General features: G+C 64.3%; 57 protein-coding genes and 1 riboswitch. Of the genes, 35 read left to right on the top strand and 22 right to left on the bottom strand.

The annotated features are described in order from the left end of the window. Positions 1–178 precede the first annotated feature (178 nt). Positions 179–1,120, top strand: a complete 942-nt coding sequence (locus tag ACFVTG_RS15985; RefSeq protein ID WP_390281894.1) for an NAD-dependent epimerase/dehydratase family protein — start codon at positions 179–181, stop codon at positions 1,118–1,120. On the opposite strand, the gene ACFVTG_RS15980 is transcribed toward ACFVTG_RS15985, so the two are convergent. Further along, positions 1,121–1,825 carry an alpha/beta fold hydrolase gene (locus ACFVTG_RS15980; RefSeq protein WP_390281893.1) on the bottom strand — a complete coding sequence of 235 codons (705 nt, stop codon included), beginning with the start codon at positions 1,823–1,825 and terminating at the stop codon, positions 1,121–1,123. It lies immediately after the preceding gene. Between the two features lie 74 nt (positions 1,826–1,899). Continuing rightward, positions 1,900–3,816, bottom strand: coding sequence for an FAD-binding monooxygenase (locus ACFVTG_RS15975; RefSeq protein ID WP_390281892.1), 1,917 nt, complete (start codon positions 3,814–3,816; stop codon positions 1,900–1,902). A 203-nt stretch (positions 3,817–4,019) separates the two neighbouring features. Here ACFVTG_RS15975 and ACFVTG_RS15970 point away from each other — a divergent pair, with 203 nt between their 5' ends. From ACFVTG_RS15970 to ACFVTG_RS15940, 7 genes are all read left to right on the top strand, one after another. Further along, the gene (locus ACFVTG_RS15970) at positions 4,020–5,489 is read left to right on the top strand and encodes a fumarylacetoacetate hydrolase family protein (protein WP_390281891.1); all 1,470 of its coding nucleotides are present in this window, start codon (positions 4,020–4,022) and stop codon (positions 5,487–5,489) included. Further along, entirely contained in the window at positions 5,482–6,156 is a 675-nt protein-coding gene (locus ACFVTG_RS15965; protein WP_284754785.1) for a GntR family transcriptional regulator, read from the top strand. Before ACFVTG_RS15970 ends, ACFVTG_RS15965 begins: the two co-directional genes overlap by 8 nt. Before the next feature lie 55 nt (positions 6,157–6,211). After that, a complete protein-coding gene (gene hpaE / locus ACFVTG_RS15960; protein ID WP_284754786.1) occupies positions 6,212–7,738 on the top strand; it encodes a 5-carboxymethyl-2-hydroxymuconate semialdehyde dehydrogenase in 1,527 nt (508 codons plus the stop codon). A 36-nt stretch (positions 7,739–7,774) separates the two neighbouring features. After that, complete coding sequence (gene hpaD / locus ACFVTG_RS15955) at positions 7,775–8,863, top strand: 3,4-dihydroxyphenylacetate 2,3-dioxygenase (RefSeq protein ID WP_390281889.1); 1,089 nt, start codon at positions 7,775–7,777, stop codon at positions 8,861–8,863. 53 nt (positions 8,864–8,916) lie between these two features. Next, complete coding sequence (gene hpaH / locus ACFVTG_RS15950) at positions 8,917–9,702, top strand: 2-oxo-hept-4-ene-1,7-dioate hydratase (protein WP_390281888.1); 786 nt, start codon at positions 8,917–8,919, stop codon at positions 9,700–9,702. Beyond that, a complete protein-coding gene (locus ACFVTG_RS15945; protein WP_390281887.1) occupies positions 9,687–10,523 on the top strand; it encodes an HpcH/HpaI aldolase/citrate lyase family protein in 837 nt (278 codons plus the stop codon). Before hpaH ends, ACFVTG_RS15945 begins: the two co-directional genes overlap by 16 nt. Before the next feature lie 189 nt (positions 10,524–10,712). Next, positions 10,713–11,147, top strand: a complete 435-nt coding sequence (locus ACFVTG_RS15940) for a hypothetical protein (RefSeq protein ID WP_390281886.1) — start codon at positions 10,713–10,715, stop codon at positions 11,145–11,147. A 1-nt stretch (position 11,148) separates the two neighbouring features. On the opposite strand, the gene ACFVTG_RS15935 is transcribed toward ACFVTG_RS15940, so the two are convergent. Then, entirely contained in the window at positions 11,149–11,679 is a 531-nt protein-coding gene (locus ACFVTG_RS15935) for a hypothetical protein (protein ID WP_390281885.1), read from the bottom strand. Positions 11,680–11,972: 293 nt separating this feature from the next. On the opposite strand from ACFVTG_RS15935, the gene ACFVTG_RS15930 reads away from it, so the two are divergent. Both ACFVTG_RS15930 and ACFVTG_RS15925 read left to right on the top strand, forming a co-directional pair. Next, positions 11,973–13,181, top strand: a complete 1,209-nt coding sequence (locus tag ACFVTG_RS15930; protein ID WP_390281884.1) for an aspartate transaminase — start codon at positions 11,973–11,975, stop codon at positions 13,179–13,181. Between the two features lie 45 nt (positions 13,182–13,226). Continuing rightward, positions 13,227–13,901: a 4-carboxy-4-hydroxy-2-oxoadipate aldolase/oxaloacetate decarboxylase gene (locus tag ACFVTG_RS15925; RefSeq protein WP_059388748.1), complete on the top strand. Its 675-nt coding sequence runs from the start codon at positions 13,227–13,229 to the stop codon at positions 13,899–13,901. A 144-nt stretch (positions 13,902–14,045) separates the two neighbouring features. Here the strand turns inward: ACFVTG_RS15925 and ACFVTG_RS15920 are convergent, their stop codons facing one another. Continuing rightward, positions 14,046–14,267 carry a hypothetical protein gene (locus tag ACFVTG_RS15920; protein ID WP_284754794.1) on the bottom strand — a complete coding sequence of 74 codons (222 nt, stop codon included), beginning with the start codon at positions 14,265–14,267 and terminating at the stop codon, positions 14,046–14,048. A 134-nt stretch (positions 14,268–14,401) separates the two neighbouring features. Further along, positions 14,402–15,334, bottom strand: coding sequence for a LysR substrate-binding domain-containing protein (locus ACFVTG_RS15915; RefSeq protein WP_284754795.1), 933 nt, complete (start codon positions 15,332–15,334; stop codon positions 14,402–14,404). A 605-nt stretch (positions 15,335–15,939) separates the two neighbouring features. Here ACFVTG_RS15915 and ACFVTG_RS15910 point away from each other — a divergent pair. Genes ACFVTG_RS15910 through ACFVTG_RS15890 form a run of 5 tightly spaced genes read left to right on the top strand, consistent with a single transcriptional unit; the run spans position 15,940 to position 20,667 of the window. Next, positions 15,940–16,728: a LamB/YcsF family protein gene (locus ACFVTG_RS15910; RefSeq protein ID WP_390281881.1), complete on the top strand. Its 789-nt coding sequence runs from the start codon at positions 15,940–15,942 to the stop codon at positions 16,726–16,728. Between the two features lies 1 nt (position 16,729). Then, a complete protein-coding gene (locus tag ACFVTG_RS15905) occupies positions 16,730–17,452 on the top strand; it encodes an allophanate hydrolase subunit 1 (RefSeq protein WP_390281879.1) in 723 nt (240 codons plus the stop codon). Beyond that, positions 17,449–18,462, top strand: coding sequence for an allophanate hydrolase (locus ACFVTG_RS15900; RefSeq protein ID WP_284754800.1), 1,014 nt, complete (start codon positions 17,449–17,451; stop codon positions 18,460–18,462). The genes ACFVTG_RS15905 and ACFVTG_RS15900 overlap by 4 nt, the downstream gene beginning before the upstream one ends. Before the next feature lie 57 nt (positions 18,463–18,519). Then, positions 18,520–19,860, top strand: coding sequence for an MFS transporter (locus ACFVTG_RS15895; RefSeq protein WP_390281877.1), 1,341 nt, complete (start codon positions 18,520–18,522; stop codon positions 19,858–19,860). A 57-nt stretch (positions 19,861–19,917) separates the two neighbouring features. After that, on the top strand, positions 19,918–20,667 hold the full coding sequence (locus ACFVTG_RS15890; protein WP_078107213.1) for an SDR family oxidoreductase: 750 nt from the start codon (positions 19,918–19,920) through the stop codon (positions 20,665–20,667). Between the two features lie 232 nt (positions 20,668–20,899). Here ACFVTG_RS15890 and ACFVTG_RS15885 read toward each other — a convergent pair whose 3' ends face one another. Next, a complete protein-coding gene (locus tag ACFVTG_RS15885; RefSeq protein WP_084784486.1) occupies positions 20,900–21,334 on the bottom strand; it encodes an acyl-CoA thioesterase in 435 nt (144 codons plus the stop codon). A gap of 226 nt (positions 21,335–21,560) precedes the next feature. On the opposite strand from ACFVTG_RS15885, the gene ACFVTG_RS15880 reads away from it, so the two are divergent. Next, positions 21,561–22,454, top strand: coding sequence for a cytochrome c oxidase assembly protein (locus ACFVTG_RS15880; RefSeq protein ID WP_284754805.1), 894 nt, complete (start codon positions 21,561–21,563; stop codon positions 22,452–22,454). A 65-nt stretch (positions 22,455–22,519) separates the two neighbouring features. Here the strand turns inward: ACFVTG_RS15880 and ACFVTG_RS15875 are convergent, their stop codons facing one another. The 3 genes from ACFVTG_RS15875 to purB all read right to left on the bottom strand — a co-directional run bounded on the left by ACFVTG_RS15875 (position 22,520) and on the right by purB (position 25,300). Next, positions 22,520–23,023 (bottom strand): GNAT family N-acetyltransferase, encoded by a 504-nt coding sequence (locus ACFVTG_RS15875; RefSeq protein ID WP_284754807.1) that lies wholly within the window; start codon positions 23,021–23,023, stop codon positions 22,520–22,522. Positions 23,024–23,146: 123 nt separating this feature from the next. Continuing rightward, positions 23,147–23,806 (bottom strand): histidine phosphatase family protein, encoded by a 660-nt coding sequence (locus tag ACFVTG_RS15870; protein WP_390281874.1) that lies wholly within the window; start codon positions 23,804–23,806, stop codon positions 23,147–23,149. Between the two features lie 51 nt (positions 23,807–23,857). Further along, positions 23,858–25,300 (bottom strand): adenylosuccinate lyase, encoded by a 1,443-nt coding sequence (purB, locus tag ACFVTG_RS15865; RefSeq protein WP_284754811.1) that lies wholly within the window; start codon positions 25,298–25,300, stop codon positions 23,858–23,860. 191 nt (positions 25,301–25,491) lie between these two features. On the opposite strand from purB, the gene ACFVTG_RS15860 reads away from it, so the two are divergent. Both ACFVTG_RS15860 and ACFVTG_RS15855 read left to right on the top strand, forming a co-directional pair. Further along, the gene (locus ACFVTG_RS15860; protein ID WP_390281872.1) at positions 25,492–25,800 is read left to right on the top strand and encodes a hypothetical protein; all 309 of its coding nucleotides are present in this window, start codon (positions 25,492–25,494) and stop codon (positions 25,798–25,800) included. 68 nt (positions 25,801–25,868) lie between these two features. Next, positions 25,869–27,170, top strand: coding sequence for a hypothetical protein (locus tag ACFVTG_RS15855; RefSeq protein WP_390281870.1), 1,302 nt, complete (start codon positions 25,869–25,871; stop codon positions 27,168–27,170). A gap of 43 nt (positions 27,171–27,213) precedes the next feature. On the opposite strand, the gene ACFVTG_RS15850 is transcribed toward ACFVTG_RS15855, so the two are convergent. Continuing rightward, positions 27,214–27,642 carry a phage holin family protein gene (locus tag ACFVTG_RS15850; RefSeq protein WP_390281868.1) on the bottom strand — a complete coding sequence of 143 codons (429 nt, stop codon included), beginning with the start codon at positions 27,640–27,642 and terminating at the stop codon, positions 27,214–27,216. Between the two features lie 106 nt (positions 27,643–27,748). Here ACFVTG_RS15850 and ACFVTG_RS15845 point away from each other — a divergent pair, with 106 nt between their 5' ends. The 5 genes from ACFVTG_RS15845 to ACFVTG_RS15825 all read left to right on the top strand — a co-directional run bounded on the left by ACFVTG_RS15845 (position 27,749) and on the right by ACFVTG_RS15825 (position 33,507). Then, complete coding sequence (locus ACFVTG_RS15845) at positions 27,749–28,867, top strand: histidinol-phosphate transaminase (protein WP_284754815.1); 1,119 nt, start codon at positions 27,749–27,751, stop codon at positions 28,865–28,867. A gap of 144 nt (positions 28,868–29,011) precedes the next feature. Further along, entirely contained in the window at positions 29,012–30,220 is a 1,209-nt protein-coding gene (gene pdhA, locus ACFVTG_RS15840) for a pyruvate dehydrogenase (acetyl-transferring) E1 component subunit alpha (protein WP_390281866.1), read from the top strand. Further along, the gene (locus ACFVTG_RS15835) at positions 30,220–31,200 is read left to right on the top strand and encodes an alpha-ketoacid dehydrogenase subunit beta (RefSeq protein WP_284754817.1); all 981 of its coding nucleotides are present in this window, start codon (positions 30,220–30,222) and stop codon (positions 31,198–31,200) included. The genes pdhA and ACFVTG_RS15835 overlap by 1 nt, the downstream gene beginning before the upstream one ends. A gap of 57 nt (positions 31,201–31,257) precedes the next feature. Further along, positions 31,258–32,844 carry a dihydrolipoamide acetyltransferase family protein gene (locus ACFVTG_RS15830; RefSeq protein WP_390281864.1) on the top strand — a complete coding sequence of 529 codons (1,587 nt, stop codon included), beginning with the start codon at positions 31,258–31,260 and terminating at the stop codon, positions 32,842–32,844. 96 nt (positions 32,845–32,940) lie between these two features. Beyond that, a complete protein-coding gene (locus ACFVTG_RS15825; RefSeq protein WP_390281979.1) occupies positions 32,941–33,507 on the top strand; it encodes a phosphatase PAP2 family protein in 567 nt (188 codons plus the stop codon). On the opposite strand, the gene ACFVTG_RS15820 is transcribed toward ACFVTG_RS15825, so the two are convergent. The 3 genes from ACFVTG_RS15820 to ACFVTG_RS15810 form a co-directional block, all read right to left on the bottom strand. Then, positions 33,504–33,842, bottom strand: a complete 339-nt coding sequence (locus ACFVTG_RS15820) for a hypothetical protein (RefSeq protein WP_113990649.1) — start codon at positions 33,840–33,842, stop codon at positions 33,504–33,506. The genes ACFVTG_RS15825 and ACFVTG_RS15820 overlap by 4 nt on opposite strands. Before the next feature lie 155 nt (positions 33,843–33,997). Continuing rightward, positions 33,998–34,426 (bottom strand): universal stress protein, encoded by a 429-nt coding sequence (locus ACFVTG_RS15815; RefSeq protein WP_390281862.1) that lies wholly within the window; start codon positions 34,424–34,426, stop codon positions 33,998–34,000. Next, entirely contained in the window at positions 34,423–35,730 is a 1,308-nt protein-coding gene (locus tag ACFVTG_RS15810) for a PLP-dependent aminotransferase family protein (RefSeq protein ID WP_390281860.1), read from the bottom strand. The genes ACFVTG_RS15815 and ACFVTG_RS15810 overlap by 4 nt, the downstream gene beginning before the upstream one ends. A gap of 114 nt (positions 35,731–35,844) precedes the next feature. Here ACFVTG_RS15810 and ACFVTG_RS15805 point away from each other — a divergent pair, with 114 nt between their 5' ends. After that, positions 35,845–36,672: an isocitrate lyase/phosphoenolpyruvate mutase family protein gene (locus ACFVTG_RS15805; protein ID WP_284754826.1), complete on the top strand. Its 828-nt coding sequence runs from the start codon at positions 35,845–35,847 to the stop codon at positions 36,670–36,672. On the opposite strand, the gene ACFVTG_RS15800 is transcribed toward ACFVTG_RS15805, so the two are convergent. The 3 genes from ACFVTG_RS15800 to ACFVTG_RS15790 all read right to left on the bottom strand — a co-directional run bounded on the left by ACFVTG_RS15800 (position 36,661) and on the right by ACFVTG_RS15790 (position 38,634). After that, a complete protein-coding gene (locus ACFVTG_RS15800; protein WP_390281858.1) occupies positions 36,661–37,428 on the bottom strand; it encodes a GerMN domain-containing protein in 768 nt (255 codons plus the stop codon). The two genes, ACFVTG_RS15805 and ACFVTG_RS15800, sit on opposite strands and share 12 nt — an antisense overlap. A 164-nt stretch (positions 37,429–37,592) precedes the next feature. Next, the gene (locus ACFVTG_RS15795) at positions 37,593–37,991 is read right to left on the bottom strand and encodes a DUF1801 domain-containing protein (protein WP_284756113.1); all 399 of its coding nucleotides are present in this window, start codon (positions 37,989–37,991) and stop codon (positions 37,593–37,595) included. A 79-nt stretch (positions 37,992–38,070) separates the two neighbouring features. After that, positions 38,071–38,634, bottom strand: coding sequence for an NADPH-dependent FMN reductase (locus ACFVTG_RS15790; RefSeq protein ID WP_284756112.1), 564 nt, complete (start codon positions 38,632–38,634; stop codon positions 38,071–38,073). A 123-nt stretch (positions 38,635–38,757) separates the two neighbouring features. On the opposite strand from ACFVTG_RS15790, the gene ACFVTG_RS15785 reads away from it, so the two are divergent. The 5 genes from ACFVTG_RS15785 (at position 38,758) to ACFVTG_RS15765 (ending at position 42,740) form a co-directional block, all read left to right on the top strand. Next, positions 38,758–39,369 (top strand): TetR/AcrR family transcriptional regulator, encoded by a 612-nt coding sequence (locus ACFVTG_RS15785; protein WP_269993912.1) that lies wholly within the window; start codon positions 38,758–38,760, stop codon positions 39,367–39,369. A 42-nt stretch (positions 39,370–39,411) separates the two neighbouring features. Beyond that, positions 39,412–40,458: a Gfo/Idh/MocA family oxidoreductase gene (locus ACFVTG_RS15780; RefSeq protein WP_390281855.1), complete on the top strand. Its 1,047-nt coding sequence runs from the start codon at positions 39,412–39,414 to the stop codon at positions 40,456–40,458. A 203-nt stretch (positions 40,459–40,661) separates the two neighbouring features. Then, on the top strand, positions 40,662–41,327 hold the full coding sequence (locus ACFVTG_RS15775) for a hypothetical protein (protein WP_284756108.1): 666 nt from the start codon (positions 40,662–40,664) through the stop codon (positions 41,325–41,327). Positions 41,328–41,460: 133 nt separating this feature from the next. Further along, the gene (locus ACFVTG_RS15770) at positions 41,461–42,012 is read left to right on the top strand and encodes an RNA polymerase sigma factor (RefSeq protein ID WP_390281977.1); all 552 of its coding nucleotides are present in this window, start codon (positions 41,461–41,463) and stop codon (positions 42,010–42,012) included. Then, positions 42,009–42,740 (top strand): hypothetical protein, encoded by a 732-nt coding sequence (locus ACFVTG_RS15765; protein WP_390281851.1) that lies wholly within the window; start codon positions 42,009–42,011, stop codon positions 42,738–42,740. Before ACFVTG_RS15770 ends, ACFVTG_RS15765 begins: the two co-directional genes overlap by 4 nt. Before the next feature lie 316 nt (positions 42,741–43,056). Here the strand turns inward: ACFVTG_RS15765 and ACFVTG_RS15760 are convergent, their stop codons facing one another. After that, positions 43,057–44,526, bottom strand: coding sequence for a DUF222 domain-containing protein (locus ACFVTG_RS15760; RefSeq protein WP_390281849.1), 1,470 nt, complete (start codon positions 44,524–44,526; stop codon positions 43,057–43,059). Positions 44,527–44,609: 83 nt separating this feature from the next. Next, entirely contained in the window at positions 44,610–45,617 is a 1,008-nt protein-coding gene (locus tag ACFVTG_RS15755; RefSeq protein ID WP_390281847.1) for a transporter, read from the bottom strand. Positions 45,618–45,712: 95 nt separating this feature from the next. Here ACFVTG_RS15755 and ACFVTG_RS15750 point away from each other — a divergent pair, with 95 nt between their 5' ends. Next, positions 45,713–46,282 carry a TetR/AcrR family transcriptional regulator gene (locus ACFVTG_RS15750; protein WP_390281845.1) on the top strand — a complete coding sequence of 190 codons (570 nt, stop codon included), beginning with the start codon at positions 45,713–45,715 and terminating at the stop codon, positions 46,280–46,282. A 44-nt stretch (positions 46,283–46,326) separates the two neighbouring features. On the opposite strand, the gene ACFVTG_RS15745 is transcribed toward ACFVTG_RS15750, so the two are convergent. Next, entirely contained in the window at positions 46,327–46,908 is a 582-nt protein-coding gene (locus tag ACFVTG_RS15745) for a mismatch-specific DNA-glycosylase (RefSeq protein WP_390281843.1), read from the bottom strand. A 163-nt stretch (positions 46,909–47,071) separates the two neighbouring features. Next, positions 47,072–48,190, bottom strand: a complete 1,119-nt coding sequence (gene ald, locus ACFVTG_RS15740) for an alanine dehydrogenase (RefSeq protein ID WP_284756100.1) — start codon at positions 48,188–48,190, stop codon at positions 47,072–47,074. A gap of 220 nt (positions 48,191–48,410) precedes the next feature. On the opposite strand from ald, the gene ACFVTG_RS15735 reads away from it, so the two are divergent. After that, on the top strand, positions 48,411–49,625 hold the full coding sequence (locus ACFVTG_RS15735; RefSeq protein ID WP_390281841.1) for a PucR family transcriptional regulator: 1,215 nt from the start codon (positions 48,411–48,413) through the stop codon (positions 49,623–49,625). 751 nt (positions 49,626–50,376) lie between these two features. Further along, positions 50,377–50,910: a hypothetical protein gene (locus tag ACFVTG_RS15730; protein ID WP_390281840.1), complete on the top strand. Its 534-nt coding sequence runs from the start codon at positions 50,377–50,379 to the stop codon at positions 50,908–50,910. A 19-nt stretch (positions 50,911–50,929) separates the two neighbouring features. Then, positions 50,930–51,083, bottom strand: a riboswitch (cyclic di-AMP (ydaO/yuaA leader). Positions 51,084–51,167: 84 nt separating this feature from the next. On the opposite strand, the gene ACFVTG_RS15725 is transcribed toward ACFVTG_RS15730, so the two are convergent. Further along, entirely contained in the window at positions 51,168–52,262 is a 1,095-nt protein-coding gene (locus ACFVTG_RS15725) for a flavin-containing monooxygenase (protein ID WP_390281838.1), read from the bottom strand. A 70-nt stretch (positions 52,263–52,332) separates the two neighbouring features. Between ACFVTG_RS15725 and ACFVTG_RS15720 the strand changes: the two genes are divergently transcribed. Continuing rightward, positions 52,333–52,953, top strand: coding sequence for a TetR/AcrR family transcriptional regulator (locus tag ACFVTG_RS15720; RefSeq protein ID WP_390281836.1), 621 nt, complete (start codon positions 52,333–52,335; stop codon positions 52,951–52,953). A 4-nt stretch (positions 52,954–52,957) separates the two neighbouring features. Here ACFVTG_RS15720 and ACFVTG_RS15715 read toward each other — a convergent pair whose 3' ends face one another. Further along, positions 52,958–53,353, bottom strand: coding sequence for a helix-turn-helix domain-containing protein (locus ACFVTG_RS15715; protein ID WP_390281834.1), 396 nt, complete (start codon positions 53,351–53,353; stop codon positions 52,958–52,960). A 60-nt stretch (positions 53,354–53,413) separates the two neighbouring features. Between ACFVTG_RS15715 and ACFVTG_RS15710 the strand changes: the two genes are divergently transcribed. Together ACFVTG_RS15710 and ACFVTG_RS15705 are read left to right on the top strand one after the other, a co-directional pair. Further along, a complete protein-coding gene (locus tag ACFVTG_RS15710; protein WP_390281831.1) occupies positions 53,414–54,190 on the top strand; it encodes a TetR/AcrR family transcriptional regulator in 777 nt (258 codons plus the stop codon). A 107-nt stretch (positions 54,191–54,297) separates the two neighbouring features. Next, entirely contained in the window at positions 54,298–55,563 is a 1,266-nt protein-coding gene (locus ACFVTG_RS15705; RefSeq protein ID WP_390281829.1) for an acyl-CoA dehydrogenase family protein, read from the top strand. The last annotated feature ends 185 nt before the right edge of the window (positions 55,564–55,748 follow it).

The raw sequence follows: 55,748 nt of genomic DNA, 5'->3' as shown, positions 1-55,748 counted from the left end.
ATGCGCTCTTTCGACATGGTTAGTCACCAATTCAGCTATTGACCACCAGTAGGGACAAAGCTGATGAGGCTCGTATCATTCATTCCACCCTCGGATCTTGTCAAGGGTGAGGGGCTGCGTCGTGCTTCGGTGCGACGTCATCAGCAAAGCATCGCCGGAGAGTTAGGGAGTAACCATCGTGGCAAGCCATCTCATCCTCGGCGCGGGACTCGTGGGCGGGACGCTCGCGAAGCAACTTACCGCCCGTGGCGATCAAGTCACGCTCGGCACCCGCAGCGGCACTACGGTCCCCGGCGCGCCTCCAGTGAAGCTGGACGCAAGCAACGCGGCCGACGTGACACGGGCTGCGCACGGAACCGACACGATTTTCGTTTGCACCAACCCGCCGTACACCAACTGGGTAGCCGACTGGCCTCCGATCTTCGACGCCGTGATCAAGTCGGCGCGTGACTCCGGGGCCGCGCTTGTGCTCATGGGCAACCTCTATGCATACGGACCGCCGGACGGTCCGATGACCGAGCATTCACAGCTCGCCACGAGCGAGAGAAAGGGATTGGTACGCAAAGCGGGTTGGGCGAAAGTGCTTGCGGCGCACGAACGCGGTGAAATCCGGGCCGCGGAGGTTCGGGCGAGCGACTACTTCGGTCCTGGGGCGGTGGGGATGTCGACGCACCTTGGCGGTGGCTTTTTCGAACCACTCCTGGCCTCCAAAACGGCGCGTGTCGTTGGGGACCCCGCACTGGAGCACAGTTGGAGCTTCCTGCCCGATATCGCCGCGACACTTATCGCGGCCGCAGACCACACGGGCGAATGGGGACGGGCCTGGCATGTGCCGAGTGCATCCGTCCCGCGCTCGGAAATCGCGCGGCAGGTGAATGAGCGTTGGGGCGTGAAAGGCCGGGTGGCCCCGATCCCGCAATGGTCACTTAAAGCCCTCGGCACCGTCATTCCGATCCTGCGCGAGATCTCAGCTTCCAGCTACGAATTCACGATGCCCTTCGTGATCGACTCCGAGGAGACGCAGAGGATCCTGGGCGTCACGGCAACATCGTGGGACCAAGCACTGGAGGTCACTGTGGACAGCTACCGCAAGCCCGAAACGAGCCATTCGGTGCGGTGACTAACCCCTCCGCTCAACCGCAGCGAGAATGGCTTCCCCGAGCTCAGTCGGCTTGGTGAACTGGGGCCAGTGTCCCGTGGGCAGGTCCATGAATTCGACGTCGTTGATGCGCGCGAGCTCGGCCACGAAGGGGTGGCCGGACTCGATCCATTCGCCGAGCAGGCTGGAGGGGAACTCGCACGCGATGATGGTGGCCGGGACGTCGTAGCGGCGCACATCGTGCAATCGCTGCCTATCGGTGGTCACGTTCTTTGGCTCCGGGATGGCGCGTGCGCGGAAGGCGGCCCGCAGCTCCTCGTTGAGGTCCACGAGGTCCTCATTTTCGAAAAGCTCCCATGGCGGCAGGGGCACGGCATCGCCCTCAACAGGAAGTTCGTCGTTGATGACGCCGCCCTCGCCGAGCGGTCCGCTGTCAACGTAGACCGCCCGGACCACGCGGTCCGGGCGGGCGTCGACCGCGCCGTGGATGATGGCGCCTCCACCGGAGTGGCCGACCAGTACGACGGGATTGTCGACGGCGTCGACGGCCGCTACTACTGCGTCGATGTGGTCCCTGAGGCCGATGCCGGACCTCGGGGCGTCAATGGCCTCCAGCCCAGGCAGCGTGAGTGGGTGGACCGTGTGCCCCGCAGTAACGAGCAGCGGCGTGACCTCCGACCACGAAGAAGCGTCCAACCAGAATCCGGGAACCATGATGATGTCCATGCCGGTACCCTACGACGGGCCACCGACAGAATGAACCCTTGCGTTGGTCCCGCACTCCGCAACGCGCCAACAGCTCACACCGTCGCGGTCCGGCCCGATCGAAGGAGGGGCGCGAAGAACGCGGCGAGTTCCGCCGTCGCGGTCAGGGGCAGGACGTTCGCGACGTACTGGTCCGGGCGAACGACCACCACGACGCCGCCGCGGTCCAGTCCGCGCAGCTCGAAGATGTCTGCCGAGGGGTCGGTGCCGTAGACGTTCTCGAGGTACGTGAGCTTGAACGGTCCGACCTGGGGCTTGAATGCCGCCGGCACGGCCCCGATGTCGACGCCTGTGTGCTCCTGCTGGTAGATCACCTTCACGTCGAACCACGCGTCCCGGTCGGCGCCCGACGGCGTTGCGGCCAGCGGCGAGTCCGGCGAGTTCGCGATCCACCCGGCAAAGTCCGCGACGGGCGAGAGCCCCTCTTGTGCCGTGCCGGCTTCGCTTGCGTCCGCGAAGACGTAGATGCGCCACCGTCCGTCGGCCTTGGCCTGGTGGCCGAGCTGGACCGGGTTGGTATCGCAGACGCGCACCACGGGCGCGGACTTGAAACGCTTGCCGATGATGAATCCCGCGGCCAGGTCCTGGTGTATCGGCTCGGCGATAAGGGCTGAGGGGGCGTAGTGGGTCATGAAGCCGGCAGGGAACTCCGCGGTGCTCACGTAGAAGTTCTCCAGCTCGGTGGGGTCCTCGAACTCCTCGGGCTTCTTCGCCATGAGCGTGGACCACTCTTTGTCGAAGTCGATGAGGTTCTTGGCAACGACCTGGCGCTCGGCCGAGTACGTGGACAACAGGCTCTCCGGGCTGCGGCCTTCGAGCACGTGTCCGAGCTTCCAGGCCAGGTTGAAGCCGTCCTGCATGGAGACGTTCATGCCCTGGCCGGCCTTGGCGCTGTGGGTGTGGCACGCGTCGCCGGCGATGAACACGCGCGGTGTGCGGGTGCCGCGCTCCTCCGGCAGGACGTCGTCGAACCTGTCCGTGAGGCGGTGGCCCACCTCGTACACGCTGTGCCAGGGGACGTCGCGCACATCGAGCGTGTAGGGGCGGAGGATGTCGTTGGCCTTGGCGATGATCTCCTCGATGGTGGTGTTCCGCACGGAGCGGTTGTCGTTCCGGTCCACCTCGCCGAGGTCGACGTACATGCGGAAAAGATGCCCGCCCTCGCGCGGGATCAACAGGATGCTGCCGCCCGTGCCGGACTGGATCGCGCACTTCGTGCGGATGTCGGGGAAGTCCGTGACGGCAAGGACGTCCATGACGCCCCAGGCGTGGTTGGCCTGGTCGCCGGCGAGCGTGCAGCCGATCGACTCCCGCACCTTGCTCCGCGCCCCATCCGCCCCGACGACGTACTTGGCCCGGACAACGCGCTCCCGGCCCTCGTCCGGTCCGGCCGTGTGGTGGAGCGTGACCGTGACGGGGTAGTCGCCCTCGCCCGTGACCTCGAGGCCGCGGAACTCGTATCCGTAATCGGGGGCCATGCGGGCAGGGGAGTTCGCCATGAACTCGGCGAAGTAGTCCAGCACGCGCGCCTGGTTGACGATCAGGTGCGGGAATTCGCTGATGTCCCCGGTCGGATCGTCAAGGGCCCGGGCGGTCCGGATGATGCGCGAGGGATCCGCGGGGTCCGGCTTCCAGAACGCCATCTCGGTGATCCGGTACGCCTCGGCAATGATCCGCTCGGCGAAACCGAAAGCCTGGAACGTCTCCACGCTCCGGGCCTGGATACCGTCGGCCTGGCCGATCGCGAGCCTCCCGGCGCGGCGCTCCACAATCCGGGTTGTGACACCCGGGAACTGCGACAACTGCGCGGCGGCAAGCATCCCGGCGGGCCCGCTGCCCACGATGAGCACGTCGACCTCCTCCGGAAGGTCCACGGGCCTGTTGACGCCGACACCGGCGGCCGGCTGGACCCGCGGGTCACCGGACACATAACCATGATGGTGGAACTGCATGGGCTTTCCTCACTTCGTCGTGTGGTTGTTCAATTATAGAACTGTGAATTCTCTATTTGAACCATGAATTGGATTCCAACTGTACGGCAGGCGTGACGTGGGCTACAAGCCTTCACGATCTGCCCGAAAGTCAGGGGTTGACGTTCCGAAACTCCCGGGTCATAGTTATCGTATACGATTTCGTACTCGATGAGGAGTAAATCTTGGAACAGGTCACCGACCACATCCTGGCCGCGGCCCGCAAGGTCATCGCGGTGCATATCAACTACCCCAGCCGAGCGGCGCAGCGCGGTCGCACGCCGGAGCAGCCTTCGTACTTCCTGAAGCCATCGTCGTCCCTGGCCCTCGGCTCGGCAGAAGCGCCTTCAGCGGTGGAACGTCCGGCCGGCTGTGAACTCCTCGGGTACGAGGGCGAGATCGCGCTGGTCATCGGCAAGCCCGCCCGCCGCGTGGGCCTGGAGGACGCCTGGGACCACGTCGGGTGGGTCACGGCCAGCAACGACCTCGGCGTCTATGACCTCCGCTACGCCGACAAGGGCTCCAACCTCCGGTCCAAGGGCGGCGACGGCTTCACCCCGGTGGGCCCCGCGCTCATCCCGGCGGCCGACGTCGACCCCTCCCAATTGCGGGTCCGCACCTGGCACAACGGCGAACTCGTCCAGGACGACACCACCGAAGACCTGCTGTTCCCCTTCGCGCGCCTCGTCGCCGATCTGTCCCAGCTCCTCACCCTCGAAACCGGGGACATCATCCTGACCGGCACCCCGGCCGGCGCTTCCGTCGCCCAACCCGGCGACGTCGTCGAGGTTGAGGTCACCGCCGGCGACTTCAGCAGCGGTCGCTTGGCCACCACAGTGACGGAGGGTACGACGGCGTTCGCGGACTTCGGCGCCCGGCCCAAGTCCGATGACACGCAGCGGGAGGAAGCGTACGGTTCGCGGGAAGCAGCGGGGCTTCCCGCCGTCGTGCCTGTCCTGACCCCCGAGCTGAAGAAGAAGCTCGAAAGCGTGGCGACCGCGACGTTGTCCAGCCAGTTGCGCAAGCGCGGGCTGAACAACGTGAGCATCGACGGCCTGCAGGCCACCCGCCCGGACCGCCGCGTCGTCGGGCTCGCCCGGACGCTGCGCTATGTCCCCAACCGTGAGGACCTCTTCAAGACCCACGGCGGAGGGTTCAACGCCCAAAAACGGGCGATCGACTCCGTGAACGAAGGCGAGATCCTGGTCATGGAGGCCCGGGGAGAAAAGGGCACAGGGACCGTGGGAGACATCCTGGCGCTGCGTGCCCAGATGCGCGGTGCCGCGGCGATCATCACCGACGGCGGCGTGCGCGACTTTTCCGCCGTGGCAGGACTGGACATGCCCACCTACTTCGCCAACCCGCACCCCGCCGTGCTGGGCCGGCGCCACATCCCGTGGGACACGGACATCACCATCGCCTGCGGCGGGGCCACGGTCCAGCCCGGGGATATCATCGTGGCCGACTCTGACGGGATCCTGGTGATCCCGCCGGCCATCGCCGGGGAGCTGGTGGATGAGTGCATCGAGCAGGAGAAGGAAGAGGCCTTCATCTTCGAGATGGTCAAGCAGGGCAACAGCGTGGATGGTTTGTACCCGATGAACGCCCAGTGGCGTGCCCGTTACCAGGAGTGGGAAGGAGCCCAAGGTGACTGAAACCGCCGTCGGGAGCAAGTCCGAGCAGGCCTATGCCGCCGTGAAGGCGCGCATCGTGGAGGGCACCTACACGCCGGGATACCGGCTGGTGCTGGCCAAGATCGCCGAGGACCTCGGCGTGAGCGTGGTTCCGGTCCGGGAGGCGATCCGCCGCCTGGAGGCCGAGGGGCTCGTGAAGTTCGAGCGCAACGTCGGCGCCACGGTCTCCGGGATCGACCCGACGGAGTACCTGTACACGATGCAGACCCTGAGCATCATCGAGGGAGCGGCCACGGCATTGTCGGCCCCCTTGATCGACTCCGTGGCCATCGCCCGGGCCCGTGCGGTCAATGCCGAGATGCGCGACTGCCTGGAGCATTTCGATCCGGTCCGCTTCACGGCGTTGAACCAGGATTTCCATAGCGTGCTCTTTGAACACTGCCCCAATCCGCACATCCTTGACCTCGTGCACCGGGGTTGGAACCGGCTGGCCTCGATCAGGGCATCGACGTTCCGCTTCGTCCCCGGCCGCGCGCAGGAATCCGTCAAAGAACACGAGGCGCTGCTTCAGCTCATCGAAAGCAATGCCGACGCCGACACCATCGAACAAGCAGCCCGCCGCCACCGCAGCGCCACCCTGGACGCGTACCTCGCACAGACCAACGCGGGGTCACTTAGCGCCCATTAGAGGGCCCAACATGGGCCGTAAGTGACCCCGCGTTGCACTAGTAAAGGAAGAAACAATGACGTTCACTGCACCAGAAACCACCACCCATTACGTCCCGAAGGACCTTCCCACCCACATCCAGCACTTCATCAATGGAGAGTTCGTTGACTCGGTCGGCGGGAAGACCTTCGACGTCCTGGACCCGGTATCCAACACCAACTACGCCACCGCCGCGGCCGGGCAGAAGGAAGACATCGACCTCGCCGTCGCCGCGGCCCGCGAAGCCTTCGTGAACGGTCCGTGGCCGAAGATGAAGCCGCGCGAACGCGCCCGCGTCCTGAACAGGATCGCCGACGCCGTCGAAGCCCAGGAAGAACGCCTCGCCGAACTCGAAACCTTTGACACCGGCCTGCCGATCACCCAGGCCAAGGGCCAGGCCCTGCGTGCGGCGGAGAACTTCCGCTTCTTCGCGGACCTGATCGTGGCCCAGTTCGACGACGCCATGAAGGTCCCGGGCTCACAGATCAACTACGTCAACCGCAAGCCGATCGGCGTCGCGGGCCTGATCACGCCGTGGAACACCCCGTTCATGCTTGAGTCCTGGAAGCTCGCCCCGGCACTGGCCACCGGCAACACCGTGGTCCTCAAGCCGGCCGAGTTCACCCCGCTCTCGGCCTCGCTTTGGGCGCAGATCTTCAAGGACGCCGGACTGCCCGACGGCGTGTTCAACCTCGTCAACGGCCTCGGCGAAGAAGCCGGCGACGCGTTGGTCAAGCACCCGGATGTACCGCTGATCTCCTTCACCGGGGAGACGACTACGGGCCAGACGATCTTCCGCAACGCCGCGGCCAACCTCAAGGGCCTGTCCATGGAGCTGGGCGGCAAGTCCCCGTGCGTCGTGTTCGCCGACGCCGACCTCGACGCCGCGATCGATTCGGCACTGTTCGGGGTCTTCTCCCTCAACGGGGAACGCTGCACCGCCGGCTCCCGGATCCTCGTCGAACGCGCCATCTATGACGAGTTCTGCGAAAAGTACGCAGCCCGCGCGAAGAACATCGTCGTCGGCGACCCGCACGACCCCAAGACCCAAGTCGGCGCCCTCGTCCACCCCGAGCACTACGCCAAGGTGGCCTCGTACGTGGAGATCGGCAAGTCCGAAGGCCGGCTCCTGGCCGGCGGGGGACGCCCGGAAAACTTGCCTGCAGGGCTCAACAACAGCAACTACATCGCCCCCACGGTGTTCGCCGACGTCGCGTCCGACGCTCGGATCTTCCAAGAAGAGATCTTCGGTCCGGTCGTCGCGATCACCCCGTTCGAGAACGACGACGAAGCGCTCGCCCTCGCGAACAACACCAAATACGGCCTGGCGGCCTACATCTGGACCCAGAACCTGACCCGCGCCCACAACTTCGCGCAAAACGTCGAGGCCGGCATGGTGTGGCTCAACAGCCACAACGTCCGGGACCTGCGCACCCCGTTCGGTGGTGTGAAGGCCTCGGGCCTGGGCCACGAAGGCGGCTACCGCTCGATCGATTTCTACACCGACCAACAGGCCGTGCACATCACCCTCGGCACCGTACACACCCCCAAATTCGGCGCCTAAGAGCGCTTCCACCCCTTTCAAAGGAGAGAGAACCCCATGACCAACTTCGTCCCCACCCCCACCGTCCCGGCGCCGGATATCGTCCGCTGCGCCTACCTCGAACTCGTGGTCACGGACCTCGCCAAGTCCCGCGAGTTCTACGTGGACCTCCTCGGCCTGCACGTCACCGAGGAAGACGAGAACGCCATCTACCTGCGCTCCTTCGAGGAGTTCATCCACCACAACCTGGTCCTGCGCAAGGGACCGGTCGCCGCCGCGGCAGCGTTCGCGTACCGGGTGAAGTCGCCGGCCGAGGTGGACGCCGCCGAGGCCTACTACCGGGAGCTCGGCTGCCGGGTTGAGCGCCGCAAGGACGGCTTCACCAAGGGCGTCGGAGACTCGGTCCGCGTCTCCGACCCGCTGGGCTTCCCGTACGAGTTCTTCTACGAGGTGGAGCACGTCGAACGCCTCACCCAGCGCTACGACCTGTACTCCGCCGGTGAACTGGTGCGCCTGGACCACTTCAACCAGGTCACCCCCGACGTTCCCCGGGGACGGAAATACCTTGAGGACCTTGGCTTCCGTGTCTCCGAGGACATCAAGGATTCCGACGGCGTCACGTACGCCGCGTGGATGCACCGCAAGCAGACCGTGCACGACACCGCCCTGACCGGCGGCAACGGCCCCCGCCTGCACCACATCGCGTTCTCCACGCACGAGAAGCACAACATCATCCAGATCTGCGACAAGATGGGCGCCCTGCGCATCAGCGACCGGATCGAACGCGGCCCCGGCCGGCACGGCGTGTCCAACGCGTTCTACCTCTACATCCTGGACCCGGACGGGCACCGCATCGAGATCTACACCCAGGACTACTACACCGGTGACCCGGACAACCCCACCGTCACCTGGGACGTCCACGACAACCAGCGCCGAGACTGGTGGGGCAACCCCGTCGTCCCCTCCTGGTACACCGAGGCCTCCCTCGTCCTGGACCTGGACGGCAACCCCCAGCCGGTCATCATCCGCGAGGAGAAGAGCGAAATGGCGGTCACCGTGGGTGCCGACGGCTTCTCGTACACGCGCCAGCCCGAGGACGGCCCCGCAGGGGAAAAGAAGGGCTTCAAGGTCGGTTCGCAGCTCTAGGCCCGCAGCCCTCAACGTATGCTGACCGCAGGATGGCCGAACGGAGTGTGGAGATGCTTGACCCGAAGACGATAGAAACCATTGCCGACGAACTAGTAGAAGCAGGCCGGAGCCGGACCCCGGTTCCGCGCCTGACCGCCCGCTACCCGGAGATGACGGTGGAGGATTCCTACGCCGTGCAGCAGTTGTGGCGTAGCCGCAACGAGGAAGCGGGCCGGAAGCTGGTGGGCCGCAAGATCGGCCTCACGTCCAAGGCCATGCAGGACGCCACCGGCATCACCGAACCGGACTATGGCGCGATTTTCGACGACATGGTCCTGGAAACCGGCTGCTCCGTGGCGTGGGACCAGTACACGCACCCGCGCGTTGAGGTGGAGCTCGCCTTCGTCCTCAAGGACGGGCTCAAAGGTCCGGGCTGCACCATCTTCGACGTCCTGAACGCCACCGACTACGTGGTTCCGGCCCTCGAGATCCTGGATTCCAGGATCGAGATGGAGGGCCGGACCATCGTGGACACCATCTCGGACAACGCCGCCATGGGTGCCATGGTGGTGGGCGGGCGCCCGGTCCGGCCGGACGCCGTGGACCTGCGCTGGGTATCGGCGATCCTGTACAAGAACCAGACCGTCGAGGAAACCGGCGTCGCCGCCGGCGTCCTGGACCACCCCGCCAACGGGGTGCACTGGCTCGCCAACAAGATCGCCCCGCACGGCGACGGGCTGAAGGCCGGGGAGATCATCCTCGCCGGCTCCTTCACCCGACCGCTGTGGGTGTACAAGGGCGACACCGTCCACGCCGACTATGGACCCTTGGGAGTTGTCACATGCCGGTTCGAGTAGAACCAGACCGCACGTTCCGCCAAGCCCTGGCCGCCGCGGACCGGCCCCTCGCCGGGATGTGGGTATGTTCCGGCAGCCCGCTCATCGCCGAACTGTGCGCCGGGGCCGGGCTGGACTGGCTCCTGATCGACGCCGAACACAGCCCCAACGGCCTCGAATCCATCCTCGCGCAGCTCCAGGCAGTGCGAAGCTACCCGGTCCAGACTGTGGTCCGCCCTCCGGTCAACGACACCGTGCTCCTCAAGCAATACCTGGACCTGGGTGCGCAGGACCTGCTCATACCCATGGTCAACTCCGCCGCGGAGGCCAAGGCCGCCGTCGCGGCCGTGCGCTACCCGCCGCACGGAGTCCGGGGCGTCGGCTCGGCCCTGGCCCGCGCTTCGCGTTGGAACCGGATCCCGGATTACCTCGCCCGGGCCGCCGAGACCGTCAGCGTCACGGTCCAGATCGAAACCGAGGCCGCCGTCGCCGCCGTGGAGGAGATCCTCGCGGTCGACGGCGTCGATGCCATCTTCCTCGGGCCCTCCGACCTTGCCGCGTCCATGGGCCTCCTCGGCGAACAGGAACACCCCAAGGTGCGTGCCGCCGTCGAGCACTGCCTCACCGCCGCGAAAACCGCAGGCAAACCGGCCGGCGTCAACGCCTTCAACGAAGCCACGGCCCGGGCCTATATGGACGCCGGGGCCTCGTTCCTGCTGGTCGGTGCCGACGTCGCGCTCCTCGCGCGCGGCACCGAAGCCCTCGCGGACAAGTTCATCCCGGCAACCCCCGACGGCGGAGCGCCCCTCGACGGGTCAGGCGGAGCGCCGCCGAGCTACTGAACATTTCTCACGCGACTCGCGGGTCCGATGCTGCGCCGCAGGTCTCATTAACTCCCGAGCCGCGCGAGATGATGCGGGTAAGTAGTCGCCACTCTTCCGGAGGTTCTTGCTCGGAGCTACATTGGATATCCCGAGGCCGCTCGGGGGCGGTCGAGGAGGGGGTCGACCGCAATTTCAATGGAGTATGCCGTGGTCCCGCAACCAGATCTCAATCCTCAACAAACTGCAGCCACTACCGAACCGCCAGCTACAAGGCGTTCAGGCCCGGTGGAGTACGATCTTCGGGCGGTTTACGTCCCGCAGTCCGGGCTGTTTCTGGATGATGAGGGGCGCGAATTCTTCGTAACTGCCGTGGAATTCTGGGAGCACGCGACGGTGGTCAGTCTGTGCTGGAAACGCAGGCCTATGGCAGGACAGGGAAGTCCGCCCCTGGTTGCCACTGACGAGCACGACCGTGTCCTGGGAGTGAAGCGCATCTGGAACGTTGGTGCCCGGTCGATCCAGCATTTTGAACCGATTTCAACGTCAGCCCGCGCATTGACGGTGCTCATCGCCAGGAAAACAGGAACACAGGAACTGTTTAGCTGCAGGACGCCTCCGGCAAAGAAAGAGGCAACGAAGTGAGCTAGGCGGAGCGCGCGATGCCCCGTGTTGACCTGCGGATATGGTCGGGTGTGAGGCCGGTCAGCGAGGCAAGTTCAAGGTCATCGCAGGCTTGGGTGCGGAGCGCCGTGACAATCAACGCCTCCCGCTGATTAACGATCTGGTCGCGGTGCCTTTCGGCTGCCTTGAGTTGCTCGCTTTTCGCCCTCAAGGCATCCACGTGTGCGCCTCGCGGAAGCCCACTCGGGTGGAGGTCGTCATAAGCCAAAGCAATGGTTCGGACAGCCCGAATGTTCTCCCCGGTCACCGCGGAAATTGTGGCCAGGGTGAGCCCGTCTTCAAGGGCCTGGGCGATCATCTCGTTGCGGGCAGCGGTCAATGTGCGGATGGCGCTCGTCGCATGGGACAGGAGTTGCCTGTGCGCCGCGAGGGCGTGCGTGAGCTTGCTGCGCTCCCCTTTGGCCACGGTTTGGGGCCGCGCTGGCGCCTTGGCCCGGTAGGTGTACCTGCCTGTGGTTGACGGACCCCGAAGGGACCCGGATTGGGCTGGCATTGGATCCCTTTCGGACTCTTCGCGAACTTCTGATCTATGAAATCTAGGCGGCGTTCGCAGAGCTGCGGAAATACCAATACCGAGTGAACCCATAAGGAAAGTGCATAGAAGATTCCCATATAGGGATGAAATTTCCCTAATTGACCACGGAGCCCCCATATGGATCAGGCGGTCATAAGGGTCTCTTATTGATCCACGCACAATAGGTCTTATCCACGGCGCCCGGCAGTGCCTAGTCTCGAAATTGGGGATTCGACACCCGAATCCTGAGTTTCACGATTCTGGAGAAGACAATGTCCGAGTACCTGCCGGCGTCGAGGGTCACACGCATCAAGTCCTCAGCGAGCGTTGCGGCCGCCGCCCGCGTCCGTGAACTACGAGCCGAAGGCATCCCGATCATCGACCTGACCGTCGGCGAGCCGGACTTCGACACACCTGACCACATCAAGGTGGCAGCTATCGAAGCGATCAACGCAGGCGAGACCAAATACACCTCCGTGACTGGAACGCCCGAGCTGCAGACCGCTATCCTCCGCCGGATCGAAGGCCACACCGGCGTGCACTACGAAGCGAACCAACTGACCATCGGCGGCGGTGCCAAGCAAGTCCTATACGTGGCGCTCATGGCATCGCTCAACGAGGGAGACGAGGTCATCGTCCCGGCACCGTACTGGGTGTCCTACCCGGACATGGTCCTCGCCAACGACGGTACGCCCGTGATCGTCGCTTGCGGCGAAGACACCGGCTTCAAGCTCACGCCGGCCGCTCTCCGCGAAGCCATCACGCGCAAGACCAAGTGGCTCATCCTCAATGCACCGTCCAACCCCACAGGCGCCGTGTACTCACGCGAAGAACTGCAGGCGCTGGGTGCCGTGCTTGAGGAATTCCCGCACGTCTACATCCTCACCGACGAGATCTACGACGAAATCCACTTCGGGGACGGCCGGGTGACCAGCCTCGTCACTGCCGTTCCTTCCCTGCGTGGCCGCATCCTGCTGGTCAACGGAGTCTCCAAGGCCTATGCAATGACCGGTTGGCGGCTTGGCTACGGCGTGGGTCCGGCGCCTTTGATCGCGGCGATGAACAAGCTGCAGTCGCAGACGTCCTCATGCCCGTCGTCGGTCAGCCAGGCAGCCGCGGCAGCTGCGCTGAACGGCGACCAGTCGTTCGTCCGGGACAGCGTGGAGGTGTACCGCAAACGCCGGGACGTCGCCGTCGAAGGGCTCAACGCCATTGACGGACTGTCCGTCGCGCCGGCCGAGGGTGCCTTTTACGCCTACGTGAACTGCAGCGGGGTCATCGGCAAGACCGCGCCCGACGGCACTGTCATCGAGAACGACCAGGATTTCACGCTGTACCTCCTCAACGCGGCCGCGGTCGCTGTCATCCAGGGTTCCGCCTACGGTCTTGGCCCCTACTTCCGGATCTCCTTCGCCACATCGCTGGAGACCATCAACGCCGGCGTGGACTCGATCCGCAAGGCAGTTAGCGCCCTCAACTAAGCCCTACGGGCACTCCAGAAGCCAGCCAAGAGAAAGATTCAGGAAATGATCCACGTAAAGACCAAATTCCAGAGGCCGGACGCCGACGTCGTCAGTCGCCTCGCGGCGTTTTCCTCCGCGACCATCCACGAGGCCCAGGGCCGCAGGGGCGCCCTGAGCTCCAAAATCAAGCCGATCGACCGCTCCATGTCGTTCTGTGGCCCCGCCGTGACAGTGGCCTGCGCCCCGCAGGACAACCTCATGCTTCAGGTCGCCATCCACTACGCCCAGGCCGGCGATGTGGTCTTGGTCGGTGCCCAGGAATTTTCCGACGCCGGCACCTTCGGCGACGTCTTGGGCAATGCGATGAAGGCCAAAGGCATTGCGGCCATGGTGACGGATTCCGGCGTGCGGGACACCCAGGACCTCATCGAACTGGGCCTCCCGGTGTTCTCGGGCAGCGTCTGCATCAAGGGCACGGTCAAGGAAACCCTTGGGCCGATCAACCACCCACTCGTCTTCGGCGATGAAATCATCTACCCGGGAGACATCCTCCGCGGTGACGCTGACGGCGTCGTGGTCGTCCGCCGCGAGGAAGCTGAGGAGGTCATCGCGCTCTCCCAGGCCCGGGACGACGCCGAACGCGAGCTCATCAAGGCCTACCACGCCGGAGGCACCACCATCGAGTTGTGCGGACTGACGGAAAAGCTGAAGGCCAAGGGACTCCTGGTCGAAGACTGATTGTCTCGCCGGGGCCGGTCACCGAATACGGTGGCCGGCCTTTTGCGCGCCCTTAGAGGCTTTTGCGCGCGCGTTTCCGGGCACGAATAAGGCGCCTTGCCGGGGGCAAGGCGCCTTCGTGGTGCAGTGGGTTTGAGGGCAGAGTCAGTCCAGTCCGAGGCGTCCAGGCCGGGCGTCGACCAGGTACCACTCGATGCTGTGTCCGGCGTGGGCGGGCATGAGGCTTCCTTCGAAGACGAAGAGAGGTTCGCCCAGGCCGCCCAAAGGACGCCAGAAACCATTCCTTGGGCAGTGGAATCCGGTCCGTGCACTGATCGTTCCGACGGTTGGATTCGAAACCCACCGGGTCTGGCTGATCTTTTTCACCGCTGTTCCTTTGATTGGGATCACGGAATCCGCGAGCCGCTTTCGAATTACTTGGTAATTCGATAATAGGAAATAAAAACGCCCGTGAATAAGACCAAAGATGTCTGTCCGGATAAGGCAATGTTATGGATGGATCAAGCCTCGGATGGATCGGCCGCGTACTTGCTGATCAACTGTTGCTGCAGCATCTCCTTGACCAGGATGAGCACGGCAGAGGCGGCCTCTGACAGTGGCTCGTGGTCAGGGGTGCACAGGGCAATCTTGCTCTGCAGGGCCGGTTCGACGATCCGCAGGACCTTGAAGTTCTCCTCAGGGAAGAGCGCATCGGCTGCGGATTTGGGAAGGACGGTGGCCCCGAGGTTTGCGCGAATGAGCCTGACAAGCGAGGGAACCGATTCCACTTCCCCAACGAGCCGCAGGGGCAACCCTTGCTCGGCCAGGCCCTTCTCGATGATCTGGCGCAGGGTGTGGTTCTTTTCGGGGAGGAATAGTCCCAGGCCGCTGGCCTCTTCGAGGGTGACCGTTGTCCGCCCCTGGGCCACATCGACGTCTTCGTGGGTCACCAGGTGCAGGTCTTCCACAATCATGGTGGTGAACTGCACTCCGCGGATCTTTCCCGGCTCGTAGATCAGGGCCATGTCGAGGCGGCCGTTCTTGATTGCCTCGCTCAGCACGCCGCCGAAGATCTCCGTCAGGTGCACCACAATGTCCGGGTATCGCCGGCCAACCTCGCGGATGATCTGCGGCGTCAGGCTGGAGGCCATGCTGTACGGTGCGATGGCGATGGACACCCTGCCCGACGGCGCGGCCCCGGATGTTGCTACGTCCTGCCGTGCTTGTTCCACGAGCCGCAGGATGGTCTGGGCGTGGCGATAGAGGGTGTGTCCCGCGGCAGTCGGCTCGACTCCTTGCTTGCTGCGGATCAGCAAGCGTTGCTTAAGATCACTTTCCAGCGCGGACACCTGCTGGCTAAGTGCGGGTTGGGCGACGTGGAGCGCTGCGGCGGCCTTCGTGATGCTCCCCGAATCGACGATCTTTACAAAATATGAGAGCTTCCGCGTGTCCATGGGTCTGCCTTCCTCCAAGCCCTCATTGGGGCCTGGATGCCATAAGGAAATTCTATGTAGGGACACACAATCCGTCTTTGTGTGACCTGTCTCTCAGCGACTAATTTGAGATCCACATCCCCATGGTGGCGTTTCCCAACCATTACCGGCAGTTCGTTGACTCCCCATCAACCAATTGTCCTGTTACCCAAATATAGACGCACTTGGCACGCTGCCTCGCAAATCGATCGTCACGTAAAGAGCACCCCATGAGACTTTCGGGCACACTGCCCTCCTGTCGCTGCTGCAGGGCCACCGCGCCCGCTGCCGCTCGGCGTCGTCGACCTTCAACAAGGACGACGACGGCGATCGGCCGCGTGCGGTCCTGCCGGCAGTACGTGTGCCGTAGGTCATAACCGGGAGCTATCCCGTGATAGCGAATAGGTCTTTGTGCCCGAAGTTCGTGGGTGCGAGACTTCTATCACCAAAGAATTACCGGCAGCGCCTCTGATTGAAGAAGTTTAGCTAAACATTTTCAATCGAAAAGGCAACTGAGTTCACCGGATATTCCAGCCATTCGAATGGAATTACCGGACCCCAATGCAGAACCACGGAAAGAGAACCACGTGAACCCGACAATTGATCTTGTAGCGGATCTTGGAGAGGGATTCGGTGCCTACACCATAGGCAGCGACACCGATCTTCTGGAGATCGTCTCAAGCGCCAATATCGCTTGCGGGTTCCACGCGGGCGATCCCGACATCATGGACGCCACCGTTGCTGAATGCGTTCGCCGCGGTGTGGGTATTGGAGCCCATCCGAGCTTCCCTGACTTGCGTGGTTTCGGCCGCAGGGACATGGGCCTGACTGCCAACGAGGTGCGCGCGGATGTCCTGTACCAGCTGGGGGCCCTTAACGGCTTCGCCGCCTTCCACGGAACCAAAGTGACCCACGTTGCGCCGCATGGCCGGCTCGGAAATCTCGTAGCTGTCCGTCCGGACTACGCTGAGGCCGTAGCTGAAGCGGCCGCCCGTGTGGACAACGAACTCATCGTGGTCGCGCAGGAGGGCGAGTTGGCCAAGGCGGCACGTTCCGCCGGCCTGGATGTGGCCATTGTGGGCATCGTTGATCGCGCTTACCAGGAAGACGGCACGCTGGTTCCGCGCAGCCAGCCCGGCGCCGTACTGCACGATTCCTCGGCCATTGTCGAGCGAACCGTCCGTATGGTGTGCGAAGGCAAGATCCGTTGCGCCAATGGCACTGACATCGACATCTCCGTGGACACCGTCCTTCTTCACGGAGACAACCCCGGAGCCGTCGAACTTGCCCGCCTCATTCGTTCGGAGCTCATCTCGGCCGGCGTCCGTATCGCCCCGTTGACCGAAGTCATGGACGCCAAGAGGAAGGCGGCCTGACATGTCCTCTCTGACCGCGGCTCCCACCGAGATCTACGAATCCGGAGACTCCGCATTGCGCGTCGTCGCCCTTGCTGAAGCAAGCGAGGACAACTGGCTCACGGTCCACCGTCTTGCTGACTGGCTGGAGAGCTGTGGCGCCGAGGGCCTTCACGGCGCAGTACCTACCTACGATTCCGTGCTGGTGGAATTCGACCCCGTCCTGGTGTCGGCCCGCCAAGTGCGCGCGTTCGTAAAGCTGGGACTCCTTGAAATGGGCCGGTCCGCCGGCACCGAAGCAACACCTCGTGAATTTGACGTTCCGGTGGTGTACGGAGGCGACTATGGTCCCGACCTGGAGAAGGTAGCCGAGTACCAAGGCATCTCCACCGAGGAAGTCATCCGCTTCCACACCGAAAAGACCTACACCGTCCGCTGCCTGGGTGCTCCTGCCGGTTCGCCCATGATGGACGGTCCCGCGTTCCCCAAGCCCGTGCCGCGCCTCAAGGATCCGCGGCTCAGCGTCCCGGCGGGGGCAGTGGCAGTTGCCGGACGCCAAGCCGTCATCGCTCCCGCGTCCGCGCCGGGTGGTTGGTGCGTCATCGGTCAAACCCCGTTGACCGTCCTGAACATCCGCCGTGAACCACTGGTTCCCTACAAGCCAGGAGACATTCTCCGTTTCCGTCGTATCGAGGCCGGAGAGTTCGATTCATACGTCGGCAAGGAACTGGAACCAAGGCCATGAGTGGGCACATTCTCATCCAGCAACCCGGCAACGCCGTGGTCACAGACCTTGGCCGGTTCCGTGGACCTCGCTTTGGATTGCCCGTCAATGGCGCCTTGGACCAGTATTCGGCCCGGGCCGCCAACATCCTGGCCGGCAACCTGGACAACGATCCCCTGGTGGAGATCACGGCCCTCGACTTCAGGATGAAGGCGCACTCCGACATCCTGATCGCAGTCACGGGGGCTCCGCTGACGCTCACCGTCGGCGGGCGTCCGTGCAGCCAATGGGAACCGGTTTCGGTCCGAGCGGGCGAGACGGTGGCCATCCGGGGAATCAACCGGGGCCTCCGTGCCTACCTGGCCGTCCACGGCTCCGTGGAGGCACCGACGCTGCTGGGTAGTTGTGCTCCGGACACCGTTGTGGGCTTCGGCCTGCAGCTCAAGGAAGGAACCACGCTCCTGACCCGCCGCAGCGTGGGCCCGGTTCGCCAACCGTACTTCGACCTTCCGCTCTTCCGGCTTGGTCTTGAACGGCCGAACATGGGGCAGGAGCTGATGGTCGATGTGACCGATGGTCCGGATGTCGCCGAGTTTGGCGATTCCGCCGAGCTGCTCTTCACGTCGGAATACGCCGTGAGTGGCCGGAGCAACCACATCGGCCTGAGGCTTGGCGGCGAACTTCCGGAAAGAACCTCAAATGGTGAAGTGCTATCACGCGGGGTCCCAGTGGGCGCCGTCGAGGTTCCTTCCCGGGAAGAGTTGCTGGTACTGCATCGGGGACGCGGCGTCACCGCCGGCTATCCCGTCCTCGCAGTGGTCACCAGTAATGGCCTGGACGTCCTTGCCCAAGCCCGCCCGGGCGACAAGGTCCACTTCAGGAAAACAACAGTGGCGGAGGCAACTTCCGCCCACCGGCGCTCGCGGGCGCAGCTTGAGACCCTCCGCGAATCCGTCAACACAGTCTTCGGACTACTTGGCATTGGATGCCGACCCCAGTGGCAGGACCTCCCGGTTGCGGCATGCAGCTAAAAACCTGTCGTCAAAACCAATAGGCGTTGCTACGCTCAACATCAAGAAGGAAATGTCATGACCGCTAACACCAACGCTGCGCAAGTGCAGCATGAACGGCTCACAGGCCGTCAAACGCGCAAGGTTGTCACCGCAGGCTGCGTTGGCATCTTCGTGGAACTTTATGACAACGGCATCTTCGCGTTTATGGCCGGAACACTTGCCTTGGTGTTCCTCGCCCCCGGCAACCCGGACAACGCCTTGTTGTTCGTCTTCGCCGGCTACGCAGTCTCGTTCTTCGTCCGGCCCCTCGGCGCAGTTGTTTGTGGCTATTTGGGCGACCGGATCGGCAGGCAAAAACTACTGGTCTTCGTCATTCTGCTGATCAGCGTGGCCACCGCCGGTATCGGAATCCTGCCCACGTACGCGGCTATCGGCATCGCGGCTCCCATCCTGCTCGTTCTCCTGCGGCTCCTGCAGGGCTTCTCTGTTGGTGGCGAAGCCGCCGGCGCCATGACCTTCCTCGCTGAACACGCCCCCGAGGGCAAGCGCGGCATCATCACCTCCTACGCGCAGATCGCTTCGTTCGCAGCACTGCTCACCGGCACCCTTGTAGCGTTCTCCATGTCTCCGTGGCTCACCCAGTCCGCGATCGACGGCGGTGGCTTCGGCGCCTTCGCATGGCGCATTCCTTTCCTGGTCGCCATTCCCATGGGCGTCATTGGCTGGTACATCCGCAAGGCCATCGCGGACACGCCCAACTTCACGAAGCTCAAGGAAGAGGGCGGCCTCTCCAAGAACCCGCTCAAGGAAGCCTTCCAGTCCGCTGAGCACCGCCGGGCCATGGTTCTGGCCCTCTTCATCCCGCTCATGAACGGCTCCGGCTACTACGTCCTGTTCTCCTACATGCCCACGTTCCTCAAGGGCAAGCAGCTCAACTTCACCATCGGCGAGGCTTTGTTCATCACCGCCTGCAGCCTGGTTGTCATCTGCATCGCCATTCCTTTCATGGGCGCCCTGTCCGACCGCATCGGCCGCAAGAAGGTCATCGCCGGCTCCGCCATCGCCATGACCATCCTGGGCATCCCGTCCTACGCCCTCATCGCAACAGGAAACATGGGCCTGGCTATCCTCGGTGCCTCCATCATGGCCATCGTCTTCGCCGGCCACACGGCCGTCATCCACATCCTGATCGTTGAGTTGTTCCCCACCCGTGTTCGGTATTCCGCCTACGGCCTCGGCTACAACATCTCCTCCGCGCTCTTCGGCGGAACTGCTCCGTTGCTGATGACCTGGCTCATCAGCAGCACCGGCAACATCTACATGCCGGCCTTCTACGCAGTCGTCACGGCGCTCGGCACGCTCGCAGCCGTGAGCACGGTCAAGGACCGGGCACACGAACCCCTGCGCGACGCTTAGGCGCCGCTGACCTCCAGGCACAGTTCGTGCCTTCCATTTCCACTCTTTGGAGAACCGATGTCTTTTTCCGACTACAACACCGCCCTCGTCACCGGAGCGTCAACCGGTATGGGTGCCGCGATCACGGAGCGCCTGGCCAAAAGGGGCCTGACCGTTCATGCCGTGGCCCGCAACGAGGAACGCCTCAGCGAACTGGCCGATCGTACGGGTGCTATCCCGCACGTAGTCGACCTGACCGACACGGCGGCCCTGACCGCCGTCGTGAGCGAGCTGAAGGTCGACGTCCTGGTCAACTGCGCCGGAGTTTCCCGGCCCGGGAACCTCTTGGACTCGTCCGAGCAGGACATCGACGAGCTCATCGACGTCAACCTTCGCGGCCTGCTTCAGCTCACGCGGCTGGTCCTGCCGGGCATGGTGGAGCGCGACCTTGGCCACATCATCAACATCAGCTCGATCGCCGGGGTCTACAACTTCTATGGGCACACGGTGTACCACGCCACGAAGGCAGCCGTGCACCAGATCTCCCGCCAGCTCAGGAACGACACGGTCGGCAAGCGCATCCGCGTGACCGAGATCTGCCCGGGGCGTGTGGAAACCGAGATCTTCGGCCGGAACATGGGCGGCACGCCTGAAGCCATGGAAGAAGCGTGGAAGACGTACTACGAAGGCTACGAGTCGCTGACCACTGACGACATCGTCAACGCCCTCGACTACGCCATCGAAACCCCGCGCCACGTCAATGTGGGCATGCTGGAACTCATGCCGACGTTCCAGGTCCCCGGCGGTCTCACCTTCGACAGGCGCTGACCCCCGCCTCCCTTGAGGCGCCGCGCCCGTCCTGGGCGCCCCAAAGTTCCAGTGACATCACTCCCGTTGCTGGAAATACAAGCTGGCGGCCGCGAATTTCGCGGCCGCCAGCACCCGTTTCCGGGGAAAAAGCCTTTTAGTCGGGCCTGCCTCTTTGGGCGGGCCCGACGCTTAGGAAGGGCCCGACGCTTAGGAAGGGCCCGACGCTTAGGAAGGGCCCGACGTCGGGCGCTCAGTCCTCGTGGAGGGCTTGCGTCAGGTGGTGCGTGGGGATGCGGTCGCGGTCATACGTGATTTCCGTGTAGCCGTGCGGTTCCGGCCGGCCGTCGTGCCCGAGGTTGACGAACACGATTTCCTCGATGGTCAGGATGCTGTCGCGGGTGATCATGTTGCGCACCTCCGCACGCATGGTCAGTGACGTCCGGCCGAAACGGACCGCCGTCAGGCCCATCTCCACCAGGTCGCCCTGGACGGCCGAGCTGACGAAGTTGATTTCGGAGATGTACTTGGTGACGGCGCGGCCGTTTCCAAGTTGGAGGATTGCGTAGATTGCCGCTTCCTCGTCGATCCATTTCAGCAGGCTTCCACCGAACAGCGTGCCGTTGGCGTTGAGGTCCTCCGGACGTATCCACTTGCGGGTCCGGAACGTGATGTCAGCCTTTTCCATAATGCGAGATTAGCCGAGCCTGGACGCCCGCGTCTCCTGCGGCGTGCCATGCTTGGCGCGACTCCGTAACATGGATACGGTGCACCCGGTTCAGGGCACAACACGACACGCCGATTCGCGCACCACGCGGCACACCGGGAACGCGCTGGAGGAACACCATGAAGATCGACAAAACCCACCGTAGCGCTGGGCTGGGCGCCCGGCCTTCCGGCTTGGACTTCTGACCATGCCACCGTTGGACGCCGTGCTGGGCGCCTGGTCCATGAACTGGCCTGCCCTGGTCATTCTTATCGCCGCAGTCGCCCTGTATTCAAAGGGGCTGATTGCTGCCAAGCGCCGGGACATCCGCTGGCCCTTGTGGAACTCGTTTGCCTTCTTCGCCCTTGGCCTGGGTAGTTTCGCGGCACTGAGCTTCGGATTCCCGGGAACCTACAGCCACGATCTGCGGTGGGCATTCACCCTCAAAGTGACGTCCTACCTGTTTGTGGTCCCGCTCTTGATTGGCCTCGGCAAGCCGCTGACACTCGCAAGGCAGACCCTTGGCCCCGTCGGCGCGGCGAGGGTCGAAGCGGTCCTCGGGCACCGGCTCGTTCGCATGCTCAGCAACACGCTCGTGGCGGCACTTCTGGGGCTCGCCATGTTCACAGTGTTCCTGACGCCGTTCTTCTACGTGCTTCGGACCAACCCCGCCGCCGACATGATCCTGACTTTGCTGGTGCCCGTCATGGGACTCCTCATGACCGTACCGATCATGGAAGACGGCGCAGGACGCACCTCATCGCTCATTGTGGTCGAGTTCATCTTTGTATTTATTGAGCTGCTCGCCGACGCGGTGCCTGGGGTCCTGATGCGGCTCAGTCCGGGAATTCTTGACGGCGCCACGTCAATTTTGGGCAATCAGCCAGGTTGGTTTCCCTCACCGTTGCGTGACCAGCAACTCGCGGGAGACTTGATGTGGTTCCTCGCGGAGATCGTGGATCTTCCCCTCATCATCCTGATGTTCGTCCGGTTCTCCCGGAGCGACAAGCACGAGGCCAAGAGCTTCGACGACTTGAGTGATGAAGAAATCGAAGCCTTGAATCGGGCACACCTGGGGCAGGGCGGACGCAGCCTGGATTGATGGTGCGAGCCGGCCGGGCTGACGGTGCGGGGGCGGGCGTTGCCCGGGCTGGCGCTGGCCGGTCCCTAGGCCATCGCCGTGTGTGAGGCGCTGTGCGAATCGATCGGCTTCGCGTAGCACTGTGAGTGGCTGACGCCGATGTACGGACCGAAGTTGGGCACTGGGGCGAAGCCAGCGCTTTCGTAGAAGCTGCGGCCGTCCGATTGGGCAGATCCCGCTTCGGCCGTGATCACGCTGAAACCGTGGGCATGTGCCTGCGCCTCCAGCGCGGCAAGGATCGAACTCGCAACTCCTGAGCCCCTCGCGTACGGGACGACGTACAGCCGTTTGATTTCGGCGGTTTGAGCATCCAGAATCCTTAGCCCTCCGCAACCCAGAGGCTGGCCGGAGCACTTTTCGTAGGCAACGACGAAAACGGCAGTATCAGATTCCGATGGCGCGGGTCCGGGCTCGTGGTCTGAGTTACCGAAGCGTGCGTCCAGTTCGGCTTGCTGCGCCGCGCGGAGGTCTGCACCCACCGGATTTGCCCAGGTGACCTGCCTGATGTTGAGCCGCGGATTGGTCTGCATCGGAACCTCTTTCGCCGGAGGGGGTTATGCCTATCAAGCCTAGGAAGCGGGGGTTACCGCGGTGTTTCCTCTGCGTAAGCGTCCGGAGAATTACGGGGCGTTGGGATTGACCCCGAGCAACCGTTATTCGACGGCGTCGCCGGTGGGATCCTCGACGGTCCGGTCGGCCAAGGCAAGTCCGCCTACGGGGCTTTGGTCCCAGTGCAGCAGCCGCCAGCCGATCTCCGGGTCGCCTTCGAGGACCACGATTCCGGTGTTCTGCAACTGGTGGGTGGCGGCGAACTCGCGGCCGACATCCACGGCACGGCGACCGGCCCAGCAGCGGATCGCGGCACCATGGCTGACCACGACGGCGGTTTCGTCGCCTGCCGCTGCCACTTTGGCAATGGCAGCGTCGTAGCGGGCGAAGAACTCGTGGCCGTTGCCCGCTCCCGGCATGCGGATGTCGAGTTCACCGTCGGTCCAAGCGAAAACGGTGCTCATGTACCGGTGGTGCGATTCGTGGTCGGTGAGCTTCTCCAAGGCCCCGGCCTCAATCTCCTGCAGGCCGTCCAATACGGTGGCCTCAAGCCCGAGGGCTTTTGCAAGCGGGGCCGCCGTCAGCTGGGTGCGGATCAGCGTGGATGCATAGATTGCCGTGATGTCCTCGTTGGCAAGAGACTCCGAGAGCGCAGCGGCCTGACGTTCGCCGAGTTCAGTTAGTCCCGGACCGGGAAACGCCGTGTCCAATTGCCCCAAGACGTTTCCCGGGGTTTGCCCGTGGCGGATAAGCAAGAGCCTCATGCTGACACAATTCCTTACATCGATTCGGGAAACGCCGGGTCCATGTGGCCTTTACTTCAGGTGGTCCACCAACTGGTCCGCGATACCCGTGTACTTGCCCGGAGTAAGTGCCAGGAGGCGTGCCTCGGCTTCGGGGGACAAGCCAAGGCTCGAGACGAACTCCTGCATGCGGACGGCATCGACGCGCTGCCCGCGGGTGAGATCCTTGAGTCGCTCGTACGGGTTCTCCATGCCCTCAACGCCGGCGATGGCCTCGGCGCGCATGACCATCTGGATCGCCTCGCCCAGGACTTCCCAGTTGGTGTCGAGGTCGGCTGCCAGCACATCCTCGGCGACGTCCAGGGCCTTGAGTCCCTTGGCAACATTCGAGATCGCAAGGAGCGAGTGCCCGAACGCGACGCCGATGTTGCGTTGCGAGGAAGAGTCGGTGAGGTCTCGCTGCCAGCGGGAGGTAACCAGCGTGGCCCCCAAGGTGTCCAACAGTCCGTTGGAGATCTCGAGGTTTGCCTCGGCGTTTTCGAAGCGGATCGGGTTGACCTTGTGCGGCATGGTGGAGGAGCCGGTGGCGCCGGCAACCGGGATCTGGCGGAAGTAGCCAATCGAGATGTAGCTCCAGATGTCCGTGCAGACGTTGTGCAGGATGCGGTTGAAGCGGGCTACGTCGGCATACAGTTCGGCCTGCCAGTCGTGGCTTTCGATCTGGGTGGTCAGCGGGTTCCACGTCAGTCCCAGGCCCTCAACGAAGGACTGGGCTACGGCCTGCCAATCGGCGCCGGGAACGGAAGCGACATGCGCTGCATAGGTGCCGGTAGCGCCGTTGATCTTGCCGAGGTACTGGGTCTTGGAAACGCGGTCCAGCTGGCGGCTCAGGCGGTGCGTGATGACTGCCAGTTCCTTGCCAAGAGTGGTGGGCGTAGCCGGCTGGCCGTGCGTGCGGGAGAGCATCGGGACGGCACGGTTCTCCTCGGCCATCTCTTCGATCTGCTTCACCAAGGCGGTGGCAGCAGGAAGCCAGACATCTTCCACGGCACCCTTGACGCCCAAGGCGTAGGAGAGGTTGTTGATGTCTTCCGACGTGCAGCCGAAGTGCACCATTGCGGTCAGGTTCTCGATACCGATCGCGGGGAGGCGGCGGCCGATGTAGTACTCAACGGCCTTGACGTCGTGGACCGTGACGGCTTCGATTTCAGCGAGTTCCGTGACCGAAGCGGCGTCAAACTCAGTGACGATGGCGCGCAGCTTCTCCTGTTGTTCCGCGGTCAGGGGGCCGGCGCCCGGAAGCACGTTGTTGCTGGTCAGGTGGATGAGCCACTCGACCTCGACGGCCACGCGGTCGCGGTTGAGAGCGGCCTCGGACAAATAGTCGACCAAGGGAGCCACGGCGGACTGGTACCGGCCGTCCAGCGGGCCCAAGGCGATCGGCTCCGGCGACGCGGCGAGAGCCAGGCGTCCAGAGGGCGTACGGGTAACAGCGGCGGCGACGGTTTCAGGCATGAGGCAATTCTTTCATGAACTCGGCTCGCGCCATTAAGCCGGACTTCTCTATGTGCATAACATCGCAGTTTCCCCGCCCCGGCTGTGTTTCGGGCAGTTATCCACATAGCCGATCACGGCGGTTCCGCGCCCCCGGAGCACAACGTAGCGTCGGTGCCAGAACATCAATGGACACAGAGGAGGGCAACGTCTTGAGCGGCATTCTTATGGCGGCCGGAGGAACGGATCTGGATTCGCCGCAATGTATTACACGAGATGTGGAGATCCAGAAGCTCGGATGGCGGATGAGCGTCTGCGCCGACCAAGCCGATGCCGTCCTTGCCAAGCTGGCGCAGTTGCAACTCGAGGAATGGGAGTCGCCGGCCGGCCGTGCCTACCGGACCACGCTGGCTTTGCAGGCCGCCGCCCTTCGAAGGGGGCGTGATGCCTTGCGCGAGGCCGCCTCAGTGACTCTCCGCCATGCCCAAAATGTGGCAGCGAAACTCCCGCCTGGCTTCTGATGGCCGAGGTCGCTCCTGTCGGCGCGGGCGGAAGTCCCCACCCTCGAACACCCGAGCCGGATGGCACATTGCGGATACGCGGCGGAGTCGGCGGAATCCGTTTCCAATTCGAAGAGCTGCTTGCTGGCGCTGCCGCGCTGGACGGACTGGTGCTCCAACTGCGGGCCATTGAAGTGGAAGCCGAAGCGGTGAGGGTGGCTCTCTTCCCGTACCAGGGCTCGTCCTACACGAGTGGAAGCAACGCCATCATTGCTGTCGGTGAGAGCGGACGGGACGTTGGACGGGTCCGCGAACAGCTTCAGCGGATCGGCAACGATGTCAGGGCAAGCCACCGTGAATACGAGTTTGCGGAATCACATGCGGCGATCAGGTTGCGGATGGGCATGGGAATGCCTGTCCTCGCGACTGGCCCGAATCCCCTGGACCTCGGCCTGAGGGGAGTCACAGAAGGAGCCGTCCGGGATCTGACCCGCATATTGGAACTGATGATGGGGCTACCCCCTGCAGCGGCAAACCTTGCGGGGGCGATCGTCGGGCCCACTGATGTCGGCGTTGTCCTGAGAGCCATCGTGGCGGCCCCTGCATTGTCTTTCCTCAGGCCGCGTCCCATTGCGGTCGGCCGGGGCGAGACCGCCACGAAGAGCATGGACCTGTCGGCGGCAGGAATGCTCAGGGAGCTGGATCACCTCGGTGCCACTTCAGAGGGCGAGATAGAAGTTGTGCAGGTGGACAGGGACGGAGAGAAGGCTTGGGTGGTGTTGATTCCGGGTACCCAGCCGGGCAATCCGCCCGGAGGCAGCAATCCATTGGACGAAGCCGGGATTGCCGAAGCGCTGGGCTACAACTCGACGGAGACCAGCAAGGCCATCCGTCAGGCATTGCTTGAGGCAGGCGCCGCAGCCGGCGAAACGGTGGTGGCAGTCGGCCATAGCCAGGGCGGAATCCATGCCATGAACTTGAGCCAGGACAAAGCGTTCCTCGCCGATTATGACCTCAAGTTTGTGGTGACAGCTGGATCGCCCGTCGGCGGGATGACCCCGCAAGCCGGCATCGGGAGCTTGCATTTGGAGCACGAACAGGATTGGGTTCCCGGGGCGGACGGCAAAGCGAATCAGGATACCAAGGACAGGGTCACGGTGACCATGACCAATCCGGTGAGCCTGGCACCCGGCGAAGAGCCAGGCATCGGACCGGCGCACAAGCTCTCACGCTACGAGGAAGGGGCAAAGCTCGTGCAGCTCAGTTCCGATCCTTCACTGGCCGCTTCCACAGCCGCTCTTGGCGGAATACTGGGCGTTGGCGGAGCGGCCAAAGTGACGCGGTTCAAACTGACCCGCGAAACACCCCCGGCCCCGCGGGCAGGACGATGAAGAAAGCCGAGGAACATGCTGGCGTAAGGCTTCTTATCGCCTGCTACCGCCTGCCACCGCCCGGAATCCAGCTGGCCACCATGGAAATCAGGCTGATGATGATCGCAGCGAGAACCGCGGTCCAGAAGAAACGGTCGATGGTGAGGTGCACAGGTGTGTAGCTACTAAGCCAGGCCGTCAGGGACAACATAGCCGCGTTGATGACAATCGTGAACAGGCCGAGGGTGAGGATCGTGATCGGAAGGGAGAGCAGCTTGACCAAAGGCCGCACAAAGGCATTGACGATGCCAAAAATGAGCCCTATGAAGAGATAGGCAAGAACCACGCCCAAGGTGTCACTGCCTTGAGTGACCCCCGCGTTGCTTACTGCGTTGGTGGTTGCCGAAGTGGAAATATCCATTCCGGGCAGAATCCAGCTGGCAACCCAGAGGGCCAGCCCGTTGATCAGGACACGCACGATGAATGAACCCATACGCCCATGCTTTCACATGCGCCGGTTTTCACATGCGCCGGTTTTCGCCCACGCTGGCCGGAGGGCTTGCCAGCGAGGGCCGAAGCCCTGCAAGTAGGCTGGTGCCATGAATTCTTCTGACAACGCACCGGAGGGCGTGCGTCCCCGCCCGGTTGTGGACAGGCTCCCCAAATATGCTGCAGGCAAGCCTCCCGCAGCAATAGAGGGCCTGACCAGCTACAAACTGTCGTCCAATGAAAACCCGCTGCCCCCGATTCCCGCTGTGCTCGAGGCAATCGCTGATCAGTCGGACATCAACCGGTATCCCGACCCCTTGTCCACCAAGCTGCGCACGGCGCTCGCTGACTTCCTTGGAATCCCTGCTGACGACGTCGTCACTGGAGCCGGAAGCCTCGGAGCCCTGAACCAGATCCTTTCCACGTTTGCAGGGCAGAACCACGACGGCAAGGCTGATGAGGTTATCTACGCCTGGCGCTCCTTTGAGGCCTACCCCATCTCCGTAGGACTGGCCGGTGCCGAGAGTGTCCAGATCCCGTTGCTTTCCGATGGACGCCACGATCTCGAGGCCATGGCGGCCGCTGTCACCGTCCGCACCAAGGTGATTTTGCTCTGCACGCCGAACAACCCCACGGGTCCCATCATCACCGCCGAGGAAACCGAACGGTTCATCCAGTCAGTGCCGGCGGGCGTCGTTGTTGTTATCGATGAGGCCTACCAGGAGTTCGTCAGGGACGAGAACGCCGTGGACGGCATCAAGCTGTACCGCAAGTACCCTAACGTCGTGGTCCTCCGTACCTTCTCCAAGGCTCACGGGCTAGCGGGGCTGCGTGTTGGATACAGCGTTTCCGGTCCGGATCTCACTCAGCATTTGCGCGTCGCTGCCACGCCTTTTGCCGTCTCGCAGATTGCCGAACGTGCCGCCATTACCTCCTTGGAGAATTTCGACCAGGTTGTTGAAAGGGTACAAAGCCTGGTCGATGAGCGGGACCGGGTTACCGCAGGACTCCGGGAGCTCGGATGGTTCTTGCCCGAGGCCCAAGGCAACTTCGTCTGGCTGAATCTTGGTGAGCATAGCGCCGAATTTGCCGGACTTGCAGGCGAGCGTGCGTTGTCCGTGCGGGCCTTCGGCAACGAAGGCGTCCGGGTCAGCATTGGAGAGGTCGAGGCCAATACTCGATTCCTCGAACTCTGTGCGTCCTATACAAAAGCGCCGCAGGCTTCCTAGCGGTTAACAAATGCCCCTGCGTCCCTTACTGCGGATAAAGTAAGGGACGAAAGCCAAGATATGCCGATTCCGGAATGCATTCCGGAATCGGCATATATCAGCGAATATTGCTCAGCATCGGGCTGCGGCAGGCAAGGAGACGGAATGGGCGCAACTCAATTGCCCACCCCCGGGATCAACGGAACGGGACTGGATCAGCAGTCTCCTGCGGGAGGCGCTTCGAGCGATCCCGCGGCCGACATGATCCAGCTGCTGGGGCCGGACGGCAAGCTAGGGACAGATCCCGTCTTCTCGGACTACGCCAAGCGCCTTGAGCCTGAGCAGCTCCGCGGCTTCTATGCCGACATGGCCAAGGTCCGCCGCTTCGACCAGGAGGCCACGGCCCTTCAGCGCCAAGGAGAGCTGGCACTGTGGGTTCCCCTGACCGGCCAGGAGGCCGCCCAGATCGGTTCCGGGCGCGCTACCCAACGTCAGGACTACATCTTCCCCACATACCGGGAACACGGCGTTGCGCTGACCCGCGATGTGGATCTGGCGGAACTCCTGAAGCTGTTCCGCGGAATTTCGAATGGTGGCTGGGATCCCACCGAGAACAACTTCCATCTCTATACCCTCGTGCTTGCGGCCCAGACGCTGCATTCCGTTGGGTACGCCATGGGAATCCAGCGCGACCAAAAGCTCGCGGAAGCCAATGGTTCCAACGATCCGAAGGCTGCTGTTGTGGCCTACTTCGGCGACGGTGCCAGCTCCGAAGGCGACGTCCACGAATCCATGGTCTTCGCGGCGTCCTATAACGCTCCCGTGGTGTTCTTCTGCCAGAACAACCACTGGGCCATCTCCGTCCCCACCGAGGTCCAGACCAAGGTTCCGCTGTTCAACCGAGCCAAGGGATACGGCTTCCCGGGCATCAGGGTGGACGGCAACGACGTCATCGCAGTCCATGCGGTCACCGAGTGGGCGCTTGAGCACGCGCGTGAAGGCCGTGGTCCCGTGCTCATTGAGGCATATACGTATCGCGTTGGTGCCCACACGACGGCGGACGACCCCACCAAGTACCGCGAATCTGCCGAGGAAACCGCCTGGCGGGGCAAGGATCCCTTGGATCGCCTGGAGAAGTACCTCCGCAGCGAGGGCTTGGCCGATGAAGCTTTCTTCGAGCAAGTCAGGGTTGACGGTGACAAGCTCGCCGCCCACGTCCGCAGCACCACGCAAGGTCTGCAGGGCCCCAACTTCCGCGAGTCATTCGCCGGTGTCTATGCCGAGCCGCACCCGCTGGTGGCCGAGGAACTTGCTTGGTTCGAGGAATACTCCGCCGGATTCGAAGGCGACGAGGAAGAGGGGACAGGCAACTGATGACCACTATGACCATTGCCAAGGCCATCAACGAAGGCCTGCGTGCCTCGCTCACCAACAACCCGAAGTCCTTGCTTATGGGCGAAGACATCGGCCCGCTGGGCGGCGTCTATCGCGTGACCGACGGACTCATCCGGGAGTTCGGCGCAGACCGCGTAGTGGATACCCCACTGGCTGAGTCCGGCATCGTCGGCACGGCCATAGGCCTGGCCTTGCGCGGCTACCGTCCCATCTGCGAAATCCAGTTCGACGGCTTTGTGTTCCCCGGCTTCAACCAGATCACCACACAACTGGCCAAGATGCACTCGCGCAGCGGCGGCAAGTTGACTGTCCCCGTGGTCATCCGCATTCCTTACGGTGGCGGCATCGGCTCGATCGAACATCACTCGGAATCGCCCGAAGCGCTGTTCGCCCACACGGCCGGCTTGCGCATCATCACTCCGTCCAATGCCCACGACGCCTACTGGATGATCCAGCAGGCTGTCGACTGCACGGACCCGGTCATCTTCTTCGAACCCAAGCGCCGCTACTGGCTCAAAGGCGAGGTGGACACCGAGAACCCAGGACCGGCGTCGGATCCGTTCCAAGCGCACGTCCTGCGCGAAGGCTCGGACGCCACCATCGTGGCTTACGGGCCGCTGGTCCCAGTCGCGCTGGCCGCCGCAGCGGCGGCGGAAGAAGACGGGCACAGCATCGAGGTGATCGACCTGCGTTCGATTTCCCCCATCGACTTCGACACTGTCACTACTTCCGTCAAAAAGACCGGCCGATTGATCGTTGCGCACGAAGCACCGACGTTCGGGGGGATCGGTGGAGAGATCGCCGCGCGGATCAGTGAGCGTGCTTTCCTGCACTTGGAGGCTCCGGTCATCCGCGTGGGCGGTTTCCACATGCCATATCCCGTGGCGAAGGTCGAAGAGGACTACTTGCCGGACATCGACAAGATCCTCGAAGCCCTGGACCGTTCCCTGGCCTACTAGCCGCCCCTGATTGCACCCTCCGCCACGCGGACGGGCCAGCAGAGATCGAGGACCTAAGTGACTGTTAAGAGATTCAACCTGCCGGATGTCGGCGAAGGCCTGACCGAGGCGGAAATCGTCTCCTGGAAGGTCAAGCCGGGCGACACCGTGGCCATCAACGATGTCATCTGCGAGATCGAGACCGCCAAGTCCCTCGTGGAATTGCCGTCCCCGTATGCCGGCACCGTGGCAGAATTGCTCGTTGCCGAAGGCATCACGGTTGAAGTAGGGACCGCGATTATCGGCATTTCGGACAATGCGCCGGGTGAGACCGCGCCCGCGTCAGCACCCGCTGCGCCGCTCGCCGCGCAGCCTGCGGCTCCGACGGCTGCCGCACCGTCCCCCACCCCACCTGCCGCGCCTGCGGCCGAACAGGTCTTCGAAGCCTCGATGTACGGCAAGTTGCCCGTCGACGCCGGAACGTCCGACGGCGGTCCCGCCGGCGGCCCGCTGGTTGGCTCCGGTCCGAAGGCCGACGCCGTCAAGCGCCGCCCGCGCAAGCGCCCGGAAGGTGCTACTTCGGTGCCCGCCGCCGCGCCGAGCACGGCACCCGCCGCCGTCGAGCCCGCCGTTGAGCGAGTGGCAGAACCCGCTGCTCCGGCACTCCCGCCCGTTGCCGCACAGCAGCCCGCAGCCGCAAGCCAGACATCCGCAAACCAGGCACCGGGTCTCACCGGCATCGGTGCAACGGTCAGTGGCCTCGTCAACCGGGTGCTGGCCAAGCCGCCCGTGCGCAAGATCGCCCGTGAACTTGGGATTGACCTGGCCGACGTCGTTGCCACGGGAGCCCGCGGCGAAGTGACCCGCGAGGACTTGGTCAGCTACCAGTCGCAGCGCGATGCCGAGGTGGATCAAGCAGACACGTTCTGGGGTGCGTCCAAGAAGCCGCAGGATCAGCGGGTGGAACGGATTCCCGTCAAGGGCGTCCGCAAGGCTACTGCCAAGGCCATGGTGGAATCGGCGTTCACGGCACCCCACGTGAGTATCTTCGTTGACGTGGATGCCAGCCGCACCATGGAATTCGTCAAGCGGCTCAAGGCCTCCAGGGACTTTGAGGGCATCAAGGTATCGCCGCTACTGATTCTCTCCAAGGCCGTGATTTGGGCCGCCGCACGCAACCCGAGCGTTAACGCGACCTGGGTAGAGAACGCCGATGGCAAGGGCGGCGCGGAGATCCACGTCAAGCACTACATGAACCTCGGTATTGCCGCAGCTACGCCGCGAGGGCTCATGGTCCCGAACATCAAGGATGCCCAGGACCTTTCGCTCAAGGAACTTGCCCTTGCCCTCAACGAGCTAGCGAGTACGGCACGTGCGGGCAAGACCCAGCCTTCGCAGATGCAGGGCGGCTCGCTGACCATTACGAACATCGGCGCCCTCGGCATCGACACCGGAACGCCCATCATCAACCCCGGCGAGGTGGCAATCGTCGCGTTCGGCACCATCAAGCAAAAGCCTTGGGTGCTCGACGGCGAGGTCATCCCCCGCTGGATCACGACGCTTGGCGGTTCGTTCGACCACCGCGTGGTGGACGGGGACCTCTCGGCCCGCTTCATGGCCGACGTCGCATCCATTCTCGAAGAACCGGCCCTCCTGCTTGACTGAGGTTGCTTGACTGAGCAGCGCGGCACCGGGGGCCGCGGGAGCAGTGCCCAGCCAGCAGCTGGACGGGCCTCCTCGGCCCGGCACCGTGTTGCCCGGATCCTGACGGAAGTCTTCCAGCCGCCCGCCGTCGTGTCCGTCTTGCTGCTCATCAGCCCTGCGGTGGAACCGGGTTTCCCGGGGACGATATGGTTCGGGGTTCTAGCGGCGCTCTTTGTGTGTGTGCTGCCGCTGGCCTATGTCCTGCTCATGGTGAGGCTCGGCAAACTCAGCGACCACCACGTCAGTGATCGCAAGGAGCGTGCGCCTTTGCTGATGCTTGCGCTCGTGTCCGTGGTACTGGGGCTGGTTGTCCTCAACCTCATCCATGCCCCGATGAGCGTCTCAGCGATGATCCTTGCACTGATTGGCGGCATCACGGTGTTGGCCGCAGTCAGCCTTGTGTGGAAAATCAGCGGTCATGCCTCGGCAATTTCCGCGGCCGTAGTCATTGTGGCCCTCATGTTCGGGCCGGCGTGGTTGCCGTTGCTGCTTCTGGTTCCGGCCGTCGGTTGGTCCCGCGTCGTCCTGCGGGACCATACCCGCGGCCAGGTCATTGCCGGCTCGCTGTTCGGCGGGATGGTCATCGCGGGACTTTGGTGGGTCCTGCGCGGTTGGCTGGGCTAGTAGGACGTATAGCTGAGCGCGAGGTCGCGCAGTTGCTGGTCGCTCATGCTGCCGATCATTCCAAATGACAGCACCATGGCCAGGGCTCCGACGGCGAGCATCGCGGAAGCAACCACAAGCAACAATTTCCAGTCGGAGCGAAGGATGCTGCGGAACGTCTCCGGCATCTGGAGCAACGGGGAGATCATGTTCGGAGCGCTGTCTACCGAGCCGTCGTCGAGAAGTGCCACGATGCGGTCATTTGCCCGGTCGAAGCGCATGGAGCTGATGTGATTGCCGTGGCGGGCGAGCAGAATGTCGTGGCCGACGCGTTGGCGCGGCTGGAGAGTGAGCAAAAGAGATCCCCTACGGGTTGTTGTGATGGACGGCTCGCGCCCTTGGGGGCCACTTCAATTTTATCGGCGGCATCCTAGCCGCACGGCCAAAATCGGGGTGAGACCGCCCACCACAACACGTGATCCCCGTCAAAGTCCCGGGGTCGGGGCGTTCCCTAAGGCTCGTCTGTCTTGGCAATGTAGACGTCGCACGGCGCGTTGTGCGCCACCGTGTTGGCAACACTGCCGAGAACCCTGGCCAGTCCCTGCATACGGCGGTTGCCGACCACGATCACTTGGGCGCCCACTCGTTCGGCTTCCTTGACCAGGGCCTCTCCGGCTTTGCCGAAGACCGCTCCATAGCTGGTGGTCAACTGATTGGAAGCGAGCTCAGCGGCCACTTTGCTGGCTACCTTCTCGGCGGCGTCGGCATCGGAGAGAATCCACTTGTCGCCTCCGCTTTCGACAACCTCCACGTGGGCGCCTTCAAAAGCGGTGATGACGCGCAGTTCCGCGCCCAATGCGGTCGCCAAATTCTTTGCCGAATCGGCGGCCCGCCTTGCCGTTACGCTGCCGTCGACTCCGACGAGGACTATTCCGCTCATATATCTGCTCCTTTGCTGATGACATCAATGGCTTCTTGCAAAACCGGCGCCAATCGGCGGACGCCTTCGGCGATGGACTCCGGTGGCACTGCGCTGAAAGCCAACCTTAGTTTGTTGGATGGTTCGGCCGAGTGCGTGAACGCCGCGCCGGGGATGAACACGACCCCCGCCGCGATCGCCCTCTTGAGCAGTGGATATGTGTCCACACCGTCGGGCAAGGTGACCCAGACGAAGAAGCCGCCTTCGGGCCTGGTCCAGCTGAGGCCGGGAGGCATGTGCTCTTCCAACGCCACCAGCAGGGCATTGCAGCGTTCCTCGTACAGGGCCCGGTAGGTGTCAATCTGCCCGCGCCAGTCGTAGTCCCGAAGATATGCCGAGATGATCATCTGGTTCAGGGTGGGAGGGCACAGGGTCACGGCTTCCGAAGCCAGGTAGAAGCGCCGCTGCAAGTGCTCGGGTACCAGGGCCCACCCGATGCGCAGTCCTGGGGCAAAGATCTTGGAGAACGAACCCATGTAGATGACGTCGTGCTCATTCGCGGCCCGCATTGGTTCCAACGGCTTGCCGTCGAAGCGCAAGAGACCGTAAGGGTTGTCCTCCAACACCAGGATATTCGCATTGCGGCATATATCGACGATGCGCTGCCGCCTCGCCGGCGCAAGCGTGATGCCGGAGGGGTTGTTGAAGTTGGGGATCGTGTAGAGGAACTTGATGGTCTTGCCCTCGGCCTGAAGCGCGGCGATCTTGGCTTCGAGGAGCTCCGGGACCAGTCCGTCGTCGTCCATGTCCACGGTCTCAACCTGGACCTGGTATGCCTCGAAGGTGTTCAGTGCGCCCACGTAGGTGGGGTTTTCCACGAGGACGACGTCGCCAGGATTGCAGAAGACCTTCGTGGCCACGTCCTGCGCCGACTGGGAACCGGCGGTGATCACCACGTTCTCCGGGCGGGCGTCCAAGATGCCCTCCGCGGCCATGATCTCGCAGATCTGGGTACGCAGTTCCTCGGTGCCTTGGCCGCCGCCGTACTGCAGCGCCGTCATGCCTTCTTCCGCGATGATGCGGGCAGCGGTTTGGCCGAGCTTCTCTAGGGGCAGGGACTGCAGGTAGGGGTTTCCGCCCGCGAGGGACACGAGTCCCGGCCGCATTGAGATGTCGAAGACGTCACGCACAGCGGACTGCTTGATGTTGGCGGCGCGCTCCGAGAAAAGTTCCTCGTGGCGGTGGGCGGCAGTTGCTGCTCGCTCTATTGCGTCGATTGCTTCCGCGGGCAACTCGGGCCCGGCATCCAATGTTTCGTGGGTCACAGTGAAAGGATACTCCCCAGAGTTGCCAATTGAGCAACGGATGTTTCATCCCATTTTTTGGATTCACGGTGCGAAGCGCTTTACGTCCGGACACAGGAAGGCTGGAATAGAGCCATGACGACGCATCCCGAACTCGAATCCAAAGCTCTCCGCTTCCACGAGCTCCATGCCTTGCCGCATGCGCCGTTGGTGCTGGTTAATGCGTGGGATGCGGCATCTGCGCGCATGGTCGAGGAAGCGGGCGCGACGGCGGTGGCCACCTCCAGCTCGGCTGTCTCCTGGAGCCTGGGGTACCAGGACGGGGACCACCTTCCGCGGCACCTCGCGATGGAAGCGCTGGCACGGATAGCAAAGGCCACCCGCTTGCCCGTGACCGCGGATATCGAGACTGGCTACGGGCGTTCTGACGAAGAACTCCAGGCCACGGTTCGAGCGGTGCTGGACGCGGGCGCAGTCGGGATCAATATTGAGGACTCGGCGGACCAGCCGTTGAGCGACATCGCCGAACAATCCAAGCGCATAGCGCTGATCAGGCAGACTGCCGAGGACGCGGGCGTCAGGCTGTTCATCAATGCCCGTACCGACACTTACTGGTCTGGAAAGTTTCCGGATACGGCATATGAGGAAACGCTGCGCCGCGCGGACGCCTATCAGCGGGCCGGGGCGGACGGAATATTCGTACCCGGGTTGGCCGATCTCCATGTCCTGCACGAACTTTCCCGGCGGATCAGCGTACCGCTCAATGCGCTGGCCGGCTTGGGTTCGCCGTCGCCGGGAGAATTACACGAAGTCGGAGTGCGGCGAATCAGCATCGGGGGCAGCACTGCCAGGGCCGCCTACGCGAAGGTCTCGAGGCTGGCAATGGAAGTTCTTGGCGATGGAAACTGGTCGGGCCTGGCCGGAAGCCGGAGCTACGCAGACATGGACGCGCTATTCGAGTGACTGGCCAGCTGAGCGCAAACTGAGTACGTCCGCCAGGGTTTTTCCGTCGATGTAGATCGCTGCCTGGGATGCTCCCGTAGCCGCCACCGCGGTTTGCGCCAACTGGGTTTCGATCCGAGGGTTGTCGCACACGCCTCCAGGGCGAAGTGAACCGCTCAGGTTCACGACAGCAATGGTGCCGTCGAGGTAGCCCGAAACGTAACGCAGCGCGGAGCCCGAGAGTGCGTTGTACAAGCCTGCCCGGGATGCGGTCCCGTCGGACGCCAGCAGCTGCGCCATCGCCGCGGCCAGCGGGTCGCTGCCCGGAGGTGCGGTGATGTAGACAGGCACGAGGCTGTCGTCACAACCGAACCGCACACCGCGGCTGCCGCCGTCGCCGATTGCCACGAAATACACGGCAGTCCCAGTCAATTCGCCGGCGGTTGGGAGAGGAAGGGGTGCCTGCGGGCTCGCGACGGTTGGGTGGGGTGCGGGAGCTGGCCCGGCTACGGGTGCGTGCGGGCTCGCAGTGGTTGGCAGCGATGCCGTGGGCGGCGGGTTGATATACGGGGGAGGCGCGGGGAGAGGCATGGGAACCGGCCCGGCTACCGGCTCCTGCGTCACTCGGACGGAGCCAGCTGAGGCTGGTTGCGCGGAGGGTGATCCGCCCGGATCGCCGCCGGCGGGGGAAGCGCAGCCGGCCAGGCAGAGCGCGAGGGATAGGCACAGCACGGCGATCGCCGTCGTCGTGCATTCCACGCCGCGCCCGAGCCGCATGACAGCCCCCGCTCCTGCCCTGATCACCTTTGGTGCCTGTAACTCAACGTTACGGCTGGCCGTCCTGGTGTGGGCCGCTCCGTCCATGACGGTTCGGCCTCAGCTCAGTCACGGAATGGTAGCGGTGCGGTGACGCATTCCTTCTGTTTCGAAGGGCGTTCCGGCTAGTCCGTTCCCTTGATCTTCCGCCAACCGCCTGCACGGTTGTTTGCCGCGATCTGCCGCAGCATGGTGATAAGCGGTTCACTCGGGATCACGTCGTGCTGATGGAAAGTGATCATGCGGGCGGTTTTGTTGTCGTGCCCCGAGGTGATGATGTTGTCCGGGTCGGGGACAATCGCGCCGTCGTAAAGGAACAGGTTGACGTGGTCCTTGGCTGCGAGCAGAGCGCAGACGTTGCCGTCGAGGACGAAGTAGGGCCGGGTGCGGCGCTTGATCGTTTCGACGACTTCGGGCTCGGCTTCGTGGATGAGGTCGCGTAGTTGCCCGCCGATGGCGCGTTGCCAGTCCGGCAGGGCCTCAAGGTAGGCGTCGACGTCGGGATGGCGGTTGTAGTCGGCCATGCCGCCATCGTATCGACAAAGAGTGCCCCCGCCCACGCCTCAACGGCGGGACAGGGGCACTCTCGGGGCCAACTGGGAACTAGGCTGCGACTTCTTCCTGGACGGCAGTCAGCGGCTCGAAGATGCCCTTGATCTGCTCAACAACTTCGGCGTCGTCCTTCGGGTGCAGTTCAGCGAAGCGGATCATGGAACCCGGGACGGCAAGCTTGACGTCCTCGAGGACCTTGGCGCCGGCGATGCCGGCTGCCTTGCGGGCCTCGTCCTGCGCCCAGACGCCACCGAACTGGCCAAAAGCGGTACCGACGACGGCGGTGGGCTTGCCTGCCAGGGCACCGGCGCCGAACGGGCGGGACAGCCAGTCGATGGCGTTCTTGAGCGACGCCGGCATGGTGCCGTTGTGTTCCGGCGTGACGAGCAGGATTGCGTCCGCTTCGGCGGCGGCAGCGCGGAGAGCTGCGGCTTCGGCCGGAACCTGGCCTTCGACGTCGATGTCTTCGTTGTAGAACGGGATGTTGCCGAGGGAGCCGTGGATCTGTACTTCGACGTTTTCCGGGGCGTTGAGCTGGATGGCTTCGGCGAGCTTGCGGTTGTGGGAATCGGCGCGGAGGCTGCCAACAAGGGCGAGAACGGTGTTCTTGGACATGGGAACTCCTTGGGTCTGGCCGCGGACGGTGCCGCAGGCGCTCGGTTTTGGAGGCTTTTGCTGCCTTCGTAGATTCTAAACGGACTGCGGTCCGCTTATTATTCCCGAGGCTAGAATGTTTTTGTGAGCCTCATCCCCATCCGGCCCGGTTCGCCTTTCGGGACGCAGCCGGAGCGCAGCGACGCCGCGCGTAACCGCGAACGGCTCCTTCAGGCTGCCAGGGATCTCGTGGCTGAACACGGAGTGGACGCCGTCACGATGGACATGCTCGCGTGCAGGGCAGACGTCGGGAAGGGAACCGTATTTCGCCGTTTCGGCAGTCGGGCAGGACTCATGATGACCCTCCTGAGCGACGCCGAAGCGGAATTCCAGCGCGAGTTCATCTTCGGTCCGCCGCCGCTAGGCCCCGGAGCGCCCCCACTTGAACGGCTCATTGCCTTCGGCGAAGCGCGCATCAAATATGTCGAAGAATACGGCGAGCTGGCCCGTGCCGCGGCGGAGCATTCCCCGCAAAACCGGCACGACGCCCCGCCGGTCGTGTTGTGGCACCGGCACATCGAGATGCTGCTGCGGGAAGCGGGCCTGGACCGCGATCCATGGCTGCTAGCTCTTTCCCTCGGCGCCACGCTGGATCCCGAGCGCATGCTCCATTCCCTCCGCGCCCATGGAGTCGCCCCGGAGCGCCTGGCTGCGTCGTGGCGAGAGCTCGTTACGCGCCTGCTGAAAGACTGCTGACATAACCTTCGCCGGGCCACCTTCGCCCGGTAGCGTAGCGGCATGACCCACACACCGATCCGCACCGCCGTCGTCGGCTATGGCCTTTCCGGCAGCGTCTTCCACGCGCCGTTCATCGCAGCCAATCGGGCGTATTCCCTCGACGTCATCGTTACTTCGGACCCGGGCCGTAAGGCCAAAGCCGAAGAACGGTATCCCGGCACGAGGATCGTGGACAGTCCGGATGACGTCCTGGCGCTAGCCGGTGAGCTGGACCTCGTAGTGCTCGGCACGCCGCCAGCGACCCATCACCCGCTCGCGAAGGCCGCGCTGGAAGCCGGGCTCGACGTCGTCGTGGACAAGCCGTTCGCGGTGACCAGCGCGCAGGGACAGGAGCTGATCGGTCTGGCCGCGAGGCTGGGCCGCGTGCTTACCGTCTATCAAAACCGCCGCTGGGACGGCGACGCCCTCACGGTGAAGAAGCTGCTCGACGCCGGGACGTTGGGCGAGGTCATGCGCTGCGAAGCGTCAATGGAGCGGTGGGCGCCAGAAATAAGCAAAGCGTGGAAGGCTGGTGCCACGGCCGACGACGGCGGCGGGCTGCTCTTCGACCTGGGAACCCACCTGCTGGACCTGGCGATCCAGATGTTCGGTCCCGCCGAAGTCAGCCATGCCGAAATCCTGGCGCGACGGCCCCAGGAAAAAGCTGACGACGACGTCTTCCTGGCCCTAAGGCACGCTTCGGGAGTGCTCAGCCACGTCGCCATGAACGTCAACAGCCAGCTTCACGCGCCACGCTTCCGCATCCTGGGGAGCAAGGGTGGATTCGTGAAGTTCGGAATCGACCCTCAGGAACCATTCATCGTGGCGGGCGGTCGGCCCACGGATGGCGCCTACGGCGTCGACGATCCGCACCACTACGGCACCCTGGAAATCGACGGCGTGCGGACCACGGTACCCACCGAGCGTGGCGCCTACCAGGAGTTCTACCGGATCCTTGCGGAGAAGATCGCCGACGGCGGTGCCGCCTCCGCTTTGCCGCTCCCCGTGGATCCGGCCGGCCCAGTTGAGGTGCTCAAGCTGATTGAGCAAGCCAGGACGCTCGCCTGACCGGAGCGAACTGGCATCAAATGACCCCAAAACGCTTGGGAAGGGTCACCTACTGCCAGTTCGCTGAAAGTTTTTTTGGATCGGGCGTAACTTCGCCGGGACCGTCAGCGATGTAGGGGGAGTGTGGGCAACGTCCGCACTCATCATCCGGTAGCGACAAAGCCGCTGCCGGAGCAGTCCCAAAACGTTTGTCGGAGGGTTTCATGTCCTTGTTCACTGTCCTTGCCACCAGCAAAATCGCCGCCGGCGTCCTTGCCGCCGGAGCTGTAGCGGTTGGCGGAACCGGCGTCGCAGCCTTCAACGGAGCGCTTCCCAACGATTTGCAGAAGAGCGCCCACGAGTTGCTTGGAGCCCCGGCTCCGGCCGCGTCCAAAGCAGCCGAGTCCGCAGAGTCCAAGGCGGCCGACGCGTCCCAGGCCGCAACGTCGAAGGCGACTGACGCCGCTGCCGACGCTAAGTCCAAGGCCACGGACGCCGTCGACGACGCAAAGTCCAAGGCCGCGGCCGCTTCGGCCAAGGCCACCTCACCTGAGGCGTTCGGCCTCTGCACCGCCCTCCTCAACGGCGGCCTGAAGGCTGACACCAAGGTGCCCGGCTACTCGTCACTGGTAGTTGCCGCTGGCGGCGAAGCCAACGTCAGCGCACACTGCGCCACCGTCGTGAGCGAAGGCAAGGCTGCCGGCTTGAAGGCTGACGGATCTGCTTCCGCCAGCGCCGACGCCGATGGAAACGCCGCATTGCCTGCCGTACCGGCTGTTCCCGCAGTGCCGTCCGCTCCGGCCGTCCCCGCTGTACCGGCAGTCCCGGCCGTGCCGTCCCACGTGCCGACCGCACCTGTGCACGTTCCGTCCGATTCTGTCAGCCCGTAACACTGCGGCTACGCTTGAACGGCGGGGCTCCTTGGCTAAATGACAAGGAGCCCCGCGACGCAACAGACTGCGGCGGTGGTCATTTCCCAGGCCAGGGACGATGACCGCGCTGCGTGGGATGGAGGGGTCGCGGGTGCTTGACCCTTTGGCTGACGAATATTTGCAGGCGGACGAGGAAGATCCCGCACTGCTCTTCACGGCTGCCTACAACGAGTTTTCCGGACCGGTGTTTGGATACCTGCGCGCCCGCGGCGTAGATGATCCGGAAGCAGTTACCCAGGACGTGTTCCTGGCTCTCTATCCCAAACTGGATTCCCTCCGAGGAGGTCTCCAAGGGGCCAAAACCCTGCTCTTCTCCATAGCGCACGCGCGAATGGTGGATCACTATCGCAAGCGGGAACGCACCCCTGATTCCGCGCCCTATGAATCTGATTTGGATTCGCGGAGCGCGCCCTCGGCCGAGGACCAGGCATTCGGACATGGCGAAGGCTTGGGCGTAACCGAGCTACTGGCCGACCTCAGCCCCGATTACCGGGAGGTCCTGGCGCTACGGGTCGTGGCGGACCTGTCGTTGGAAGAAACAGCGGACATCATGGGCAAGTCCCAAGGAGCCGTGAAGCAGTTGCAGCGCAGGGCATTGAGTGCACTGAGAGAACGTGCACTACTAAGGAATGGCACATCATGAGCGAAAAATCCGCATCCTTCGGCGAGCAAGGCGTTGACCGCCTGCTTGCTGAAGCCGGACTCGACGAAGCGTACGAGATCCGGACAGAGCTGCTGGAACTGCAAGCCCTTGCGAGCACCCGGCCGCAGCCATCGGCGGCTGTGCAGGCTTTGATGGCACCTGCGAGCGTTGCGGCTGCACCTGTCGCGGCCACAACCCCGCTAGCCCGCACCGCGGTTGCGCCGATCGACGAACTGGCCGCGCGCCGTCGTCGTAAGCGCCGTGCCGGCATTGCGGCTCTTGCCGTTGCGGCTTCCCTTGCCGCCGGAGCTACCGCCGCGGCTGCGTCCGACGGCGGCATCCCGGGAACGATCGAACACTTGGGCGCCGTAGTGGGATCGGTTGTTTCCCAGCTCACCCCCGGCTCGGGCGGCACAGGACCGCAACAGCAGGGAACCCGCCCGGAGCCGGTTCCGATGCCCACCCGGGGAACAAGCATTCCCGCGTCGCCTTCTCCGGAGTCCTCAAGCCTCGACGCCCAAAACAACAACACGCATCCATCGCCGCACGCCACTCCCGGCACTACTGCGCCGGGGTCCGAGTCGGATCCGCGCAATGGATTGCACGATATCGCCAAGGGCCGCCCGGGACAGATCACGATCCCGACGCCGGAGGTCCCAACCCCCACGCTCCCGTTGCCCCAGCCCGTTCCTTCCGAGATCCTTCCGGGCAACCCGGTGAAGCCGTAACTTGGGGCGTGTTCGGCTGAGCTGACCTGGCGGCCCGTAGTTCGGTGACGCGGGCGGAACGCCACCAAGCCGCCACGGACATCAGGGCCGAAGCGGCGGGTCCCGGCGATCAGCTGCGTAATCGAGTCTTGCCTCGCGATCGCATCGTCCAGGTCAGTCGAATCCACCGCCCGCCGGCGCTTTCTCTTCAGGACGAAAGAGGTCCTCCATCACGGAATCCGGGCAGAGGCGTCCCCGATGCTTGGCTTAACCAACACCCACATGAGTCCAGTCGACGGGCCCGGCCCGTGACTAATTCAGTAATCTCCTAGGGACCTTAGGCGGCTTCTAGTTCAGTGACGCGGGCGTATTTGAGCGCTTTGGCTTGATGTCGGAGCGCGCGTCGGTGGCGCCTGGAATACGGTCCCGCGATATCGGGCGGGTCGGTTCCTAGTGGATTGCTGCCTGGCAGGGGCGGGGCTGTTGACCGGTGGTGGTGTCCGGTGGGGGTGCGGATTTCCAGGACATGCCGTGTCCCGGGACTGGTTTGTGCTGTCCAGCCGGGGAGTTCCTTGGTGTGGTTGCAGGCTTCGCACAGGCCCGCGCCGTTGGCCAGGCTGGTGGGTCCTCCGTCGTGCCAGGGGATGATGTGGTCTAAGTGCCTGATCGGTGCGTCGCAGTAGGGGGTCCGGCAGGTCTCGTCGCGGGCCTGGATGAAGCGCCGCATGCCCGCCGGGAAAAGCCGCGCCCGCGAATCGACGGCGACAAGGTCCCCGGTTCCGGGGGCTGTGTAGAGGCGCCGCAGCCAGACCTTGAAGGTCCGGTCCGCGGGTTGGCCGGGACCGGCCTGGCCGTGGTTCCCGGTGAGGAGTTCCCTCGCCCAGCCGGCGGGGACGATGCCGTAGCCGGGGAGCCTGGCCGGTTCGCTGTCGCCCTGGAAGAGGGTGCGGTCGGTCATGACGAGCTGGACTTCAACCCCGCAAATACCGCCCGGGGTGCCGGTGGTGCGTTCGACGAGGGCATCGGCCATGATCTGGCCCCGGGTGCGGGTGTCCCCTGTATTGCGGAGGGTGTCGGCGTGCCGGGTCAGGGCCGCGTGCACGGCCACGCCCTGGGCGACGGGAAGCAGTGCGGTCAGGTAGGTCATGGTGTCAGGCGCGGGCCGCAGGCTCACGTGGCGTTCGGTGGCGGCGTGGCTGGCGCGCTGGGTCACGGAACGGGGGTCCCGCCGGTAAGCCGCGGCCCGGGCCGCCGCGATGATGGCCTTGTCCCCCACCCCGTCGAAGGTTCCGGTGTCGGCGGCCAGTTCCTCGTCCACCGCGCAGCGGTCCTCGGCGGACAGGCAGGCTGTTTCCTTCACCAGCAGGGTCGCCCGCCATTCGGTGAACTGGCCGGTGTCCAGGGCGGCGAGGGTGTGCGGCATTTCGGTCACCAGCGCCTTCGCCAAGCCGAACAGCCGTGATCCGCGGGCCGGGGATTCCCGCCGGGCCAACGCAATTTGAGCTCCGACCCCGCGGCCGTGTTCCTCGGCCGGCACACCTGCCGCCGCGTCGGCGCTGCGCTGGGCGGCATCGAACGCGACGGCGATCCGGGCCTGCGCAGCAGCGGCCGCGGACTTCAAATCCTCCAGGGCACGCAACTGGTTTATCAGTTCGGTGCTGTCGGGGCCTGGCCGGAGCGATCGCACGGCGTCGATCAGATCCTGCACCCGCAAGCCCGGCCCAGCGACACCGGGGATAGCCTCCGGGACCGTGCCGCCGGATGGCGCGTCTGGTCCGATCAGCTGTGTTCCCCGGTTCCCGGCCATAACCACAGCATCGCAGAGGGGTCTGACATTAACAGGTCGATGGAGCCCGTCCAATCGAAAAACGATGAAGATCGGAACGACTCTCAGTGATGGCGTCGACGCTGTTGCCGTGCCGCGCGGGTCGTGGCGTTGAGCAGGAGGATCGATTTCGTCGCGATCGATACGACGAGGAGCGTAACGGCGGCGAGCAATCCAACGGTGATGGCCTGCCAGGCAGGCGGTTGGAGGAGGTGCAACCAGGTAATGGCGAGTGCAGCGACACTCGCCACGGGGAAGGTGAATGACCAGAACCCCAGCGAGAACGGCAGCGCGCCGTAGCGCGGCAAGAGCGTCGCCTGGATCAGCACCATCAGAACCGTGATCGCCGTCAACCCCTCGAACACAAGATCGGGCCGACCGCCTGAGATCGTGAGCCACGCCGCTGACGCAACGGCCGGGGGAGCCATCATGATCGCAAGTGTCGGGAGCAGTGGTGCCGGCATCGTTGGACGGCGCGCGAGGCGGAGGAAGAAGAACACGGAGATCACCAGCCAAAAGACGATGCCAACGGCGAAGCTCCCTATGGCGAGCCAGTCAAGCCCCGCCTGTGCCGCGGCGAGTGCACCGACTAAACCGGCTGCGCTGATGGGCAGGAAGTAGCCGCCATGAACGGATTCAAGCGGCAACTGCCCACGCATCCAGAAGCCCAGAATCCATGCGGCGAACGCGGCTGCGGCGGTCATGGAGATCAACGTCAGTACAGTTCCGGCCAGCGGAATCGTGTGGTGAAGGTTCGCTCCGAGTAGCATCGCGGCGATGGGAAGGATTGCCGCCAGCGGACCCTGGGCGAAGTGCGTGAGCTGATGAGAGAGCGGTTGGTCGGTGCGCTTGCCGCGATGCGTGTGTACTGCGAGGGTCCAGATCCAGGAGATCCCGGCAACTAGCCAGAACGCTTGCCCGAGCTCGAACGGGAGCCCGAGCGCGGAAGCCGCCACGGACCAGACCTGGGCGAGGCCGGCCAGGCCCAGTGGGATGGCGAGCGTGTTCAGCGGGACGCGCGTGTGCAGGCCTGTTGCCGGGGTGGCGTGTGCCAGGGACTTTTGAATGGACAAGGAGTGCCTTCCTGAAAGGACAGCTGGATCCAGATGTGGCCGCAAAATTGGTTTTTGACCTTGAAGTACAATATCATGCGGGTTACTCTTTTTCCATGGGTAGACCGATGCAGTTCGAGGCCGCTGAGGCGGTCGATAGGGCGATGGATCTGTTCTGGCGTCAGGGGTACGCCGGAACGACGCCGCAGGAACTGGCCAGTGAACTGGGCATTGGCAAAGGCAGTCTCTACAACACGTTTGAGAGCAAGCACGCACTGTTCCTGCGTGCCCTCCGGCGCTATAGCCTGAAACGACTCGAGTACCTGGCCGAGCTGTTCTCAACGCCCGGGCCGGTCCGGCCCCGTCTCAAAGGGGCCATGACTGTCCTTGCCGGCGTGGGCGAGCATCAGCGGGGGTGTGTCATGGTCAATGCTGCAGCGGAGCTCGGCCCCGCGGACGTCGACGTGAATCGCATCGCGGACGAGCTCTTCACGCAGATCGAAGCCGTGTTTCGGCAAGCAATCGCGCAAGGACAAGAGTCCGGAGAGCTCGGTGCGGATCGGGATGCCGGCACTGCCGCTAGCCAACTGCTTGCCTCCGTGATCGGGCTCAGTGTGCTCGTCAAGACAGGCATGGCGTCGGAGAGATTCCGCGCCGTCGTCGACGGCATCGTCGACGGATTGTGACATCGCAAGGAATCCACGATCAGACGTGAGCAGGCGCGTGCCGGTTATACGGATGTTGTGAAAAGTTCGATGCCGGATGCGACTGCGACTTCTCGGTACGCGTTTGCCAGGTCATCCAGGGTCGCGTGTCTGTTTAGGCCGCTCGGGTTCGGGACCACCCAGACGGGGATGCCGCCGAGATGGTCCAGCTGACGTCCGACCGTTGCCTGGGGCCGGGCGAAGGCAACCCGGTAGGCGGTGATTCCCAATACCGCCACCACTGCCGGAGCGATGCGTTCGACGCGCTCTGAGAGTGCTTCGGCTCCAGCGACGAGCTGCTCTGCGGTGAGTTCGTCCGCGCGCGCCGACGCTCCCGCGACCAGAGACGTGATGCCGAGGCCACGCTCACGCAGATGCGCGAGGTCTTCGGGGCGGAAGCCCGCCGAAGCATCTATCCGCCGATCGACGATGCCCGCCCGGTAGAGAGCAGGATAGAAGCGGTTGCTCCCGCCGCCGAAATGCGCCTGCACCGCGACGGCGCGCAAGCCGGGATTTATGCCGACGAACAAAAGCCGTGTGTGGTCCCCAAGTAGGTCCGGCAGGCTCCCGTCTCGGAACGAATCAAGGACAGACCGACTAAATCCCATCACTCCACCTTCGGGCTTCCGGAAGCGGAGGGCTACCGGTGTTTCACAATGCGAGTCCGGGGCTGTTTTCACCAAAAACCCCGACGGCGGGGTGCCGCTTCCCATGGAAGCCGCACCCCGCCGTCGGGATCGTTTAGTCGCGCCCGTTAGGGGCGGAGAGAAGCTAAGCCGAGACCAGGTTGTGCCAGTCGGCCACGAGGGGCAGGTTGTGCGCCTCGGAAACCGAGCGGTGCGTGACCTTGCCGGCAGCGATGTTGAGGCCGGCGGCGAGGGCGGGGTCGCGGTCGAATGCGGCCTTGACGCCCAGGTTGGCCAGTGCCACCGCGTAGCGCAGGGTGACGTTGGTCAGTGCGTAGGTGGAGGTGTTCGGAACGGCGCCCGGCATGTTGGCGACGCAGTAGAAGATCGTGTTGTGGACCTTGTACGTGGGTTCCTGGTGCGTGGTGGGGTGGGTGTCCTCGAAGCAGCCGCCCTGGTCCACTGCGATGTCCACCAGCACGGAGCCGGGCTTCATGCGGGAAACCAGTTCATTGGTGACCAGCTTGGGGGCCTTGGCGCCCGGGATCAGCACGGAACCGATGACGAGGTCGGCGTCGACCACTGACTTCTCGATCTCGTAGGCGTTGGAAGCGACCGTCTTCAGGCGGCCCTGGTAGATGGCATCCAGCTCGCGGAGGCGGTTGATGTTGATGTCCATGATGGTGACGTCGGCACCCAGGCCCAGGGCCATGGCGGCAGCGTTGGTACCGGCAACACCGGCGCCGAGGACAACAACCTTGGCCGGGCGGACACCCGGGACGCCGCCCAGCAGCACACCCTTGCCGCCGGCCGGAGCCATGAGGGAGGAAGCGCCGACGACGACCGACAGGCGGCCGGCGACCTCGGACATCGGTGCCAAGAGGGGCAGCGCGCGGCCGTCCTGGACGGTCTCGTAGGCGATCGCCGTGACGCCGGAGTTGATGAGTTCCTGGGTCAGCTCGGGCTCGGCGGCCAAATGGAGGTAGGTGAAGAGGATCAGGCCCTTGCGGAAGCGGTGGTACTCGGCCTTGATCGGTTCCTTGACCTTCATGACCATGTCAGCGCGTGCCCAGACGTCGTCGGCTTCGGCCACGATCTCAGCGCCCGCAACCGCGTATTCCTCGTCCGTAATACCGGAGCCCAGGCCTGCGCCCCGTTCCACCAGAACGGTGTGGCCGTGGGTGCGGAACTCGTGAACGCCTGCGGCCGTGATGGCAACGCGGAATTCGTTGTTCTTGATCTCTTTGGGGACACCGATGATCATTTTGGGCTCCATGTTCGAAAGGCTCCAACGGCCTTTTTCTCTGCGGGGGACTGTGATTCCAGAATAAATCCGCTGTGAGCCAGGCGACAGGAAAGGTGATCGCAGCCGTCGCTGACTTCCCCGGAATTCCGGGGTTTTTGCGGCCCGCGACTCGACATTTGTCGATACTGAGAGCGTCAGGTGTCGCCTGATGTTCGTCGGGCAAAGTAGTGTTTTCTCCATGCAGCAGGACGTGGAGAAGATCGTCGAGGACGTCGCACTCAAATTGGGCCGCGGCCTCTCCCTGGAAGACCTCGACGGCGTGCTGCTCGCTTACAGCTCCAACCAGTCCCACGCCGACCGTGTGCGCGTGAATTTCCTCCTGAGCAAGCGTGTCCCGGTGGACGTCAGCGCGTGGCAGCTCTCGCACGGCATCGCTACCGCGGTGCGTCCCGTCGTCGTGCCCGCCAATGAGGATCTCGGGATGGTGGGACGCGTCTGCGTCCCGCTGCTGGTGCGCGGATTCCGCGTCGGGTACCTCTGGGTCCAGCAGGACCTTGACGAGCAGACCGCGACGGCGATACTCGCCGAGCTGCCGGGCGTCCGGGACGAGTTGGACCTCCTCGCGGGGTTGCTGCTCGATTCCAATACGGCCGAATCGGAGTTCCGGCGCCGCCGTGAGCAGGAATTCCTCGCTGCATGCCAGGGCGAATCCAATGCGGTGGCGGCCGTGGCGGGATGGAAGGAGATCCAAGGCAGGGGACCTTGGCAGCTGGTGACCGTGCTCGATGCTGAGGACAGTGGTGGCGTTTCCGATCCGATCGCGGCGACCCTGACGCACCGTTCCGCCGCACTGCAGGCTACTATCGGGGTCGATTCCGTGCTTTTCAGCGCCGGCACCGAGACGCACTCGGTCCTGTTGTTCCGCGAAACCGGCGGACGGGCAGAACATGCCCAGGTCCTGGTCCACTATCAGCTGGAACTCGCCAAGCGCGCCGGCCGGAAGGTTGAACGGGTCATCCTGGGCATCAGCGAGCCGTTTTCAGTCATCCGCCAACTGGGCCGGGCGTATCGGCAATCGAAGCTCGCGGCCCAGGCTGCCGCCGTCGATCCTCCACTCGGCGAACTCGTGGACAGCCGCTCGGCCGGGATCTACCAGTTGTTCGAACGGCTACAAGCGCCCGGCGGTTGGGACGATTCGGGCTCGGCACATTTCCAGGAGATCGAGGACGCCGACCGCAACGGCGAGCTGCTCCCCGTGCTCGAACTGCTCTACGACAGTGACGGCTCCGTGCAGGACGTGGCCGCGAAGCTCCACCTGCACCGCAGCAGCATCTACAACCGGCTGGCCAGGGTCCGCCAGCTCATCGGAGCAGATCCGCTGAATGGCGCCACCCGGCTCGAACTCCACGCAACGCTCAAAGCGCGGCGCTGGGCAGGGCGTCCACGGATTTGACCTCCCTGGTACCGGAAGCCGCGCTGGCTTACTTGTTGAACTGCCTCAACTGAAGGCTGCAGCGCCAGCGGTCCGGGCGGTGCTGAATCATCTGCGTCCGGGTGTTCCGGCAGCATCGTCCGTGCCACTCGACGGCAAACGTTCGATGCCCTCCCATCCTCACTGCAGTGCCTTGGTTGCTGCGTCCAGAATCGACCCAAGATCAACGCCCGGTTGGGTAGGCGGTGGCGTAGGTGTGGGGCTGGCCGGGGTCCGTGGCTTCCAAGAACCTGTAGGCCCGGGCGTCGGAGACGCTGGATCCGTCGGATCCGGTGTCGGGGTTGGGCTAGCGGGTCCGGTCGGACCCGGGCTGGGAGCCGGCGCAGGCTGGGCCGGAACGGAAGGAACAGGCACCGGGCCGAGGCTTGGGGGCAGGGCCGACGGGATTGCGCCAGGAACCTGGACGGAGATCGATGGTGCGGAGGCACCCGAGGGTCCGACTGCGGCGGGACCTTGCGGCGAATGTTGCGCCGGGTCCGCGGCGGTCTGGCCGGCCTTGGCGCTAGGGGTAGCTGCCGAAGGTGATGCTGCACCGCTGGGGGAAGTGCTTGCCGTCGTGGAGGGAGCGTCGGATTGCGTTGAGCTTTGGCTGTCCGCGCTTGTAGTGTCCTGGGTCTGTGTTTCCTGGCCAAAGAAGGGCAACTCAAGAGCCTGGCTGACGGAAGCCGCGGCCAACAAGATGCCTAGGGCGCCGGTCACTACAGCCATTCGGTTGCTCATCGTCCTGACGGCGGCGGCCTTCTTGAGGACGGCGTGTGGTTCGCGGCTGAATGACGAACCAGTAAAGGTCGCCGGACCGGCGCCGGCACGGGACGCCGCCGGGGGTGCCGTTGTGGCTGCATTCTCGGTTTCGGCGGGTTCAGCTGCCGCAGGAGCCACTGTCGCAGCCGACACTGTCGGAATGGCCGCGGTGGCGGGCTCTGCTGTCGCAGGAGCCACGGTTGGGGCAGGCACTGTTGGAATGGCCGCGGTGGCGGGCTCTGCTATCGGGGGAGCCAGTGTCGGAACGGCCACGGTCGGTATGGCCGCGGTTTCACTGGCTTGGGAAGCCCGCCTCCGTTCGGCCGCCCGGGCGGCCGCGCGCGTGGTGGGCGCCGCCGTCGTGGAGGTTGCCGCGGGGGTGGGCGCCGCCGTCGAACTCAAAGGTTCGGAAGCCGGTGCAGCGATGAACGGTCCGCTGTCATTGGCCCGACGGCGTCCGGTTGCTTTGGTGCGCTCGCGTGCCACTTGGGCACGGCGAGGCTGATCCATGGTTGGGGACATGGTGATTGCCTCTCAACGCCTTCGAGGTTAGCTGTCGGGTTCGGACGAGGCCGTCCGGCCGCGCGTGGCGGCTTCACCCCGAGGGCCTGTGGAGAAGTAGTAGGCCCGGAGACTCTGGGTCCCCCGTCTCTGCCGCGGGTCTGGCGGATTCCGGGTTGCGGCAGAGCTCGGCGTCAACCTGGAAGCGGCCCAGTTGGGGATTGGGTCGCCCCTCGACCGTACAACAGCCGGCAAGCAATGTCACATTTGAATAACGGGCGGAGCGGCCTGTTTTTGCCGGGCCTGCGCCGCGATGAGTCCGGCGACGTGGGCGGCGTCGCGGCCGACCCCGCCCACGAGGCCAGAGGTCAACCCGTATTGGAAGGGCATGCCCACAAAGAACAGTCCTGGCAGTTGTTCGACGGCGCCCCGGTAGGTGAGCGGCCAGCCGTCCTCATCCGCGGGAAGTCCTTGGATCCAGCCAAAGTCCGGTTGGTAGCCGGTAGCCCAGATTACGGTGGAGACCCGGAACGTCCTGCCGTCATCAGCTTGGGGTTGGCCCTCGCGGGCGCCCGCCAGGCGTGGCAGGCGGGTGACTCCTGCGGCGTCGAGTTCTCGCGTGGAGGTCCGGATCAGCGGCGCGCCGTGCTTGGTGAACCCGACCGCGACTTTGCGGCCGATAGGGGTGGACCTGTTCAGCACCTTGTGGATGAAGAGCCACCAAAGCCCGCCGGCGTATCGCGTCACCGGGCCCGGGATGTGGAACGGAGGGGTTCCGGCAATGTAGGTGCGGTGCGTGGGTGCGAGCTCCAAGGCGATTTCGACGCCGGAGGTGCCGGAGCCGACCACCAGGACATCTCCGGGCGGAACTGAGTCCGGGTTGGCGTATTCAGCTCCGTGCAGTTGGTGGATGCCGGGATCCAGATCCTTGGCGAAAGCCGGGATCTTTGGTTGCGTGTTCGGGCCCGTGGCAACAACAACGTTCCTGGCCAGGATCGACCCGGAGCTCGACTGTACCCGGAACCGGCCGTCCTCCCGCTCGATGCCAACGACATGGGCACCATGGCGTACCGGGAGCTCCCAGTTCCTTGCGTAGTCCTCAAGGTATTCGGCCATGGCGTCTTTGCCGGGAAAGCTGCCTCGGGCGGCGGGAAATGGCAGGCCGGGAAGGGAATCGTGCTGCGCCGGGGTGAAGAGCCGCAAGGAATCCCAGCGGTTCCGCCACGCGTCGCCAACACGCTCCTGCGAGTCCAGGATGAGGATGTCTTGCCCGTGTTTCTTCAGGTGGAATCCAGTGGCGAGCCCTGCCTGTCCGGCGCCCACAATTACGGTGTTCACTGCCTCATTGCTATCCATCGCGAAGCCTCCTGAGGTGTTCGAGATCATTAGAATAGCATTCCAGTCACTGGAATGCTATTCTTTTCCCGTGGAAATCCGGCACAATGACAGGCGAGTAGCTCAAGCCGCCGCAACCAAGGCGGCCGTTGTGGAGGCCGCCCGGCAGCTGTTTCTGAGCAGGGGATACGTGGCTACCACCATCGGGGCTGTTGCCGAGCAAGCCGGTGTGGCTATCCAGACCATCTACAACTCCGTGGGCAACAAGGCCGCGTTACTCTCGGCCGTGGTTGACGCGACGGCCGCGGGTCCGGATGCCCCACGCTCCGTCCCGGAGACCATGCGCGAGCGGACTGCCGCAGCCCCCGACGCCGGGGCGGTCCTGGCGTTGTTGGCCGACTGGTTCGCCGAGGTGCACCCGCGAAGCAGCCAATTGTTCAGCGTCATGAGGCAGGCCTCCGCCGTCGACGCCGAAGCGGCAAAAGTGGAGCGCGACCGGGCCGAACTCCGGCTGAGGAACTATGCGGAAGCGGCGGCTGCGCTCAGGCGGCGCGGGGCATTGACCTCCGGCATGAGCGACGAGCAAGCCGCTGCCGTGATTTGGTCGGTGGGTCACCCGGACACCTACCGATCACTCGTGCTGGATTTCGCTTGGGGATTGGACCGCTACCGGGATTGGGTCCACGCGGCGCTCAAGGCCGCCCTCGCGTAGCTTTCTACGTGTTGCTTTGCTCTTCTGCCGCGGCCGTCTTCTTCTGGGTTTCCAGCCACGCCATGATGTCCGCGAGCCTAATGCGGCGATGCGTGCCGCGGTATTCCACCGGGATTTCGCCACGGTCGGTCATGTTCCGCAGGTAGGTGTGCGAGATTCCCGCGAGTTCGGCCGCCCGCGACGTCGTGAGCATTTCCTCGACGCTGCTGACGGTCACCGCTTCGCCCCGGCCCAGCCTGCCGAGGAGGTCGACGACGGCGTCCCTCGCCTCATCCGGCAGCCGATGGACCGTGCCGTCCACGAAAACCGTGATGTCGTTGCTGTCCTGGAGTGAGCGCGCCAGGTTCCGGGCGTCGTCCGCGGGCAAGCCAGGCGTAACGCGGGGAGCTATCAATGCCATGGCAGAAGCCTAGCGGCGCCCAAGGCTGTGCGGTTACGTCCTCGTGTTAGATTCACGCCTATGGTCAACTACCCCGCCAATCCGGATCCAGCTCCCGCTGTGGCCGCGGCAATCGATCTACTGGTGCGGCAAGGCTACGACGCGACCTCCGTGGACGACCTCGCCGATGCCGCGGGGATCAGCCGGAGCACGTTTTTCCGCAAGTTCGGTTCCAAAGAGGACATTGTTTTCGGTGATCACGACCGGATTCTCGGGCGGGTCCAGGAGTCGCTTTCGGGAACGACGGCGGATCCGTTACGTGCCGTCGTGGACGCGGCGCTCTTGGTCTTTAGCCACCATGTGGGCAACCGGAGAACCTCCCTGGCCCGCTACGAACTTCTGCATCAAGTGCCGGCCCTTCGTGATCGTGAACTTGTGATGACACATCGCTATGAACGGGCTTTCCGGAATCATCTCCTATCTGTGCTGCCCGAAGGCGAAAGCCGGGAGGTCACGGCCGTGGCCTTTGCCGCATCGGTAGTCGCCCTGCACAACAGCGTCCTCCGCCAATGGCTGCGGGCGGTTTCTGCGGGCGAACGCGTCACGGGTGCCGGGGATGAGGCGCGTGCTTGGCGCGATGCGCGGGAAGCTGAAGCCGAAGAACTGGCCGCCAGGCTCGGGAACGAATTGGGCGCATTGGCGGACACGTTCGCCCGTGTTTCAACCGGCGAGGCGGGTAGCGACGCAGCCGGTGCCGCGTCCGCGCCAGGCGGCCGGCCCGCCGTCGTGGTTGCCGTCCTCGATCCTGCAGCGGGTACGGAACGGATCCTTCAAGCAGTCCGGGACGCCCTGGCTTAGCTCGATCCAGCAGAACCCCCCCGCTGGTACTGAGTTCCTTGACATGAAACCGAGTGTCAGCGCATGCTGGGAGTCGCAGATCGAAACCCCAGAGCGAGGATTCCCCCATGACGACGACGTCCAACAGCGCTTCCGAGGAACTGGATGCCTTGTTTCCGGCTGGGACTGTTTTCCCGGCTGGCACCATGGAGCCCGAGTATGTCCTCAACGAATCGCTGGACCCGGACCCGGCCTCCGTTTTCAAGGACATCAGCGGCGAAGACCGCGCCTACTGGGACCGTGCGCGGACCTTTGTCCAGGACGAGGTGCTCCCGGTCATCGCGGGGTACTGGGAGCGCGCGGAGTATCCGCTGCACTTGGTGAAGCGTCTCGGTGAACTTGACCTGCTGCGCGACGGAATCAACATCGACGGGTTCCCGGCCATGAGCAAAACCGCCGCCGGGCTGGTCACCATGGAACTGAGCCGCGGCGACGGGTCCATCGGCACGGTGGTCGCGGTCCAGGGTGGTTTGGCGCTTCGATCCGTGGCCGAATGCGGTTCCCCGGAACAGCAGGCCCGCTGGATTCCCGCGCTTTCCCGGGCCGAGGAATTCGGTGCCTTCGCGTTGACCGAGCCCGCGCACGGCTCCGACTCGGTGGGACTCGAGACAACTGCGACGGCCGTCGAGGGCGGGTATGTGCTCAACGGTGAAAAGAAGTGGATCGGCAACGGCTCGATCGGCGGGCTGACCGTCGTCTGGGCCCGCGGCGACGACGGGCAAGTCCACGGATACCTCGTCCCGCAGGATTCCCCCGGATACTCTGCCACGACCATCGAAGGCAAGCTCTCACTCCGGGCCATTTGGCAGGCACATATCCGCCTTGAGAATGTCTTCATCCCGGCGGAAAACGTGCTCCCGGGTGCCCGGAGTTTCAAGGACACGGCCCGGGTGCTCTTGGCGACCCGGCTGGGAGTGGCCTGGTCCGCCGTCGGGCATGCCACTGCCTGCTACGAAACCGCGGTGCAGTACGCTGCCCAACGCCGGCAGTTCGGCCGCCCGCTGGCCGCTTCGCAGATTGTGCAGGAGCGACTTACCCGGATGCATTCGGAGCTCGCCACCATGCAGCTCATGGTCATGCAGATGACCAAGCTGGACGAAGAGGGCGTGCTGACTCCCGCTCAGGCGGCGCTCGCGAAGTTCACATGCACCCGGACTGCCCGCAGCATCGCCTCGAACGCGCGCGACCTGCTCGGGGGCAATGGGATCTTGTTGGCCAACCGCGTGGCCCGGCACTTCGCCGACATAGAGGGCATCCATACCTATGAAGGCACAGAGACCGTGCAGGCGTTGATTATCGGACGCTCGATCACGGGCATCTCCGCCTTCGCCTGAGCGGCGGCCCCGGCTCCCGGCGCGCGCCCCGGCCTGAGACGCGCCCCCCTGAGATGCCCGCTCACCTATGCGGTATAAATCCCGGACGCTCGAAAGTTGTCAAGCTGTGTGGAGTCACTGGGCTGGTTTTTGGGGTGTTTTGGTCTGCGGGAGGTTGATCCCGGCGTGTGTGGCGGGGGCCGGTG

Origin of the sequence: Arthrobacter sp. NPDC058127 (assembly GCF_042884555.1) — a bacterium.
GTDB lineage: Bacteria > Actinomycetota > Actinomycetes > Actinomycetales > Micrococcaceae > Arthrobacter.
This window is presented reverse-complemented; position numbering and strand designations above follow the sequence as displayed.

Bases quoted from the DNA above. Each gene is read 5' to 3' on its own strand.
- ACFVTG_RS15750 (WP_390281845.1), top strand. From the start codon at position 45,713: ATGGGTAGACCGATGCAGTTCGAGGCCGCTGAGGCGGTCGATAGGGCG.
- ACFVTG_RS15835 (WP_284754817.1), top strand. From the start codon at position 30,220: ATGACCACTATGACCATTGCCAAGGCCATCAACGAAGGCCTGCGTGCC.
- ACFVTG_RS15715 (WP_390281834.1), bottom strand. From the start codon at position 53,353: ATGGCATTGATAGCTCCCCGCGTTACGCCTGGCTTGCCCGCGGACGAC.
- ACFVTG_RS15710 (WP_390281831.1), top strand. From the start codon at position 53,414: ATGGTCAACTACCCCGCCAATCCGGATCCAGCTCCCGCTGTGGCCGCG.
- ACFVTG_RS15805 (WP_284754826.1), top strand. From the start codon at position 35,845: ATGACGACGCATCCCGAACTCGAATCCAAAGCTCTCCGCTTCCACGAG.
- ACFVTG_RS15880 (WP_284754805.1), top strand. From the start codon at position 21,561: ATGCCACCGTTGGACGCCGTGCTGGGCGCCTGGTCCATGAACTGGCCT.
- ACFVTG_RS15895 (WP_390281877.1), top strand. From the start codon at position 18,520: ATGACCGCTAACACCAACGCTGCGCAAGTGCAGCATGAACGGCTCACA.
- ACFVTG_RS15845 (WP_284754815.1), top strand. From the start codon at position 27,749: ATGAATTCTTCTGACAACGCACCGGAGGGCGTGCGTCCCCGCCCGGTT.
- ACFVTG_RS15725 (WP_390281838.1), bottom strand. From the start codon at position 52,262: ATGGATAGCAATGAGGCAGTGAACACCGTAATTGTGGGCGCCGGACAG.
- ACFVTG_RS15935 (WP_390281885.1), bottom strand. From the start codon at position 11,679: ATGCCAGCCCAATCCGGGTCCCTTCGGGGTCCGTCAACCACAGGCAGG.
- ACFVTG_RS15815 (WP_390281862.1), bottom strand. From the start codon at position 34,426: ATGAGCGGAATAGTCCTCGTCGGAGTCGACGGCAGCGTAACGGCAAGG.
- ACFVTG_RS15735 (WP_390281841.1), top strand. From the start codon at position 48,411: ATGCAGCAGGACGTGGAGAAGATCGTCGAGGACGTCGCACTCAAATTG.
- hpaH (WP_390281888.1), top strand. From the start codon at position 8,917: ATGCTTGACCCGAAGACGATAGAAACCATTGCCGACGAACTAGTAGAA.
- ACFVTG_RS15915 (WP_284754795.1), bottom strand. From the start codon at position 15,334: ATGGACACGCGGAAGCTCTCATATTTTGTAAAGATCGTCGATTCGGGG.
- hpaD (WP_390281889.1), top strand. From the start codon at position 7,775: ATGACCAACTTCGTCCCCACCCCCACCGTCCCGGCGCCGGATATCGTC.
- pdhA (WP_390281866.1), top strand. From the start codon at position 29,012: ATGGGCGCAACTCAATTGCCCACCCCCGGGATCAACGGAACGGGACTG.
- ACFVTG_RS15875 (WP_284754807.1), bottom strand. From the start codon at position 23,023: ATGCAGACCAATCCGCGGCTCAACATCAGGCAGGTCACCTGGGCAAAT.
- ACFVTG_RS15745 (WP_390281843.1), bottom strand. From the start codon at position 46,908: ATGGGATTTAGTCGGTCTGTCCTTGATTCGTTCCGAGACGGGAGCCTG.
- ACFVTG_RS15975 (WP_390281892.1), bottom strand. From the start codon at position 3,816: ATGCAGTTCCACCATCATGGTTATGTGTCCGGTGACCCGCGGGTCCAG.
- hpaE (WP_284754786.1), top strand. From the start codon at position 6,212: ATGACGTTCACTGCACCAGAAACCACCACCCATTACGTCCCGAAGGAC.
- ACFVTG_RS15795 (WP_284756113.1), bottom strand. From the start codon at position 37,991: ATGGCCGACTACAACCGCCATCCCGACGTCGACGCCTACCTTGAGGCC.
- ACFVTG_RS15705 (WP_390281829.1), top strand. From the start codon at position 54,298: ATGACGACGACGTCCAACAGCGCTTCCGAGGAACTGGATGCCTTGTTT.
- ACFVTG_RS15890 (WP_078107213.1), top strand. From the start codon at position 19,918: ATGTCTTTTTCCGACTACAACACCGCCCTCGTCACCGGAGCGTCAACC.
- ACFVTG_RS15780 (WP_390281855.1), top strand. From the start codon at position 39,412: ATGACCCACACACCGATCCGCACCGCCGTCGTCGGCTATGGCCTTTCC.
- ACFVTG_RS15945 (WP_390281887.1), top strand. From the start codon at position 9,687: ATGCCGGTTCGAGTAGAACCAGACCGCACGTTCCGCCAAGCCCTGGCC.
- ACFVTG_RS15850 (WP_390281868.1), bottom strand. From the start codon at position 27,642: ATGGGTTCATTCATCGTGCGTGTCCTGATCAACGGGCTGGCCCTCTGG.
- ACFVTG_RS15760 (WP_390281849.1), bottom strand. From the start codon at position 44,526: ATGGCCGGGAACCGGGGAACACAGCTGATCGGACCAGACGCGCCATCC.
- ACFVTG_RS15790 (WP_284756112.1), bottom strand. From the start codon at position 38,634: ATGTCCAAGAACACCGTTCTCGCCCTTGTTGGCAGCCTCCGCGCCGAT.
- ACFVTG_RS15925 (WP_059388748.1), top strand. From the start codon at position 13,227: ATGATCCACGTAAAGACCAAATTCCAGAGGCCGGACGCCGACGTCGTC.
- ACFVTG_RS15885 (WP_084784486.1), bottom strand. From the start codon at position 21,334: ATGGAAAAGGCTGACATCACGTTCCGGACCCGCAAGTGGATACGTCCG.
- ald (WP_284756100.1), bottom strand. From the start codon at position 48,190: ATGATCATCGGTGTCCCCAAAGAGATCAAGAACAACGAATTCCGCGTT.
- ACFVTG_RS15870 (WP_390281874.1), bottom strand. From the start codon at position 23,806: ATGAGGCTCTTGCTTATCCGCCACGGGCAAACCCCGGGAAACGTCTTG.
- ACFVTG_RS15930 (WP_390281884.1), top strand. From the start codon at position 11,973: ATGTCCGAGTACCTGCCGGCGTCGAGGGTCACACGCATCAAGTCCTCA.
- ACFVTG_RS15980 (WP_390281893.1), bottom strand. From the start codon at position 1,825: ATGGACATCATCATGGTTCCCGGATTCTGGTTGGACGCTTCTTCGTGG.
- ACFVTG_RS15900 (WP_284754800.1), top strand. From the start codon at position 17,449: ATGAGTGGGCACATTCTCATCCAGCAACCCGGCAACGCCGTGGTCACA.
- ACFVTG_RS15800 (WP_390281858.1), bottom strand. From the start codon at position 37,428: ATGCGGCTCGGGCGCGGCGTGGAATGCACGACGACGGCGATCGCCGTG.
- ACFVTG_RS15765 (WP_390281851.1), top strand. From the start codon at position 42,009: ATGAGCGAAAAATCCGCATCCTTCGGCGAGCAAGGCGTTGACCGCCTG.
- ACFVTG_RS15775 (WP_284756108.1), top strand. From the start codon at position 40,662: ATGTCCTTGTTCACTGTCCTTGCCACCAGCAAAATCGCCGCCGGCGTC.
- ACFVTG_RS15905 (WP_390281879.1), top strand. From the start codon at position 16,730: ATGTCCTCTCTGACCGCGGCTCCCACCGAGATCTACGAATCCGGAGAC.
- purB (WP_284754811.1), bottom strand. From the start codon at position 25,300: ATGCCTGAAACCGTCGCCGCCGCTGTTACCCGTACGCCCTCTGGACGC.